Source organism: Janthinobacterium lyxosi (genome assembly GCF_051380665.1).
GTDB lineage: Bacteria > Pseudomonadota > Gammaproteobacteria > Burkholderiales > Burkholderiaceae_D > Janthinobacterium.
On the sequence record NZ_JBNYXM010000013.1, the window covers coordinates 57672 to 114144 of the forward strand.

At 65.2% G+C, this 56473-nt stretch carries 50 protein-coding genes and 2 pseudogenes (2 of these 52 only partly in view); 34 read left to right on the forward strand and 18 right to left on the reverse strand.

Features of this window, described 5'->3' with window-relative positions:
• The 3 genes in view from ACQ4WP_RS15760 to zigA are tightly spaced (at most 19 nt apart) and all read right to left on the reverse strand, a layout consistent with a single transcriptional unit that may run on beyond the window.
• Positions 1–740 carry the 5' portion of a HoxN/HupN/NixA family nickel/cobalt transporter gene (locus tag ACQ4WP_RS15760; RefSeq protein WP_436522178.1) on the reverse strand. The gene continues 49 nt to the left of window position 1, outside the view, so 740 of the gene's 789 nt are visible here — the first part of the coding sequence; it begins with the start codon at positions 738–740; its stop codon lies beyond the left edge, outside the window.
• On the reverse strand, positions 737–1741 hold the full coding sequence (locus ACQ4WP_RS15765; protein ID WP_436522180.1) for a CobW family GTP-binding protein: 1005 nt from the start codon (positions 1739–1741) through the stop codon (positions 737–739). Before ACQ4WP_RS15765 ends, ACQ4WP_RS15760 begins: the two co-directional genes overlap by 4 nt.
• A 19-nt stretch (positions 1742–1760) precedes the next feature.
• Positions 1761–2987 carry a zinc metallochaperone GTPase ZigA gene (gene zigA / locus ACQ4WP_RS15770; RefSeq protein WP_436522182.1) on the reverse strand — a complete coding sequence of 409 codons (1227 nt, stop codon included), beginning with the start codon at positions 2985–2987 and terminating at the stop codon, positions 1761–1763.
• 140 nt (positions 2988–3127) lie between these two features.
• Between zigA and ACQ4WP_RS15775 the strand changes: the two genes are divergently transcribed.
• The 7 genes from ACQ4WP_RS15775 to ACQ4WP_RS15805 all read left to right on the forward strand — a co-directional run bounded on the left by ACQ4WP_RS15775 (position 3128) and on the right by ACQ4WP_RS15805 (position 10562).
• Positions 3128–3784 (forward strand): ABC transporter ATP-binding protein, encoded by a 657-nt coding sequence (locus ACQ4WP_RS15775; RefSeq protein WP_436522184.1) that lies wholly within the window; start codon positions 3128–3130, stop codon positions 3782–3784.
• The gene (locus ACQ4WP_RS15780) at positions 3781–4983 is read left to right on the forward strand and encodes an FtsX-like permease family protein (protein WP_436522186.1); all 1203 of its coding nucleotides are present in this window, start codon (positions 3781–3783) and stop codon (positions 4981–4983) included. Before ACQ4WP_RS15775 ends, ACQ4WP_RS15780 begins: the two co-directional genes overlap by 4 nt.
• Positions 4984–4994: 11 nt before the next feature.
• Positions 4995–5462, forward strand: coding sequence for a DUF3299 domain-containing protein (locus ACQ4WP_RS15785; protein WP_436522188.1), 468 nt, complete (start codon positions 4995–4997; stop codon positions 5460–5462).
• Positions 5459–5914, forward strand: coding sequence for a TlpA family protein disulfide reductase (locus ACQ4WP_RS15790; RefSeq protein ID WP_436522189.1), 456 nt, complete (start codon positions 5459–5461; stop codon positions 5912–5914). Before ACQ4WP_RS15785 ends, ACQ4WP_RS15790 begins: the two co-directional genes overlap by 4 nt.
• 83 nt (positions 5915–5997) lie before the next feature.
• Entirely contained in the window at positions 5998–8094 is a 2097-nt protein-coding gene (locus ACQ4WP_RS15795) for a bifunctional 2',3'-cyclic-nucleotide 2'-phosphodiesterase/3'-nucleotidase (protein ID WP_436522191.1), read from the forward strand.
• 56 nt (positions 8095–8150) lie between these two features.
• Positions 8151–8843 (forward strand): tetratricopeptide repeat protein, encoded by a 693-nt coding sequence (locus ACQ4WP_RS15800; protein ID WP_436522193.1) that lies wholly within the window; start codon positions 8151–8153, stop codon positions 8841–8843.
• 282 nt (positions 8844–9125) lie between these two features.
• Positions 9126–10562: a catalase gene (locus ACQ4WP_RS15805; RefSeq protein WP_436522195.1), complete on the forward strand. Its 1437-nt coding sequence runs from the start codon at positions 9126–9128 to the stop codon at positions 10560–10562.
• A gap of 139 nt (positions 10563–10701) precedes the next feature.
• Here the strand turns inward: ACQ4WP_RS15805 and ACQ4WP_RS15810 are convergent, their stop codons facing one another.
• Both ACQ4WP_RS15810 and ACQ4WP_RS15815 read right to left on the reverse strand, forming a co-directional pair.
• Positions 10702–11022 carry a hypothetical protein gene (locus ACQ4WP_RS15810; RefSeq protein ID WP_436522197.1) on the reverse strand — a complete coding sequence of 107 codons (321 nt, stop codon included), beginning with the start codon at positions 11020–11022 and terminating at the stop codon, positions 10702–10704.
• 170 nt (positions 11023–11192) lie between these two features.
• A complete protein-coding gene (locus ACQ4WP_RS15815) occupies positions 11193–12374 on the reverse strand; it encodes a chymotrypsin family serine protease (RefSeq protein WP_436522199.1) in 1182 nt (393 codons plus the stop codon).
• A gap of 274 nt (positions 12375–12648) precedes the next feature.
• Between ACQ4WP_RS15815 and ACQ4WP_RS15820 the strand changes: the two genes are divergently transcribed.
• From ACQ4WP_RS15820 to ACQ4WP_RS15830, 3 genes are read left to right on the forward strand one after another with little or no spacing between them, the layout of a single operon-like run.
• Complete coding sequence (locus tag ACQ4WP_RS15820; RefSeq protein ID WP_436522201.1) at positions 12649–14649, forward strand: serine protein kinase; 2001 nt, start codon at positions 12649–12651, stop codon at positions 14647–14649.
• 2 nt (positions 14650–14651) lie between these two features.
• Positions 14652–15836 carry a DUF444 family protein gene (locus ACQ4WP_RS15825; protein ID WP_436522203.1) on the forward strand — a complete coding sequence of 395 codons (1185 nt, stop codon included), beginning with the start codon at positions 14652–14654 and terminating at the stop codon, positions 15834–15836.
• The gene (locus ACQ4WP_RS15830) at positions 15833–17299 is read left to right on the forward strand and encodes a SpoVR family protein (protein WP_436522204.1); all 1467 of its coding nucleotides are present in this window, start codon (positions 15833–15835) and stop codon (positions 17297–17299) included. The genes ACQ4WP_RS15825 and ACQ4WP_RS15830 overlap by 4 nt, the downstream gene beginning before the upstream one ends.
• 159 nt (positions 17300–17458) lie before the next feature.
• On the opposite strand, the gene ACQ4WP_RS15835 is transcribed toward ACQ4WP_RS15830, so the two are convergent.
• Positions 17459–18643: an SDR family oxidoreductase gene (locus ACQ4WP_RS15835; protein WP_436522206.1), complete on the reverse strand. Its 1185-nt coding sequence runs from the start codon at positions 18641–18643 to the stop codon at positions 17459–17461.
• Positions 18643–19947: a nucleotide sugar dehydrogenase gene (locus ACQ4WP_RS15840; RefSeq protein WP_436522208.1), complete on the reverse strand. Its 1305-nt coding sequence runs from the start codon at positions 19945–19947 to the stop codon at positions 18643–18645. The genes ACQ4WP_RS15835 and ACQ4WP_RS15840 overlap by 1 nt, the downstream gene beginning before the upstream one ends.
• 218 nt (positions 19948–20165) lie before the next feature.
• On the opposite strand from ACQ4WP_RS15840, the gene prsT reads away from it, so the two are divergent.
• Genes prsT through ACQ4WP_RS15855 form a run of 3 tightly spaced genes read left to right on the forward strand, consistent with a single transcriptional unit; the run spans position 20166 to position 26242 of the window.
• On the forward strand, positions 20166–22949 hold the full coding sequence (prsT, locus tag ACQ4WP_RS15845; RefSeq protein WP_436522210.1) for an XrtA/PEP-CTERM system TPR-repeat protein PrsT: 2784 nt from the start codon (positions 20166–20168) through the stop codon (positions 22947–22949).
• Between the two features lie 3 nt (positions 22950–22952).
• The gene (locus ACQ4WP_RS15850; RefSeq protein WP_436522212.1) at positions 22953–25457 is read left to right on the forward strand and encodes a hypothetical protein; all 2505 of its coding nucleotides are present in this window, start codon (positions 22953–22955) and stop codon (positions 25455–25457) included.
• A complete protein-coding gene (locus ACQ4WP_RS15855) occupies positions 25454–26242 on the forward strand; it encodes a S1 family peptidase (protein ID WP_436522214.1) in 789 nt (262 codons plus the stop codon). The genes ACQ4WP_RS15850 and ACQ4WP_RS15855 overlap by 4 nt, the downstream gene beginning before the upstream one ends.
• 3 nt (positions 26243–26245) lie before the next feature.
• Here the strand turns inward: ACQ4WP_RS15855 and ACQ4WP_RS15860 are convergent, their stop codons facing one another.
• Positions 26246–26992 carry an N-acyl amino acid synthase FeeM domain-containing protein gene (locus ACQ4WP_RS15860; protein ID WP_436522216.1) on the reverse strand — a complete coding sequence of 249 codons (747 nt, stop codon included), beginning with the start codon at positions 26990–26992 and terminating at the stop codon, positions 26246–26248.
• A gap of 200 nt (positions 26993–27192) precedes the next feature.
• The gene (locus ACQ4WP_RS15865; RefSeq protein WP_436522218.1) at positions 27193–27816 is read right to left on the reverse strand and encodes an XrtA/PEP-CTERM system exopolysaccharide export protein; all 624 of its coding nucleotides are present in this window, start codon (positions 27814–27816) and stop codon (positions 27193–27195) included.
• A gap of 252 nt (positions 27817–28068) precedes the next feature.
• Here ACQ4WP_RS15865 and ACQ4WP_RS15870 point away from each other — a divergent pair, with 252 nt between their 5' ends.
• The 12 genes from ACQ4WP_RS15870 to ACQ4WP_RS15925 are packed head-to-tail and all read left to right on the forward strand — an operon-like array spanning position 28069 to position 44773.
• Positions 28069–29598 carry an XrtA system polysaccharide chain length determinant gene (locus ACQ4WP_RS15870; RefSeq protein ID WP_436522220.1) on the forward strand — a complete coding sequence of 510 codons (1530 nt, stop codon included), beginning with the start codon at positions 28069–28071 and terminating at the stop codon, positions 29596–29598.
• 20 nt (positions 29599–29618) lie between these two features.
• Complete coding sequence (locus tag ACQ4WP_RS15875; RefSeq protein WP_436522222.1) at positions 29619–30485, forward strand: XrtA-associated tyrosine autokinase; 867 nt, start codon at positions 29619–29621, stop codon at positions 30483–30485.
• The gene (locus ACQ4WP_RS15880; RefSeq protein WP_436522223.1) at positions 30469–31980 is read left to right on the forward strand and encodes a TIGR03016 family PEP-CTERM system-associated outer membrane protein; all 1512 of its coding nucleotides are present in this window, start codon (positions 30469–30471) and stop codon (positions 31978–31980) included. Before ACQ4WP_RS15875 ends, ACQ4WP_RS15880 begins: the two co-directional genes overlap by 17 nt.
• 12 nt (positions 31981–31992) lie before the next feature.
• Positions 31993–33153: a non-hydrolyzing UDP-N-acetylglucosamine 2-epimerase gene (gene wecB, locus ACQ4WP_RS15885; RefSeq protein WP_436522225.1), complete on the forward strand. Its 1161-nt coding sequence runs from the start codon at positions 31993–31995 to the stop codon at positions 33151–33153.
• A complete protein-coding gene (locus ACQ4WP_RS15890; RefSeq protein ID WP_436522227.1) occupies positions 33150–34010 on the forward strand; it encodes an XrtA system polysaccharide deacetylase in 861 nt (286 codons plus the stop codon). Before wecB ends, ACQ4WP_RS15890 begins: the two co-directional genes overlap by 4 nt.
• Positions 34010–35113: a FemAB family XrtA/PEP-CTERM system-associated protein gene (locus tag ACQ4WP_RS15895; protein WP_436522398.1), complete on the forward strand. Its 1104-nt coding sequence runs from the start codon at positions 34010–34012 to the stop codon at positions 35111–35113. The genes ACQ4WP_RS15890 and ACQ4WP_RS15895 overlap by 1 nt, the downstream gene beginning before the upstream one ends.
• Positions 35114–35115: 2 nt before the next feature.
• Complete coding sequence (locus ACQ4WP_RS15900) at positions 35116–36405, forward strand: TIGR03087 family PEP-CTERM/XrtA system glycosyltransferase (protein WP_436522229.1); 1290 nt, start codon at positions 35116–35118, stop codon at positions 36403–36405.
• A complete protein-coding gene (gene xrtA / locus ACQ4WP_RS15905) occupies positions 36402–37976 on the forward strand; it encodes an exosortase A (protein ID WP_436522231.1) in 1575 nt (524 codons plus the stop codon). The genes ACQ4WP_RS15900 and xrtA overlap by 4 nt, the downstream gene beginning before the upstream one ends.
• A complete protein-coding gene (locus tag ACQ4WP_RS15910) occupies positions 37966–39168 on the forward strand; it encodes a TIGR03088 family PEP-CTERM/XrtA system glycosyltransferase (protein ID WP_436522233.1) in 1203 nt (400 codons plus the stop codon). Before xrtA ends, ACQ4WP_RS15910 begins: the two co-directional genes overlap by 11 nt.
• A 10-nt stretch (positions 39169–39178) precedes the next feature.
• Positions 39179–41131 (forward strand): XrtA/PEP-CTERM system amidotransferase, encoded by a 1953-nt coding sequence (locus ACQ4WP_RS15915; protein ID WP_436522235.1) that lies wholly within the window; start codon positions 39179–39181, stop codon positions 41129–41131.
• A 4-nt stretch (positions 41132–41135) separates the two neighbouring features.
• Positions 41136–42344: a TIGR04063 family PEP-CTERM/XrtA system glycosyltransferase gene (locus ACQ4WP_RS15920; protein WP_436522237.1), complete on the forward strand. Its 1209-nt coding sequence runs from the start codon at positions 41136–41138 to the stop codon at positions 42342–42344.
• Complete coding sequence (locus ACQ4WP_RS15925; RefSeq protein WP_436522239.1) at positions 42341–44773, forward strand: glycosyltransferase; 2433 nt, start codon at positions 42341–42343, stop codon at positions 44771–44773. Before ACQ4WP_RS15920 ends, ACQ4WP_RS15925 begins: the two co-directional genes overlap by 4 nt.
• Positions 44774–44848: 75 nt before the next feature.
• On the opposite strand, the gene ACQ4WP_RS15930 is transcribed toward ACQ4WP_RS15925, so the two are convergent.
• Positions 44849–45238, reverse strand: a complete 390-nt coding sequence (locus ACQ4WP_RS15930) for a hypothetical protein (RefSeq protein WP_436522241.1) — start codon at positions 45236–45238, stop codon at positions 44849–44851.
• A 79-nt stretch (positions 45239–45317) separates the two neighbouring features.
• Positions 45318–45554, reverse strand: a pseudogene (locus tag ACQ4WP_RS15935) (transposase); the annotation flags it as partial.
• Between the two features lie 65 nt (positions 45555–45619).
• Here ACQ4WP_RS15935 and ACQ4WP_RS15940 point away from each other — a divergent pair.
• The 5 genes from ACQ4WP_RS15940 (at position 45620) to ACQ4WP_RS15960 (ending at position 49894) form a co-directional block, all read left to right on the forward strand.
• A complete protein-coding gene (locus tag ACQ4WP_RS15940) occupies positions 45620–45781 on the forward strand; it encodes a hypothetical protein (RefSeq protein WP_436522243.1) in 162 nt (53 codons plus the stop codon).
• Between the two features lie 172 nt (positions 45782–45953).
• The gene (locus tag ACQ4WP_RS15945) at positions 45954–46991 is read left to right on the forward strand and encodes a zinc-dependent alcohol dehydrogenase (protein ID WP_436522245.1); all 1038 of its coding nucleotides are present in this window, start codon (positions 45954–45956) and stop codon (positions 46989–46991) included.
• A gap of 82 nt (positions 46992–47073) precedes the next feature.
• Positions 47074–47367 carry a hypothetical protein gene (locus ACQ4WP_RS15950; protein WP_436522247.1) on the forward strand — a complete coding sequence of 98 codons (294 nt, stop codon included), beginning with the start codon at positions 47074–47076 and terminating at the stop codon, positions 47365–47367.
• 24 nt (positions 47368–47391) lie between these two features.
• Positions 47392–47802, forward strand: coding sequence for a hypothetical protein (locus ACQ4WP_RS15955; protein WP_436522249.1), 411 nt, complete (start codon positions 47392–47394; stop codon positions 47800–47802).
• A gap of 148 nt (positions 47803–47950) precedes the next feature.
• The gene (locus tag ACQ4WP_RS15960; RefSeq protein ID WP_436522251.1) at positions 47951–49894 is read left to right on the forward strand and encodes an FTR1 family protein; all 1944 of its coding nucleotides are present in this window, start codon (positions 47951–47953) and stop codon (positions 49892–49894) included.
• An 83-nt stretch (positions 49895–49977) separates the two neighbouring features.
• On the opposite strand, the gene ACQ4WP_RS15965 is transcribed toward ACQ4WP_RS15960, so the two are convergent.
• The 4 genes and pseudogenes from ACQ4WP_RS15965 to ACQ4WP_RS15980 all read right to left on the reverse strand — a co-directional run bounded on the left by ACQ4WP_RS15965 (position 49978) and on the right by ACQ4WP_RS15980 (position 51470).
• Positions 49978–50415, reverse strand: coding sequence for an amidohydrolase family protein (locus ACQ4WP_RS15965; protein ID WP_436522253.1), 438 nt, complete (start codon positions 50413–50415; stop codon positions 49978–49980).
• Positions 50416–50455: 40 nt separating this feature from the next.
• Positions 50456–50953, reverse strand: a pseudogene (locus ACQ4WP_RS15970) (amidohydrolase); the annotation flags it as partial.
• Positions 50926–51285 carry a hypothetical protein gene (locus ACQ4WP_RS15975; RefSeq protein ID WP_436522255.1) on the reverse strand — a complete coding sequence of 120 codons (360 nt, stop codon included), beginning with the start codon at positions 51283–51285 and terminating at the stop codon, positions 50926–50928. The gene ACQ4WP_RS15975 and the pseudogene ACQ4WP_RS15970, both read right to left, overlap by 28 nt.
• A gap of 41 nt (positions 51286–51326) precedes the next feature.
• On the reverse strand, positions 51327–51470 hold the full coding sequence (locus ACQ4WP_RS15980; RefSeq protein ID WP_436522257.1) for a hypothetical protein: 144 nt from the start codon (positions 51468–51470) through the stop codon (positions 51327–51329).
• 446 nt (positions 51471–51916) lie between these two features.
• Between ACQ4WP_RS15980 and ACQ4WP_RS15985 the strand changes: the two genes are divergently transcribed.
• On the forward strand, positions 51917–52321 hold the full coding sequence (locus tag ACQ4WP_RS15985; protein WP_436522259.1) for a ribonuclease domain-containing protein: 405 nt from the start codon (positions 51917–51919) through the stop codon (positions 52319–52321).
• A gap of 39 nt (positions 52322–52360) precedes the next feature.
• Here ACQ4WP_RS15985 and ACQ4WP_RS15990 read toward each other — a convergent pair whose 3' ends face one another.
• On the reverse strand, positions 52361–52732 hold the full coding sequence (locus tag ACQ4WP_RS15990) for a gamma-glutamylcyclotransferase family protein (protein ID WP_436522261.1): 372 nt from the start codon (positions 52730–52732) through the stop codon (positions 52361–52363).
• A gap of 165 nt (positions 52733–52897) precedes the next feature.
• Between ACQ4WP_RS15990 and ACQ4WP_RS15995 the strand changes: the two genes are divergently transcribed.
• The 3 genes from ACQ4WP_RS15995 (at position 52898) to ACQ4WP_RS16005 (ending at position 55019) form a co-directional block, all read left to right on the forward strand.
• A complete protein-coding gene (locus ACQ4WP_RS15995; RefSeq protein WP_436522263.1) occupies positions 52898–53503 on the forward strand; it encodes a TetR/AcrR family transcriptional regulator in 606 nt (201 codons plus the stop codon).
• Positions 53504–53624: 121 nt separating this feature from the next.
• Complete coding sequence (locus ACQ4WP_RS16000) at positions 53625–53936, forward strand: Rossmann-fold NAD(P)-binding domain-containing protein (RefSeq protein ID WP_436522265.1); 312 nt, start codon at positions 53625–53627, stop codon at positions 53934–53936.
• A 36-nt stretch (positions 53937–53972) separates the two neighbouring features.
• Complete coding sequence (locus ACQ4WP_RS16005; protein WP_436522267.1) at positions 53973–55019, forward strand: NADP-dependent oxidoreductase; 1047 nt, start codon at positions 53973–53975, stop codon at positions 55017–55019.
• On the opposite strand, the gene ACQ4WP_RS16010 is transcribed toward ACQ4WP_RS16005, so the two are convergent.
• Together ACQ4WP_RS16010 and ACQ4WP_RS16015 are read right to left on the reverse strand one after the other, a co-directional pair.
• Positions 54982–55746 carry a LytR/AlgR family response regulator transcription factor gene (locus ACQ4WP_RS16010; RefSeq protein WP_436522269.1) on the reverse strand — a complete coding sequence of 255 codons (765 nt, stop codon included), beginning with the start codon at positions 55744–55746 and terminating at the stop codon, positions 54982–54984. The two genes, ACQ4WP_RS16005 and ACQ4WP_RS16010, sit on opposite strands and share 38 nt — an antisense overlap.
• 2 nt (positions 55747–55748) lie before the next feature.
• Positions 55749–56473, reverse strand: the 3' portion of a protein-coding gene (locus ACQ4WP_RS16015) for a sensor histidine kinase (protein ID WP_436522271.1). It continues 349 nt past the right edge of the window; only the last 725 of its 1074 coding nucleotides appear in the window; its start codon lies off the right edge, out of view; the stop codon is at positions 55749–55751.

The following is a 56473-nucleotide window of genomic DNA, read 5'->3' on the forward strand; positions in this document are numbered from 1 at the left end:
GCCATCAGCAGCACCATGGCCGCGCCCAGTGCCGCCATCCAGCTTTCCGGCAGCGACCAGGCGGGGTCCAGCTTGCCGGCGGCCATGTAGCCGGCCATGACCACGCAGATGGCGACGATGGGCCAGCCCAGGCGGCGCCGGAAGGCGCGCACGATGTCCACCTGGCCGGAGCGCATGACCTTTGCCGTGACCCAGCCATCGAAGGTATCCGTCACGCCCATGCCCAAAGCAAACACCAGGCCTGTGAGCAAGGCCGGCTGCATGCCGCCCAGCGCCACGGCTGCATAGCCCCAGGCAGCCGCCTGCAGGGCCGTGTCGAAGACCAGCGCGAACAACATGCCGACGAGGATGGCGGCAATAGGCCCGGAAGCGCCCCGCAGCCAGGCTGGCAGCAGCCGGCCGCGCACTTCGGCCAGTTGCGCGCCGGCCAGCAAGCTGCGCGCATTCATGCCGGCGATGAGCAGCAGCAAGGCGATGGGCAGCCACTCCAACCAGCCGAACAGGGTTGGCGATGGCGTAAATTGCCGCGATGCCAGCGCCGCCACGGCCACGATGGCCAGCACGGTGATGCCATGTCCCAGTGCAAACAACGCGCCCATCCACGGCGCCCAGCGCGGCGATGCGGCCTGGCTGCGCAGGGTCAGGCCATCGACGGCGGCCAGGTGGTCCGGCTCCAGGCCATGCCGCATGCCGAGCAGGAAAATCAGCGCCAGGGCGGGCAAGCCCGCTCCCACGCTCATGCGGCCACCTCGGCCAGACTGTCTACCTTGGCCACGCAGCGGTCCAGGCCCCGCGTCAGCATCTCTTGTGGCAAGTCGCGGCCGATAAAAATGATCTTGCTGGCGCGCGTCTCGCCGTCGCGCCACGGCGCGCCCAGTTCCGAGCCCATCAGCATGTGCACGCCCTGAAAGACGGCGCGGCATGGCAAGTCGGCAACGTACAAAATACCCTTGTAGCGCATCAGCTGGGCGCCGAACAGCTGCACCACGGCATCGAGAAAGTTTTCCACCTGCAGCAAATCGAGGGGCTGGGACTGGTGGTACACGAACGATTGCACGCCGTCACCATGGCGGTGGCCCAGCTCTCCCAGGAAATCGGGCTCCAGCTCGACGATGGCGTTCAAATTGAAACCGCGGATGTTCAGGATATCGCGCAGCGGCACGTTGCCAAAGCGTACTTTCTGTATGCTGGCGCGGCCATTGATGGCGATCAGCCGCTGGCGCAGCGCGGCCAGCTCGTCCTTGCTGACCAGGTCCGTCTTCGACAGCAGGATGCGGTCGGCAAAGCCCACCTGCTCCTGCGCTTCCTGGTGCTGCGTCAGTTGCTGCTGCGCATGGCGCGCATCGACCACCGTCAAAATGGCGTCGAGCAGGTAAAACTCGCTGATTGACGGCTCCGCAAAGAAGGTTTGCGCCACGGGGCCCGGCGCGGCCAGGCCCGTCGTTTCGATGATCACGTGGTCGAAGGCGATGGTTCCCGCTGCGCGTTTGGCCTGCAGCTCACCGAGGATGCGGATCAAGTCGCCGCGCACGCTGCAGCAGATGCAGCCATTGTTCATTTCCACGATCTGCTCGTCGCTGTCCTGCACCAGCAAGCCATGGTCGATGCTTTCGGCGGCGAATTCGTTTTCGATCACGGCGATGCGCACGCCGTGGTCGCCCTGCAATATGCGCTTGAGCAAGGTGGTTTTCCCGCTGCCGAGAAAACCTGTGATGATGGTGACGGGGATCAGTTCTGTCATAGTGTGTTCCTGTTCAAGGTTAGTCTTCCAGTTCTTCCATGCGCTGCCATTGGGGAAACGGGTCGGGCAGCTGGCGCCAGGCGGTCATGCCCTGGCGCGTTTCCGTATAGTTCAATTGACATTTTTTCAAGTCCGCCTCGATGGCGGCCTGGTCCATGTCCTGGCCGATGAAGACGAGCTCCTGGTAGCGGTCGCCATACGTTTCGCTCCAGCCCGCTTTCATTTCCGCCAGCGAAGCCGCATCCGTGGGCCAGCGCTCCTTCGGCACGGACGCCCACCACAGGCCCACGGGCTCGATATTCATCAGCTTGCCCGCGCCGGACAGGCTGGCCACCCACTCGGGGCGGCTGGCCAGCCAGAAATAGCCCTTGCTGCGCACCACGCCCGGTATCGGCTGGGAAATATAGTCATGCAGGCGCTGCGCGTGGAATGGTTCCTTGGCCCGGTAGACGAAGCTGGCGATGCCATACGCTTCCGTTTCCGGCGTGTGGATGCCGGCCAGCTCTTGCGCCCAGCCCGGCATGGTGGCCGCCTGCTCCAGGTCGAACAAGTTCGTGCCCAGGATGGCGTCGAGCGGCACGATGGACTGGTTGGTTTCGATGACCCTGGCGCCGGGATTCAGGGCCTTGATGACGGCCAGCACGCGCTGGCGTTCGTCGGCCTCCACCATGTCGACCTTGTTGAGGACGATGACATTGGCAAATTCGATCTGTTCCGTCAGCAAGTTGGCCAGTTGGCGATCATCGCCCTCGCCCGCGATTTCGCCGCGCTGCTCCAGGCTGTCCTCGCTATGAAAATCCGCCAACAAGTTGGCGCAGTCGACGACGGTGACCATGCAGTCGATGCGCGCCACGTCGTTCAGGCTGTCACCGTGCTCGTCTTCGAAGTCGAAGGTGGCGGCCACGGGCATCGGCTCGCCCACGCCCGTCGATTCGATCAGCAGGTAGTCGAAGCGGTCTTCGGCGGCCAGGCGCCGCACTTCCAGCAGCAAATCGTCGCGCAGGGTGCAGCAGATGCAGCCGTTGGACATTTCCACCAATTTTTCTTCCGTGCGCGACAGGGCCGCGCCAGCTGCCTCGGCGCTGTCCTTGACCAGCGAGGCGTCGATATTGACTTCGCTCATGTCGTTGACGATGACGGCCACGCGCTTGCCTTCGCGGTTGCGCAGTATGTGGTTGAGCAAGGTGGTCTTGCCGGCGCCGAGAAAACCGGACAGGACGGTGACGGGGAGTTTGCGCTGGGTCATGAGTATCTTTCGAATGGGGGGCGATGAAGGGGGCAACGGACGCTGGTTTTTTAAATGCAAGTCTATTGCGTTTGAATTATAATGCAGCTCAGTTGCATTTGTGCGGCAATCTTTGCCAGCAGGCCTCCCGAAAGAATTTCATGCTCCACCTCGCCTCTTTGACCTACGGCTATGACCCAGCCAGCCCCGTGCTGGATATCGACGCCTTTCACTTGCCCGCCGGGTGCCACGCCCTGTTGCTGGGACCGTCCGGTTCGGGCAAATCGACCTTGCTGCATTTACTGGCCGGCATCCTGACACCCCAGGCGGGCCGCCTCGAAGTGGCGGGCACGTCCTTGCCCGACCTCACGCCAAGACAGCGCGACAGCTGGCGCGGTCGCACCGTCGGTTTGCTGCCCCAGCAACTGGCGCTGGTGCCCAGCTTGAACGTGCTCGATAATGTCTTGCTACCTGCCTACGCCAGCGGCCAGCGGCCCGATCCGGCCCGTGCAGCCAGCCTGCTGGGCCAGTTGGGCCTGGCAGGCAAGCTCGATGCCTACCCGCATGTCTTGAGCGGTGGCCAGCGGCAACGGGCCGCCATTGCGCGCGCCGTCTTCATGCGCCCGCAACTGATCCTGGCCGACGAGCCGACGGACCACCTCGACGACGACTCCTGCGCCACCGTCGTGCACCTGCTGGCCAGGCAGGCCGAGCAGACAGGCGCCTCGCTGGTGATTGCCAGCCACGACGCAAGAATGCTTGCCGCCTTGCCCGACGCTGCCGTGCTGCGCCTGCCGCGCGCCAGGGATGCGGCATGAACGCGGCCACCCTGGCCTGGCGCGCCCTGCGCCACAAGCCGCTGGCTTCCAGCCTGAACCTGCTGCTGGTCGCCATCGGCATCGGCATGATGACGTTCATTCTCGGCGTCTCGACCCAGCTGGAAGAGCACGCCGAACGCGATGCGCAAGGCATCGACCTGGTGGTGGGGGCGAAAGGCTCGCCCTTGCAGCTGATCCTGTCGTGCGTGTATCACGCCGATATTCCGACCGGCAACATTCCCGGCAGCGCGCTGGCGGCGCTGGCCGCGCAGCCGCTGGTGAAATCCGCGATCCCGCTCGCGCTGGGCGACAATTTCCACGGTTTCCGCATCGTCGGCAGCACCACGGCGCTGCTCGACCATTACGGCGCGCAGCTGGCGCAAGGAAAACTGTTCATGCAGCCCATGCAAGCCGTGTTCGGCGCCCGCGCCGCCCGCGAAACGGGCGCCACTCTCGGTGCCAGCTTCGCCGGCTCGCACGGACTGGCGGCGGGCGGCGAACTGCACCAGCATGCGCCCTACACGGTGACGGGCATCCTGGCGCCCACGGGCACGGTGCTGGACCGCCTGATCCTCACGCCCGTCGCCTCCGTGTGGCAAGTGCATGAAACGGACCCCGATGAACAGGCGGCTGAGTCCTCCAAACTTCCTGCGCCCGAGCGCGAACTGACGGCCGTGCTGGTGCAATACGCCTCGCCGCTGGCCGCCATCCGCCTGCCGCGCTGGGTGAATGGCCAGCCGCGCTTGCAGGCGGCGCAGCCCGCTTTCGAGGCGGCACGCCTGTTCAATCTGCTGGGCGTGGGCATCGCCGTGCTGCGGGCGATTGCCGCCGGCGTGCTGCTGGTGGCGGCCCTGTCGCTGTTCGTGGCCCTGTATGGCGCGCTGGAAGAACGCAAGATGGACCTGGCCATCCTGCGCACCCTGGGCGCCTCGCCCGCCAAACTGCTGCGTTTGCTGCTGGCGCAAGGCTTGCTGCTGTCACTGGCGGGCGCGGCGCTGGGCTGGCTGCTGGGCCATGCGGCGATCGGCTTTTTGGGCTTGCTGGAATCGATGCAGGACCTGAACCTGCAAGCCTGGCGCATCGCGCCCGATGAAGCGTGGCTGCCCGTGATTGCCGTGGCTGTGGGCTTGCTGGCCGCGGCCATTCCCGCCGCGCGCGCCTACCGCACCGATATCGCCGCCACCCTGGCGCGTTCCTGAAAGGAGAAGAGATGTTGAAAATCATGCTATTGAGCGCCTGCCTGCTGCCAGCTGGCATCGCTGCAGCGGCGCCAGCCGACGAACCGCCCTCGTTCTTCGCCCCCTTGACGGATTTGCCCGGCGTCGTCTCGTGGAAACTGTTGGGCCAGGCCACCACGGTCAAGGCGAAAAAGGGTCGCATGGTGCCGAAATACACGCCGGAAATCAGCGCCCTCGACAATACGGACGTGAAAGTGCAAGGCTTCATGATGCCGCTGGAACCGGGGCAAAAGCAAAAACATTTCCTGCTGACCGTCACCTCGGCCAGCTGTCCCTTTTGCCTGCCGGCCGGTCCGGAAGGCGTGGTGGAGATCAAGAGCAGGACACCCGTGAAATTCAGCTATGCCCCGTTCATCGTGCAAGGCAAGCTGAAAGTGCTGGCCAGCGACCCCATGGGCCTGTATTACCGCATGACGGACGCGGCCGTGGTGGCGCAATGACACGCTGGCCGGCGTTGCTGCTGGTGTTCGCCTGCCATGCGAACGCCGCGCCGCTGGCCTTCGACTTGCCCCGCCTCGATGGGGGAAGCCAGCTTAGACTAAACCAGTTCCACGGCCAGGCCGTGGTGCTGAACTTCTGGGCCAGCAACTGCCTGCCCTGCATCCAGGAGTTGCCGATCTTCAATGCCCACGCCGCCCGCCAGCCCGGCTTACCCCTCATCGGCATCGCCATCGATACGCGGGCGGCCGCGCAAGCGTTCCTGCGCCGGCACCCGGCCAGCTATCCCCAAACGGTCGCATCACCCGCCATGTTGTCCACCTTTGGCAATAAAATCAAGGGCTTACCGTACACAGTGATTCTAAACTCTCAACATGAGGTCTGCACGCGGCGCCTGGGGCCCATCGATGCGGCCTGGCTCGGCAAGGCCGTGGCTGCCTGCGCGCGCCCCTGAATCCATGTGCCTTGCACGGCTGTCATCGCTGCGTCATATGGCGGCGTTACAGTCGCGTCCTTTGAATCTTTCCGAGGACGGTAATGAAAACAAACTGGGTCATGCTGGCGGCGCTGGCAAGTGCAGGTTTAACTGGCTGCAACGGCGGCTCGACGACGGCGCAGGTCATTCCAGAAGGCACGACGGTCAGCGTGGCCTTGCTGGAAACCACCGATATCCATTCGAACGTCCTGAGTTACAACTATTACGCGCTGGCCGAAGACACGAGTCTGGGCCTGGAGCGCACCTCCACACTGATCCAGGCGGCGCGCGCGGAAAATCCGAACAACGTACTGCTCGACGATGGCGACGTCATCCAGGGCACCCTGCTGGCCGATTTGCAAGCCGTGGCCGCGCCCGTGCCCTGCTCCGGCACACTGGCCGTGCACAAGGCCATGAACGCACTGAAATACGATGCGGGCGGCATGGGCAACCACGAATTCAACTATGGCTTGCCCTACCTGAGCCAGATCACCAACACGGATTTCGGCATTCCAGGCGTGGCCAAGCCGACGGGCACGTGCGGCGCGCCCGCCTTCCCTTCCGTGCTGAGCAATGTCGTCGGCGTGTCCAGCGGCAAGCCCATCTTCCAGCCCTACACCCTGTTGCCCCGCGATTTCGCCGCCACGGCGCCCGATGGCAGAAAGCTGAGCGTGAAGATCAATGTGGGCGTGCTCAGCTTTGTGCCGCCGCAAATCCTCGAATGGGACCAGAAAGTGCTCGCCGGCAAAGTCAGCGTGACGGGCGTGCAGGAAACAGCGAAACAGTACGTGCCGGAATTGCGCAACAAGGGCGCCGACCTCGTCGTGGCCCTGTCGCATGGCGGCCTGGACACCAGCGCCTATAGCCCGAAGATGGAAAACGGCAGCTATCATTTGACCAGCACGGGCATCGACGCCCTGATGATAGGCCATTCGCATTTGATCTTCCCGAAAGGCAAGGAAGAAGGCGCGGCCGCGCTGGACGCTTCGTTTGCCGCCTTCCCCGCCAGCGCCAAGATCGACGCCGTCAACGGCTTTGTGAACGGCGTGCCGACCGTCATGGCGCAAAGCTGGGGCCGCCGTCTGGGCATCATCAAGCTGACGATGGTGTATCAGGGAGGGCGATGGGTAGTGCAGCCCGCCAAGACGACGGTGGAATCGCGTGGCTTCAAGTACACGGATGGCAAGACCCTCGTGAAAGCCGACCCGGCCATCGCGCCGCTGGTGGCCACCGAGCACGCGGCCACCATCGCCTACGCCAAGCAGCCGCTGGGCATCAGCACGGATTTCGAGATGTCCGCCTATTTTGCGCTGGTGGGCGATGTGAGCGCCATCCAGCTGGTGAACCAGGCGCAGCTGGACTACGTGAAGAATTTCATCGCCACCAGCACGGATGCGGCCTTGTCCAGCTACAAGAATATCCCCGTGATTTCGTGCAGCGCACCGTTCAAGGCGGGCCGCAACGGGCCATCGGACTTCACGGACGTGGCCGCAGGCGCAACGCCGGCCGCGCCAATCGGCTTGCAGGTACGCAATCCGGGCGACCTGTATTTGTATAGCAATAACAACCTGCAAGCCGTGAAGATCAAGGGATCGGACTTGAAGGCCTGGCTGGAAACGTCGGCCAAGCAATTTGGCCAGATCGACCCGGCCAGTACTGCCGAGCAAGACCTGGTGCCGTCGTATGGCACGATTTATAACTACGACGTGTTCTATGCGGAAAACAATGCGCTGACGTACCAGATCGATGTGACGAAAAAGCCGGGCAGCCGCATCGTCAACCTCACGTACAAGGGCGCACCCGTCGCCGATGGTGATGATTTCATCGTTGCCACCAACGACTACCGTGCCGGTGGCGGCGGCGCCGTGCCTGGCATCGATGGCAGCAAGACCATCATCAAGTCGCCCGATGCGAACCAGGCCGTGGTCAGCAATTACCTGGCGTCGCTCAGCACCAAGGGCGGCAAGGTGACCCTGGCGGCGAATGGCAGCGCGCGCAGCTGGAGCTTCGTCAAGACAGCCACGGCCGGCCCCGTGATCCTGCGCTCGGCGCCGGGCCATCTGGCGCTGGCGCAAGGCAGTGGCATCGCCAATGTGGCGGCCGAAGGCGGGCTCGACGCCAGCGGTTTCGCCAAGTACCGCATCGACCTGAGCAAATAAGGTCCATGGGCCGGGACTGCGGTGGTTCCGGCCTGTTTTGATGAAAGGTGATCCAGATGAAACACGCACTCTCCCTCCCCGCCGTCGTGCTGGCCGCCGTCCTGGCCGCCTGCCAGGCGTCGCCGCCACCCACGCCGGCGGAAATCGAAGCCGTCGCCATGCAGGCGCGCCAGGCGGGCGACCACCAGGCCGAGCGCCGTGTACGCAGCTGGGCCAGCAAGGACATGCCCGTCGCCGAGCGCGAACTGGCGCTGATTTACCAGGCCCGGCCCGAACGCCGCGCCGATGCGCTGGCTCTGTTCGAACAGGCGGCCCGCGCCGGCGACACGGAAGCGGCATTCGAACTGGGGCAAATGCTGCGCGCGGCCACGCCCAGGCCAGCCTGGCTGTGGTACCGGCAGGCGGCGCAGCAAGGCCATGCGAAGGCGGCCCTGATGCTGGGCTTGCTGGCGGCCAACGGCGAAGGCGTGCCGAAAGACCAGAGTGAAGCGGCGCGCTGGCTGGAAAAATCGAGCGAGCTGGGCAATCCACACGCCATGTTCCTGCTGTACAACGCCTACCGCGAAGGCCGCGGCGTGCCGCGCGACCTGGCCAGGGGCCGTGAGCTGCTGGAAGAAGCGGCCCACCACGAATACCCGCCGGCCATCCAGGAACTGGCCATGACGGTGCAGGCCGATGACGCCCTGCGCGCGGGCCACCTGATGAAGGAAGCGACGGAACACCGGCATAATAACTGGAACAAGTTTTAAGGGCTGGACAAAAGGCCAGTGGCGTGATCGGTGCCTGTCTTTATATACTTGCAACTTGCAAGCGTGTGAGGCCGGCAGTGACTCAGCAGTTATGATGCAAGTGCACCGCCTGAGCTTGCGCAGGCGCCGCGACATGCTGTCCTGCAGGAAAAGGTTTACACTGGTTTGCATTTTAGAAATTTTACTCTGGACCAGCCCCGGTGAGTGTTCATTCTACCCAGCCAGTGTTTGAGTAGCGCCGGTGCGTCCATTGCTCTGCCTAGCCATGAAAGAAAGAGTCCAATGAAAAAGCTGACCACCGCCTTTGGCGCGCCTGTTGTCGACAACCAGAACATCCAGACGGCCGGCCCGCGTGGCCCTGCCCTGCTGCAAGATGTGTGGTTCCTGGAAAAGCTGGCCCACTTCGACCGCGAAGTCATCCCCGAGCGCCGCATGCATGCCAAGGGGTCCGGCGCACACGGCACGTTTACCGTCACGCACGACATCACGCGCTACACGCGGGCGAAGATTTTTGGTGCCGTGGGCAAGCAAACGCCCATGTTCGCGCGCTTTTCCACGGTGGCTGGCGAACGGGGCGCGGCGGATGCGGAGCGCGATATCCGCGGCTTTGCCCTGAAGTTCTATTCGGAAGAAGGCAACTGGGACCTGGTCGGCAACAATACGCCCGTCTTCTTCATGCGCGACCCGCTGAAATTTCCCGATTTAAATCACGCCATCAAGCGCGACCCGCGCACGGGCTTGCGCAGCGCCAACAGCAACTGGGATTTCTGGACCTCGCTGCCCGAAGCGCTGCACCAGGTAACGGTGGTGATGAGCGATCGGGGCTTGCCGCGCAGCTTCCGCCACATGCACGGTTTCGGCAGCCATACCTTCAGCTTCCTGAATGCGCAAAACGAGCGTTTCTGGGTCAAGTTCACCTTTAAAACCCAGCAAGGGATTCAAAACCTGACGGATGCCGAAGCCGAGGCGCTGGTCGGCAAGGACCGCGAAAGTTCGCACCGCGACCTGTACGACAGCATCGAAAACAAGGATTTCCCCCGCTGGACCCTGTACGTGCAGATCATGCCGGAAAAAGAGGCAGGCACGTATCACCTCAACCCCTTCGACCTGTCGAAAGTGTGGCCGCACGGCGACTACCCGCTGATCGAGGTGGGCGTGCTGGAACTGAACCGCAATGCGGACAACCACTTCGCGGAAGTGGAGCAAGCGGCCTTCAATCCGGCCAATGTGGTGCCCGGCATCAGCTTTTCACCGGACAAGATGCTGCAAGGCCGCTTGTTTTCGTATGGCGACGCGCAGCGCTACCGCCTCGGTGTCAACCACAGCCATATCCCCGTCAACGCGCCGAAATGCCCGTTCCACAGCTACCACCGCGACGGCCAGATGCGCGTCGACGGCAACCAGGGGGGGACTTTGGGCTATGAACCGAACAGCGAGCAGGAATGGGCCGAGCAGCCCGATTTCCGCGAACCGCCATTGAGCCTCGAAGGCGCGGCCGACCACTGGAACCACCGCGTCGACGAGGATTACTATTCGCAGCCGCGCGCCCTGTTCCGCCTGATGACGCCGGCACAGCAGCTAGCCTTGTTCGACAACACGGCGCGCGCCATCTCGGGCGCCTCGGAGCAAGTCAAGCAACGCCACATCGGCAACTGCACCCTGTGCGACCCCGCCTATGGCGCGGGCGTGGCCGAAGCGATCGGACGGCTGAGCAAGTAATGCCGGAAGTGAGGCCGAAAGTAAGGCCGAAAGTAAGGCCGGCTGAAAAAGCTGGCTGAAAGACGGCCGGGAAGGCCTGGCAGCAGGCCTTCCGCCGCAGCACTCTGCGGCAGGCGGACTGGCCGCCAGGCACGCTTGCCTACCAGTGCTGGATATCGATCTTGCCCGTGATGCTCGTTTCCACCGGATAGCCGTCGACCTGCGACGGCACGCGCCGTTTGACGGACGCATCGCGCAGATACACGACGAGGGTTTCACCGCCGATGGCGGTCTGCCCCAGGCTGACGCCTTCGACCCCATCGATCGCCATCAGAGCCCGCTCGTTGCGCCGCTTTGCCGCTTCCAGCCGGCCGGGCGGCGGTGCAGCATGAGCGAGGCCACTGGCCCCGTCCGGCACATACGGCATGGCCGCATCCTCGAAGACGGCGTATGGCGCCGGTACGAATTTACTGTTTGACATGACACATCCTCCTGATGCTGCCCATGGCACGCGTGGGCCAAGGAGGCGCGGCAGCGCCTCTTGCCCGCCAAGCCATGCATGGCAGCCACACCTGACCCTATCATCATCGTGCAAAAGGCGGCGCAGTGCAAGGAAGCATCACGCCGCCGCGCCGTTTTCTGTGACAATGCTCAGGTGTACAAATTGATGTCGAGCGCCACCACCACGCGCCGCATCTGGTTGGCAAAGGTGATGTTGTTACCGCCGGCAAACAGCAGGCCGACGGGATTGCGCTGCTGGTTCCAGGTCCAGATGGAGGAGCCGGAATCGCCGCCCGCGCTGAATGGCCCGCTGACGCCCGTAATGGCGATCTGGTCCTGGAACAGCGCGATCCTGCCGCCGCCATAATTGACGTTGATGGTGGCGCCCAGCCCCGTGATGCGGCCCTGCGTCAATTGCGTCGTGCGTCCGGATTTGCCGACCATCATGCCCAGCGCGGGTGCTACCAGCGCGTTGCTGATGCGGAAATACGCCGGTACGCCGCCGCTCAGGTAGACGAGTTCGGGACGCACGCGGTCTGGCCAGGCCCAGCCTGTGGCGCAATCGACAAAATTGACGCCGCCGCTGAAATTGATAGGCACGAAGCGCTCAAGCACGGCCACCTGGTCTTGCGGGCAGCGGCCACCGTCGATGGGGCCCGGCTGCACGATGCAATCGTTGAACACGCCGCCGTTGGAATTGGCCAGCACGTGATTATTGCTCAGTATCATCAAGCGGCTGTTGCGCGGTGCACTGCGTCCCACGGCCAGGCAGCCGATGGTGCCGGCCGTGATGCGGAAATGTCCGACCGAGACGCCGCCTGGCGCCGGACGCAGGCGGAAACGGTGCGGTTGCGCATCGATCACGCCCGTGACGACGATGTTGACAGGCACCCTGTCGCTGGCCACGGCGCGCACGCCCATGGCAGCCACGATGGCGGCCTTGGCGCGGTCGACGGAAGTGGGTTCGGCCACGTACAGGGTCAGGGCTGGCAAGCCCGGCTCGCCGGACGAGCTGTCGCTGGCGCCCTCGCCCAGGCCGATGGACACGCCCTGGATATTGCCGCCATCGCTGAAGGCATCGGCGGCGCGCACGCCGCCCGCCTGGGAAATGGACTGGCGCATGCCGTCTTCGATGCTGCGCTTGATTTCCAGCAATTCCATGCTGACGCCGCTCAAGGCATCGGGCACGTCCGAGACGGATGCGCTCTCGATCGTATTGTCGTCTTCGCCGGGGACGGAAAATTGGCCGACGGCCTCTTCATCATCCGCGCTTTGTCCCCTGCCGCTGCTGCCCGGTGGGGCGCTGAAACCGTTCTCGTTGCCTATCATCATGTTCTCCTCGTGGGTCGCTGAAATCACCAGTGTGGACGGGCCGCGCCGGTCGGCATTGATCTGGATTGAACTGCGCAGGCGCATGGCCGCCCTGCGCCCACGGGGCCAAGGGGGGGCAAAAATAGTTCCATTCTCAAGGTTGAGCGAGATCAGGCGTGCGGGCAGAGGTGCCGCCGTATACTGGGCCAACAGGCTGGAACTGGGCCTGTTCCACGGCAGCAACGCTAGCAACGCCAGCAACGGTATGGATGGGGAAACAATGACGAGCCCTGGTATGACACGCCACGACGACGCGCCTGCGGCAGCGGCGTCAGCGGGCGACAGCACGAGAGACGCCGATAGCGCCGCGGGCCAACATGCCGGTTTTATGCACGGCATGGCGGCATGGGCGGAAAATCACCGCGTCAGCCCCTGGCGCGGCAGTTTTGCCGACTTCATCGAACAAATCCTGCCCGGCCGCGCGGCCCTGCTGACGCGCAGCGCGCACCAGTACCTGTGGGACATGATGCGCGGGAACGGCCAGACCGATGACAGCGGGCGCTTTCGCTGCCGCCTGTTCGACGACGAACTGTTCGGCATCGACGAGGCGATCGACCGGGTGGCCGCCTACTTCAAGGCGGCAGCCGCCGGCTCCGAGGTGGGCCGGCGCATGTTGCTGTTGCTGGGCCCGCCATCGGGCGGCAAGTCGACCCTGGTGATCCTGCTCAAGCGGGGGCTAGAAGAATACAGCCACAGCAGCGAAGGCGCGCTGTACGGCATCGCCGGCTGCCCCGTGCACGAATCGCCGCTGCATCTGGTGCCGCACAGCATGCGCGCCGACTTTCGCGCCAGCTATGATGCCGAGCTGCATGGCGAACTGTGCCCTCATTGCCGCGCTCGCCTGGAAGAACAGTATGGGGGCGACTTCCTGCGCATGCCCGTCGAGCGCATCCACCTGTCCGAGGCGGGCCGCTGCGGCATCGGCACATATGCGCCGCACGACCCCACCACGGCCGACCTGGCCGACCTGGTGGGTTCCGTCGACCTGTCGAAGGTGGTGCAGTACGGCGACGAAGGCGATCCGCGCGCCTGGTCGTGGTCCGGCGCCGTGTATGCGGCCAGCCGCGGCATGCTGGAAATGATCGAGATCCTCAAGGTCAAGCGTGAATTCCTCTACCTGCTGCTGACTTTAACGCAGGAAAAAAATGTCAAGGTGTCACGTTTTCCCTTGATTTACCTCGATGAAACCATCCTGGCGCACACGAATCTGGCCGAATTTCGAAAATTCCTGCAAGAAAGCGAAAACGAGGCGCTGCTCGACCGCATGGTCATCGTGCAAGTGCCGTATACGCTCAATTACCGCGAAGAAGCGCGTATCTACCGCAAGCTGATCCTGGCGGCAGCGCCTGCCTTTCGCGACGTGCACCTCGATCCGCACGTGCTGCATGCGGCGGCCGTGTTCGCCATCCTCAGCCGCTTGCCCGAGGGCGAGGACAAGGAAGCCGAGCTGGTCAAGAAACTGCGCGTGTATGCAGACGAAGACGTCGGCGACTTGCAGCATGCCGACATCCGCCGCCTGCGCGAGCGCGACAAGTCGCCCGACGAGGGCTTGTCGGGCGTGTCGCCCCGCTTCGTCATCAATGCCCTGTCGCACGCCATCATTTCCGCCCAGCGCAACAGCCTCTCCACCATGGACGTGCTGCTGGCCCTGAAGGATGGCATCGAAAACGATGCGCGCATCGAACCGCGGCGCAAGCGTCAGTGGGTCGATTACCTGGTGCTCACGCGCAAGGATTTCTATAACCGCTGGGTCAAAGCCGACGTGCACAAGGCCCTGTTCGTGTCGTTTGAGCAAGAAGCACAGGACTTGCTGAGCAAATATCTCGATGAAGTCGAAGCCATGCTCGACAACCGCCAGATCCGCGATCCCATCACCAGCGAAGAACGCCGTCCCGACGAGCGCTTCCTGCGCGCCGTGGAAGAAAAAATCCATATCAGCGACTCGGGCAAGCAGTCTTTCCGGCAAGAAGTGGTGCGCAAGGCCATGAGCGCCTTCAAGCGGGGCGAAGCCTTTGGCCTGGGTAGCCATGCGCAATTGCACGATGCCATCCAGCAATATCTGTTCGAGCAGCGGCGCGACGTGCTGCGCCTGGTCGGCTCGGCCAAGCGCCCCGATGACGACGTGCGGGCCAGGATCTCCGCCGTCGAGCAGCGCCTGGTCGACGAATATGGCTATGACGCCCATAGCGCGCGCGAAGCGCTCAACTACGTCACCACCTTGCTGGCGCAGGAATAGCCATGTCCGTCACGACCTCGCCAGCTTCCACCGCGCCAGCCCTGGCCCAGCCGTGGTACGCGCTGTTCTCGCGCGGCGCGCGCGACTGGCTGCGCCACAACCAGAAAGTGTGCGAAGCCGTGCAGGCGCACTTGCCCGAGCTGATCGCCACGCCTGACCTGATCGGCGGCCCCCAGCAGCGCACGGTGCAAGTGCCCATGCGCCTGCTCGAACATGCGCATTTTCGCCTGGCGCCCGCGCGCAACAGCGTGGGTGCAGGCCAGGGTGAAGGCCAGCCCGGCGATCTCCTGCGCGCGGCGCGCCCCACCGCCACGGGCGAGGCTGGCGCGCCAGGCGGCGATGGCGAGGGGGCGGTGCGCCTGCTGCTGGAGTTTCCCATCGACGACATACTCGACTGGCTATGGGACGCCTTCGAGTTGCCGCACCTGAAGCCGCGTCACCTGGGCGCGATCGACGATGTGCAGCTGGTACGCAGCGGCCTGGACCGGCATGGCGCCCGTTCGCGCCTGGACCGGCGCCGCACCGTCAAGGAAGCGATCAAGCGGCGCGCGGTGCAAGCGCAGCCCGTACCCTTCACCAATGATGACTTGCGTTACCGCCAGGTGCTGCCACAGCCCCGGCCCAGCACGAATGCCGTCGTGTTTTTCGTGCTGGACGTGTCGGCCAGCATGGCGCAAGCCGAGCGCAAGTTGGCCAAGTCCTTCTTTTTCTTTGCCTTGCAGGGCTTGCGGTGCAGGTATGCGCGCGTGGAAACGCGCTTCATCGCCCATACGACGCGGGCCTGGGAGTTTTCCGAAGCCGAATTCTTCCAGGTCAATGGCATGGGCGGCACCATGGCGTCCAGCGCCTTTCGCCTGAGCCGCGATCTGCTGCAAGAGCACTATGCGCCGGGGCGCTATAACGCTTACCTGTTCTATGCCTCCGATGGCGAAAATTTCAGCGAAGACCGGGGGGCGGCCAGCCTGGCCCTGGGCGACCTGGCCGCCGTGCTCAGCTATATGGGCTATGTGGAAACCTTGCCCGGCGTGCCGCGCAGCCTGGAAACGGAAATGCACAGCCTGTGCGCCGAGCACGAACGGCGCGGCTTGCCCTTGCACAGCAGCATCCTCAGCAGGACCGACGATGTGTGGGCGGCCATCCGTACCTTTTTCCAGCACGAGGCGGGCGACACGCAGGAAACGCCATGACGCAGCCTGATGCACAGTTGCACGGCGACGCGACAGACAAGGCAGACACAATGGGCCTGGACGGCTACGCGGCGCGCATCGAAACGCTGGCGCGGGAACTGGGCCTGGCATTTTCCCCTGTCGAGTTCGAACTGGTGCCGGACAGTTTCATGGCCGAGATCGCCATCTATGGCTTGCCCGTGCGCATGCGCCACTGGTCGTTCGGCGTGCGCTACATCCATCAGCTTGTGCATCAAAAGATGGGCAATTCGCACATTTTCGAAGTCATGTTTCCCGGCGACCCTTGCCATGCCTACATGGCAGAACACAATTCCGTAGCCGAAAACACGCTCGTCACGGCGCATGTGCTGGGCCACGCCGACTTTGCCAGCCGCAATGCCCTGTTCCAGCGTTTCGGCGCCATGGCGGGCCAGCACATCCTGGAACAAAGCGCGGCGCGGGCGCGGCGTCTCGATACGGCACTGCAACAGCACGGGCATGAGCAGGTGGAAGCCGTGCTCGATGCCGCACTGGCGCTGGAACAGCATGTGGACGTCCACGCCGAGCTGCACCGCCCACCCTATGCCGCAGCATCGGGGCCAGCCGGTGTGGCGGGCAAGCAAGCCGCCGCAGACGATCCCTTTACACAACGCTACCGGCGCTTGCCCGGTGAAGCGGCCACGCTGGCGGCGCGCGAGGCGGCCAGGGCGCGCCTGGCGCAGCGCCCGCTCATGCCGCCGCAAGCCGAGTACGACTTGCTATGGTTCATCGCCCACCATGGGCCGGAGCTGGCCGACTGGGAACGCGACATTTTTTTGGCCGTGCGCGAAGAGTCGTTTTACTTCTATCCCGTGTACGCCTGCCAGATCATGAATGAAGGCTGGGCCTCGTACTGGCATGCGCGGCTGCTGCGCGAAGCCGACTTCCTGCCCCCGGCACTGTATCTGTCCGCCATCAAGTCGCATTCGGACGTGGTGCGCCCTTACGCGGGCGAGCACCAGCAGGCCCTGGCCGTCAATCCCTATCACCTGGGCTTTTGCATGTGGGAGCACATCATCGAGCGCGAAGGACTGGCGCGGGCGCGCCAGATTTGCCGCGACGACGACGATTGCAGTTTCATTCGCAACTATCTGGACGGGGAACTGGCTGACCGCCTGGGCCTGTTCGTGCATGAAAGCCGCCGCGACGGCGAGACGCGGCTGGCCAGCCGCGACTTGCGGGCCATCCGCGAAGCCATCCTGGCGCCCAAATACAATTATGGCGCGCCGTGCATCGCCGTCACCCTGCTCAACGACGACGGCAGCCTGGTGCTGCACCACGATCATCAGCGCGATGGTCGCGGCCTCGACCTGGAGCGCGCGGAACAGGTGCTGGCGTATATCGCCCGCGTCTGGCGCCGCCCCGTCACCCTGCACACGGCCGATTTCCGTGGCACACCCCGTGTTCTCCACAGCAGTACCGACGGCGTGCCCGAACCGCCCTAGCCGGCAGCACCGGCAGCTACGCCCGTGCAGCGCTAGGCGGCAGGCAATCGCGCGGGTGTGGCATTGTATTGGACATTATGCGGGCTATATTATGCGGGCCGCCTGCGCGCACACGTCAGGTGCAGCCAGTTCGTACCGGATGCGCGGCCAGCTCGTACCTCATGCCTGGTCAGCCTGCGCCACATACCAGGCGATGGTCTGACGCAATCCTTGCGCCAGATCGTGCGTGGGTACGTAACCCAGCAAGCGGGCCGCCTTGCCGATGTCCGCTTGTGAATGGCGCACGTCGCCGGCGCGAAACTCGCCATAGTGCGGCGCCAACGGCAGGTGCCGCGGGCGGGCGGCCAGCAACATCTGCTGCATGGTGGCGTGCAGCTGCGTCAGGCTGGTGCGGGCGTTGACAGCCACGTTGTAGACCTGGTTGACGGCTGCCGGGTCGGTGCCGGTGGCGGCCAGGAGATTGGCTTGCACGGCATTGTGCACAAAGCAGAAGTCGCGGCTGGTGGCGCCGTCGCCATGGATGTACACGGCCTGGTCGTCCAGCATGGCGGCAATCCAGCGGGGAATGACGGCGGCGTAGGCACCCAGCGGATCTTGCCGCGGACCGAAGACATTGAAGTAGCGCAGCCCCACCGTTTGCATGGCGTAGCAGCGCGCGTACACCTGCGCATACAGTTCATTGACATATTTACTCAAGGCATACGGCGACAGGGGCGCGCCGATGTGCTGTTCCACTTTCGGCAAGGCCGGGTGGTCGCCATAGGTGGCGCTGGACGCGGCATACACGAAACGCTGCACGCCCGCATCGCGCGCGGCGGCCAGCATGTTCAGGAAACCGCTGACATTGACGGCATGGCACAGCAGCGGGTCTTCCAGCGAACGCGAGACGGAACCGAGCGCCGCCTGGTGCAGCACATAGTCGACAGGGTCGCCAGTCCCGGCACGCTCGCTCCCGGCCAGACTGCCGCTACCGCCACCGGCAGCATCTGCATCACCGCCGTCAGCGCTGGCGGCCTGCGCCGGCGCGCCACACGCGCGCGCGCACGCCTGCGGGTCGCGGATATCGCCTTCGATGAAGGTGAAGCGCCGCCACGCCTGCTCGCCCACGCTGGCGCGCACCTGTTCCAGGTTATCCCGGTGGCCCGTCAGAAAATTGTCCAGGCCGCGCACTTCCTGCCCCAGCTGCAGCAAGGTTTCCAGCAGGTGCGAGCCGATGAAGCCAGCCACGCCCGTCACCAGCCAGCGTCGCGGTTCCCTGGCCAGCTGCGCGCAGGCCAGCGCATACGCGCCGGCAGCCGTGCCATGCGCCGTGTCTGCTGCCGAATCGACAGCGTCGGCCGCCATCACAGCCGCCACACTTGCAGGCCGCCATCTTGCAGCGGGCGGGGGTCGAAATGCGACTTGATGTCGATGAAGCAGCCGTTCTCCAGCACCTTGGCCTGGAAATCGGCCAGCGGGCGGGCCAGCAGGGCCTGGTGCGAAACGGCGCTGATGATGGCCTCGGCCCGCGGCAGCTGTTCCCAGCTTTCCAGCGCCAAGCCGTATTCTTCCAGCGCTTCGCGGCCATCGGCGACAGGATCGTGTACGTGCACCTGCACGCCGTACGATTGCAGTTCGTGGATCATGTCGACCACTTTCGAGTTGCGCAAGTCCGGGCAATTTTCCTTGAAGGTCAGGCCCAGCACATTCACGTGCGCGCCCTTCAGTTTAAACCCGGCGCGCACCATTTCCTTGATGGTTTTTTCCGCCACGAACTTGGCCATGCCGTCATTGATGCGGCGCCCGGCCAGGATCACATGCGGATGGTAGCCCAGCATTTCCGCCTTGTGCGTCAAATAGTAGGGGTCGACGCCGATGCAATGGCCGCCCACCAGCCCTGGACGGAATGGCAGAAAATTCCATTTCGTGCCCGCCGCCTGCAGCACTTCCAGGGTGTCGATGCCGATGCGGTCAAAGATAATGGCCAGCTCGTTCATCAGCGCGATGTTCAGGTCGCGCTGCGTGTTTTCGATCACCTTGGCCGCTTCGGCCACCTTGATGCTCGATGCGCGGTGCACGCCCGCCTCGACCACGCCTTCATACAGGGCTGCCACCTTGTCCAGGGTGGCGGCGTCGTCACCCGAGACCACCTTGCGGATGCTGTGCAGGGTGTGCGCCTTGTCGCCGGGGTTGATGCGTTCCGGCGAAAAGCCCACATGAAAGTCTTCCTTCCAGCGCAGGCCCGAATGCTGCTCCAGGATGGGAATGCAGATTTCTTCGGTGGCGCCCGGATACACGGTCGACTCGTAGATGACGATGGCGCCGCGCCGCATGTGGCGTCCGACGGCCGCGCTGGCGCCAGCCAGGGCGGAGAAATCGGGATTATGCGCGCTGTCGACGGGCGTGGGCACGGCCACGACGATGAAATCGGCCAGTTGCAGCTCGGCCGGATCGCAGCCCACGCTCAGCCACTGCGCTGCGCGCAGCTGCTCTGTACTCACTTCGCCGGTGGGGTCGACATGGTTGCGGTAACTTTCTACCTTGCGGGCCGACAAGTCAAAGCCGATGGTGCGCTGGCGCATGCCAAACGCGACGGCCAGCTGCAAGCCGACATAACCGAGCCCCACCACCGCCACCACGTCCGCCTTGCTATCCACGCTGCTATCCATGTGCATCGCTCCAAATGGTTGCGGCCTGAGCATCGCCGTCCGGGAAATTCTACGGTCGCCGGCGCGGCCATTCTTGAGATGGAACAAGGAACCAGGAGCAGCGGCAAGTCCGCACGCGGACAATCGGCGGCTTGTTGAGCACAATCAAGGAGAGCGGCGGCCATCTTTTTAAGCTAGGCCATGCCCATCGTTCATGCACGCCGCTACCGGAGACTTCCATGGCCCGTTCCCTGCCCCGCCCCTTCCCTGGCCTGCCGGCCGCCGCGCTGTGCTGCACCCTGCTGCTGCCCTTGCTGACGGGGTGCCACGGCACGCAGAGCAGCGAATCCCTGTTGGCCGACGCGCAGCAGTACCGCCAGAAGGGCGAGGCGCGCGCCGCCATCATCCAGTTGAAGAACCTGCTGCAAAAGGAGCCGGATAACGGGGCGGCACGCTTGCTGCTGGGCAGCATCTATATCGACACGGGCGAGGCCCTGTCTGCCGAGAAAGAATTGCGCAAGGCAAAATCGCTGGGGCTGGCGTCGCAGCAAGTGATGCCATTGCTGGGCAAGTCCTGGCTGATGCTGGGCCAGTTCGACAAGGTACTGGCCGAGATCGCCGACGATGCGGCGCAGCCGCCAGCCGTGCTGGCCCTGCGCGGCGATGCCCTGCTGGCGCTGGGCCGCCAGGACGAAGCGCGCGCCGTGTTTGCGCGCCTGCTCGAAGTCCATCCGGGCCAGGTCGAGGCTTTGCTGGGCCTGGCGCGTCTGGCGGCACTGGAGCAGCAGGTGACGGCGGCCGAGCTGCTGCTGGCGCAAGCCTTGAAAAGCGCGCCTGCCAACCTCGACGCCTTGCGCCTGCAGGGCGACCTGCTGCGCCTGCAAGGCAAGAACGACGCGGCGCGGCGCGCCTACGTGCAGATCCTCAAAATAAAACCGGACAATACCCAGGCGCATATCGACCTGGCCAACCTCGATATCCTGGAAAACCGCTACGCGGAAGCGGCGGCCCAGCTGGCCACGGCGCGCAAGACGGCGCCCAACAGCCTGGGCCTGCTGCAGACCCAGGCGCTGCTCGATTTCCGCCAGGGCAAGAACAAGGCGGCCCTGCAATCGTTGCAACTGGTGCTCAAGGTGGCGCCCGAGCACATGCCGTCCATCCTGCTGGCCGGCGCCGTGCAGCTGAAGCTGGGCTCGCCGCAACTGGCGGAAAGCTATCTGCAGCGCTTCCTGGCCGTCTATCCCAAACATCTGTACGCGCTCAAGATGATGGCGTCGATCGAACTGATGCGCGGCAAGACGGACGCCGCCCTCGACCTGCTGCTGCCCGTGCTGGCCACCTTTCCCGAGGACGTGGAACTGCTGTCGCTGGCCGGCGAGGCGCATTTGCGCGCGCGCCGCTACGACAAGGCAGCGGCGTATTTCGAAAAGGCCAATACGCTGGCACCGGACACGGCCAGGCTGCATGCGGCGCTGGGTATCAGCCGCCTGGGCATGGGCGAGAACAGCCGTGCCATCGACGAACTGGAACGCGCCAGCATGCTCGACAAGAGCACGCCGCAGGTGGGCACCATGCTGGTGATGACCTTGCTGCGCAACAAACAGAACGACAAGGCCCTGACCACCGTCAAGATGCTGGAACAACAGCAGAAAGGCACGAATCCCCTGCTGCTGAACCTGAAAGGCGGCGTCTACATGGCCTTGCGCGACGTGCCCGCCGCGCGCGCCAGTTTCGAGCAGGCCCTGGGGATGGACCCTGTCTATTTACCCGCCTTGAACAATCTGGCGCAGATCGACCTGGCCGAGAAAAAGCCGGAACAAGCGAAACAGCGCTTCGAGCGGGCGCTGGAAAAAACGCCGAAAAATGCCGACCTGTGCGCGGCGCTGGCCAAGCTGGCCGCCTCGCAAGGCAAGACGGACGAGGCGCGGCGCTGGCTGGAGCGGGCCCACCGCGACAATCCCGACGCCGTCGCACCGGCCCTGCTGCTGAGTAACTTTTACCTGCAGACGGGCGCGCCCGACAAGGCGCTGGAACTGGCGCGCACCCTGCAGTCGGGCCACCCGGACGACGCCGACGCGCTGGCCATGCGCGCGCAGGTCGAATACGGCGCCGGCCAGACGCAGGCGGCGCTCGACAGCTACAGCAAGCTGGCCAGCCTGCAGACGACGTCGGCGCCGCTGCAGATGCGCATCGCCAGCCTGCACCTGGCACTGGGTGACGGCCACAATGCGCTGCAAGCCGTCAAGCGGGCGCAGGCGCTCGATCCCACCCTGCTCGAAGCGCGCGTGGTCGAAGTAAGCCTGCTGCTGTCGCTGAACCGCCAGCGCGACGCGCTGGCCGTGGCGCGCCAGGTACAGCAGCAGCAGCCGAAGCTGGCGGCCGGCTACAAGCTCGAAGGCGACGTGCTGATGGCGCAGAAACTGCCGCAGGAAGCCGTCAAGCTGTACGAACACGCCCTCCAGATCAGCAAGATCGGCCCCATGCAGGTGCAGCTGTACCGCGCCTTGCTGGCCTCGGGCCAGGTGCGCGAGGCGGATGCGCGCATGGCGACCTGGCTGAAGGACAAGCCCGATGACTTGGGCGTGCGCACCTACCTGGCCGGCGCCAAGCTGGAGGCAAAGCAATATCGCGCGGCCATCGAACAGCTCCAGTACATCGTTGCCAAGGACACGGCCAATCTGGCGGCGCTGAACGACCTGGCGTGGGCGTATCAGCAGGAAAAAGATCCGCGCGCGCAGGCGACGGCCGAGCAGGCGCTCAAGCTGGTGCCGGACAATCCCATCGTGCTCGACACCCTGGGCTGGATCGTGCTGGAACAGGGCGACGTCAAGCGCGCGACCACCCTGCTGCGCAAGGCAGCCGGCCTGGCGCCGAAGTCGCCCGACATCCAGTACCACCTGGGCGCGGCGCTGGCGAAATCGGGCGACAAGCCGGGGGCGCGCAAGCAACTGGAACAGCTGCTGGCCGCCAACAAGGATTTCCCGCAGCGGGCCGAGGCGCAGGCCTTGCTGACCCAGCTCTAGGCCATGGTGGCACACGCGGCCCTGCCCGGCCTGGCGCTGCGGCTGCTGGCCTTGCTGGCGGGCGCCGGCTGCATGCTGGCCTTGCGCCATTATCCGCTGGGCCACAGCTGGCCCGGCCTGCTGTTTGCCGCCCTGCTGCCCGCCTACTTCCTGCTGCTGTGCTGGCGTCCCGCCTGCTGGCTGTTCTGCCTGCCCGCCTTGCTGCCGGCGCTGGACCTGGCGCCGTGGACGGGTTGGTTCTTCCTCGAAGAAATCGACGTGCTGCTGTTGCTGACGGTGGCTTGCGGCTATTGGCGCCTGGGCGGGCCCGCCAAGCCTGCAGCGGCGCGGCTCTCGCCCGCCGCCCGCGCCTGCCTGCTGCTGTGCAGCCTGGCCTGGCTGGCGGCGCTGCTGCGCGGCGTCCTGCCGCTGCCGCCCCTCGACGTGTATGCCTGGGATAATTACCTGAGCCCTTACAACAGCTTGCGTCTGGGCAAGGCCTGGGCCTGGAGCATGCTGCTGCTGCCGCTGCTGCTGCGCGACGGCGACGCGTCCGCCCTGCGCCGCTACGCGCTGCCGGGCATGCTGGCCGGGCTGGCCATGGTGTCCCTGTTCGCGCTGTGGGAGCGGGCCGTGTTTCCCGGTTTGATGAACCTGTCCAGCGACTACCGCATCACGGCGCCGTTTTCCGCCATGCACACGGGAGGCGCCGCGCTGGACGGCTATCTGGCCCTGAGCCTGCCATTTGCGGGACTGTGGCTGGCGCGCGCACACAGCCGCTGGCAGGCGGCGCTGGCCTTGCTGCTGCTGGCACTGGCCCTGCACGCGGCATGCACCACTTTTTCACGTGGGCTGTACGCGGCGCTGGCAGCGGCCATGCTGCTGGCTTTTTGGCAGATACTGCGCACAGGCCACGGCGCGGCGCGGCGCCCGACGGGGCGGCGACCAATGGGGAAACTTTTGCTGAGCCTGCTGCTGGCCGTGCTGGGCACCGTCCTGCTCGTGTACATGTTCAGCCTGGCCGGCTACCGGGGCTTGCTCGCCGCCGTGGTCTTGCTCGCGGCCAGCTTCGTGCTGGCGGCGCGGCCCTTGCCGTGGCGCCTGGCGCCGGCCAGCCTGCTGTGCGCGCTGTGCCTGCAGGGGCTGCTGGCCAGTTGGTGGCCGGAAGGAGCCGGCCAGCAGGCTGCCGGCTGGCTGAAAGGCCCGTATTTCCTGTTCTTGCTGGCGGCCGCGCTGCTGGCGGCCGTGCTGCTGCCCGGCCCCCTCTGGCCGGGCAGCGCTGCCGGCAAAGGCCCAGCCAGGCTGAGCCTGGCGATGATGGCGTGGACCATGCTGGCGTGCAATCTCGTCTGGATAGGCTGGCACTGGGCGGGAGCACCGGCCCTGGCGCCTGCCTGCCTGGTCGTGCTGCTGGCCATGCTGATGCTGTGCAATGGACGCTTGCGCCCACCGCTGTGGCGGCTGGACCGCGCCAGCCTGAGCATGGCGGGCGCGGCCGGCATCCTGTTGCTGCTGGCCATACCCGTCTCGGCCAGCTATTACGCCACCGAACGTTTCGCCACCACCGCCTTCGACATGCAAGGCCGTTTGCGCCATTGGCGGCAAGTGCTGGCCATGCAGCCATCCGACTGGGGCGATCAGCTGTTCGGCATGGGCATGGGCAGCTTTCCCGCCACGTATTACTGGCACAATCCCGGGCGCGAGGTGCCAGCCAGCATCGCGTATGCGGAGGAAGGCGGCGAGCCTGGTAACTCCGGCAACACTTTTGTCCGCCTGGCAAGTCCCGGCTACAGCGCCGGCTACGGCGAACTGCTGCGACTGCTGCAACGCCTGGCGGTGCAGCCGGCCACGCGCTACACGCTGGGGCTCGACGCGCGTAGAAACGGCCCAATGCCCGTGCTGCTGGTGCGCCTGTGCCAGAGACAATTGCTGTATGCACAAAATTGCGTGAATATCCCCCTGCGCCTGCGTCTACCGCAGCCAGGCGCGCCGGCCAGCGCGTGGCTGCACTATGAAGTGCCGTTCGACAGCAAATGGCTGGGCACGGGTGCCTGGCTGCTGCGCCCGCCCGTGCAGCTGGAACTGGCGGCCAGCGGTACGGCCACCTCATCCGTGATCGAGGTCGACAATCTGAGCCTGCGCGCGCCCGGCGGCGAGGAATTGATACTCAACGGACGCTTTACGCAGGCAAACAATTACTGGTTTTTCAGCAGCGACCACCATCACTTGCCGTGGCATATCAAGAGCCTGGCGCTGCAGCTGCTGGTGGAAACGGGCTGGTGCGGCGCACTGTCCATGCTGGGACTGCTGGCCCTGGCCGGCCTGCGCCTGCTGCGCCAGACCATGGCAGGCGACCAGGGCGCGCTGGCCTGCGCCGCCGCCCTGCTGGGTTTTCTCGTCGTCGGCCTGTTCGACAGCCTGCTCGACGTGCCGCGCATTGCCCTGCTGTGCTACCTGATGCTGCTGTGCGCGCTGCTGCAGCCCCCGCCACCCCCGCCACCTCGTCCTGCTGAAAGTGCGCCGCCATGAAAGCCCTGTCGCATACCTTCTCCTCCGTCCTGATGTCTTGCCTTGCCTTGGCCCTGGCCCTGACCAGCGCACCCAGCCGTGCCGACGAAGCCCTGGCGCAAGTCATTGCGCGCGTGAAACCGTCCATCGTCGGCGTGGGCAGCCTGCAAAAGACGCGCACGCCGCCCATGAATTTCATCGGCACGGGTTTCGTGGCGGGCGACGGCTTGAGCGTGCTGACTTGCGCCCATGTGATCCAGAAACTGCTCGACGCCAATCCGGACGAAGTCATCGGCATTCTCACGGGTCAGGGCGAGGCGGCGCAATTTCGCCACGCCAAAGTGCAGGTGCTGGACACGGAACACGACCTGGCCCTGCTGCGCCTGACGGGCGCGCCGCTGCCTGCCCTGGCGCTGGGCGACGCGGCCACGGTGCGCGAAGGCCAGGCCATGGCCTTTACGGGATTTCCTCTGGGTACCTTGCTGGGCTTGCATCACGTCACGCACCGCGCCACCGTGTCGTCGCTGACGCCGGTAGTCACGCCCAGCGACAATGCACAGCGCCTCGACCCACGGCGCCTGGCGCAACTGAAAAAAACACCGTACATCGTGTTCCAGCTGGACGCGACGGCATATCCGGGCAGCAGCGGCAGCCCCCTGTTCGACCCCGAGACCGGTCTCGTCTACGGCATCGTCAACATGGTGTATGTCAAAGGCCTGAAAGAGGCCGCCATCAGCGCCCCCAGCGGCATCACATATGCGATTCCGGGCAGCCATATGCAGGCGATCATGCTGAAAAATAAATGAGTTTCAGTTGCGCCCCTGCCGCAGCCGGTCGGTGATGCCAGGTTCATCCCATGTCGGGAAAAAAAAGGGGTAAAACGATCGTTCCCCCCCATGCTGTTCCATCATGCCGCCGTACTTGCGGATCTGGGTCCCCATGTAGTCGAGGTCCAGACGCAGCAGCACGGCCGGCGCCCCCACGCGCGTGCACTCTCGCTCGCCGCCAAAATCCTTGAAACCGAGCATGCGCTTGTAAAACACCACATGCCTTGGATTGACTTCAATCACGTAATCCGTAAAGCCGTGAATATTATGGGCATAGATATAAGAAATATGAATCAGCGCCGCAAACACGCGCTTGCTGACGCCCTTGTCGATGGCCAGGCGCGACGGTTCGCACAGGCGCCGGCCCTGCTCGCGCAGCACGTCGAGCTTGTCGCGGAAGTTTTCATCGGCCGGCAAGCCCGTCTCGGCATTATCCAGGCACAAGGTCATGGTACCGACGGTGGAGCCTGCCGTTTCTGCAAACAGGGTGATTTTATTCAGCGCATGCGCGATGCCGGGATCGACGGCATAGCCGCGCCAGCCGTACATCTTGCGGATCAGCAAACTGGCCGCTTCGCGCCGGCCACGCGAATTGGCCATGCGGATATGAAAGCGCTGCAGGTCGAGCTCGTGCTCCATGGCCGGATCGATCTGCCCCTCGCCCACCACCAGGTCACTGAAAGTACCGGGCGTGTCGAAAGAAATAATAGGTTCATCTTCAAAGCTCATCTTGTCCTCACGTTCATCGGCAGCCGTCGAGACGGACTGAAGCCAATGCCTTGTGACAAGAAAAAAGCGAAAAAAGTTCCCACCATCAGCCCAAAAAAACAGAAGATAGTGCCTTTGGATGGCAAAATTACACGCTGAAATTTTCCGAAAAGTACAAAAAGACAAATATAACTGCTGTTTTAACATTGCTGAGATCGCTACTAAAAGAAACTCTCCGGTATCAACAGCACGTCGCCCGGCCGCATCATGACGTTGGCGGAAATATCGCCATGCTTGAGCAGGTCGTCCAGGCGCACGCCCAGCTGCTGCTGGCTGCCTTCGCGCATGCGGATGATGCTGGCCTTATTGCCGGCGGCAAAGTCAGTGATGCCGCCGACGGCGATGAGCACGTCCATCAGCGACATGCCCAGCCGGTACGGCAGCGCCTGCGGCTTGGCCGCCTCGCCGATGACCCGGATCTGCTCGCCGTACGGGCCCGAGAAATTGGTGACGATGACCGTCACCACCGGTTGCTGGATGAACTTGCCCAAGGCTTGCTCGATGTCGCGCGCCAGCTGGGTCGAGGTCTTGCCGCTGGCGGCCAGATCCTCCACCAGCGGCGTGGTGATCTTGCCGTCCGGCCGCACGGCCACCGTCAGCGACACTTCCGGATTGCGCCAGACGATGATGTTGACGGAGTCGCCCGGGCCGATCAGGTAGTCGTGCATGGGCGCGCTGTCGTCGGCAGGCGCCAGCGGATAGCGTGTGCGGCAGCCCCCCAGCAAGCTGGCGCTACCCGCCAGTACCAGTGTATGGCATAGAAATGCACGGCGAAACGGATTCATGCGGGGCCTCTTCGAGTCAATGGCGCGTCCATGGCCGGCCCCGCAGAACCAGCCTGGGCCGCCAACTTCCTATGATTATTAAAACCCGGCAAGTGAACCTTGAGGCGTATCAAGAAGCAATCATCTTGGGAAATCTTGCTCGATAGTGGCCCTATACTTTGCTTACTCAACAGGCAAGCATTTCTTGCAAGATGCCGTTGTCCGCGCCGCCCAGCCATCGACCGTGCAGCACCGTCACCAGAAGGAAGCGACATGGAGGAATTGATACAGCAACTGCTTTCCAGCCTGAAAGGCATCTGGAAGTACCGCTGGCATGCGGTGCTGGTGGCGTGGCTGGTGGCGATCGGCGGCTTCATCAAGGTGATCACCCTGCCCGACGACTTCCAGACGTCGGCGCGCGTGTTTGTCGATACGCAAACCATCCTCAAGCCGCTGTTGGCCGGCATGACCAGCGTGCCGAACACGGAACAGCAGGTGGCCATCATGAGCCGCACCCTGCTCAGCCGCCCGAACGTGGAGCGCGTCATGCGCATGGTCGACCTCGACCTGGACACGAAGACCGTGCGCGAACACGAGGCCCGGCTCGATGAACTGATGAGCCGCATCAAGATCACCGGCACCAACGCCTACGACATCTACACCATCAGCTATAGCGGGCGCGACCCGAAGCTGGTGCGCGACGTGGTGCAAAGCCTGCTGACCATCTTTGTCGAAGGCAGTTTCCAGGGCAAAAAAGGCGATTCGCAGAAAGCCGTGCAATTCATCGACGAGCAGATCAAAAATTACGAGGACAAGCTGAGCGCGGCGGAAAACCTGGTGAAGGAATTCAAGATCCGCAACAACCTGCTGCTGCCGCGCCAGGGCATCGACTATGGCAGCCAGCTGCTGATGTCGTCCGATAGCCTGAACAATGCCAAGCTGGAACTGGTCGAGGCGGAACAGTCGCGCAAGGCCATCCTGAGCCAGATCGAGGGCGACGAGCCAGTGCTCGACCTGGAGCCGAACGCGTCGGCCATCACGAATCCGGAACTCGACGAGCGCATCGCCTCACTCAACAAGAACCTCGACAGCCTGCGCATGCAATTTACGGAGTTGCATCCCGACATCATCGCCTCGAAGCGCCTGATTGCCCAACTGGAAGAGCGCAAGATCGAGGAAAGCAAGCTGAAAACGGCGTCCGGCGACCCGGGCAAGAACTACAGCCCCATGCTGCAGCAACTGAAGGTGGCGCTGACGGACGCGGACGCCAAGGTGGCTGCCATCCGCGCCCGCGTGCAGGAATACAACGCGCGCAATGAGCGCCTGCTGGCGCAAAGCAACGCCGTGCCCGAGGTGGAATCGCAGCTGGCGCAACTGAACCGCGACTACATCATCAACAAGGAAAACTATGAAAAGCTGATCGGCCGGCGCGAAGCGGCCAAGCTGTCCGGCGAACTCAGTTCCACCACCGAGATGATGGCCTTCAAGATTATCGACCCGCCCACGGTGCAATATGCGCCCGTCGGCCCGAACCGTCCGCTGCTGTTCAGCGCGGCGCTGGGCGCGGCCCTGGTGGCCGGCATCGCCACGGCCCTGCTGATCAGCCAGGTGCGCCCCACCTTCCTCAGCCCCGCCGAACTGCGCGATGCCACAGGCTTGAACGTGCTGGGCACGGTATCGATGAACTGGACGCCGCTGCAGCAGGTGCGCCGCCGCCGCGCCCGCTATGGCTTTGCCGGCTGCCTGGGCAGCCTGTTCGTGCTGTACGGCGGGGTCATGACGGCCGCGCTGCTCAAATTCTAGACCATGCCACGGGAGCGACGATGACCAGCAAGGAGCGCAGCAGCAAGGACAGCGGCAGGCAGGAAGCCATCATCCTGGGCGTCGCCGAAGCCCCCATGCCGTACGCAGCGGACAGCGCCAATGGCGCAGACGGCGCGGACACCCTGGCGGCGGCCAGCAACCCCCAGTACCGCCCCCTGAACCTGGCCCGGCTGGCGGAGCAAGGCATGCTCACGCAGGAAGGCGGGCGCAGTTCGGTGGCCGAAGATTTCCGCATCATCAAGCGCCCGCTGCTGCGCCAGGCGCGCGCCAGCGGCGCCGAGGCCATCCGCCATGGCAACCTGATCGTCGTCACCAGCGCCATGCCCGGCGAAGGCAAGACGTACTGCGCCGTCAACCTGGCCATGAGCATCGCCATGGAAATGGACATCACGGTGCTGCTGGTCGATGCCGACGTGGCGCGTCCGTCCGTGCTGAAAGTGCTGGGCCTGTCGCCCGAGCCGGGGCTGATGGACGTGCTGCTCGACCCGCAGCTGGCCATGGCGGACGTGATCCTGAAAACCAACGTGGCCAACCTGCGCATCCTGCCCGCCGGGCGCAGCAACAAGCATGCGACGGAATTGCTGGCCAGCCGGGCCATGAGCCGGCTGCTGGCCGAGATCGCCAACCGCTACGCCGACCGCGTCGTCGTCTTCGACTCGCCGCCCCTCTTGATCACCAGCGAAGCGCACGCGCTGGTGGGACAGATGGGCCAAGTGGTGATGGTGGTCGAGGCGGAAACGACGACCCAGCACGCCGTCAAGGAAGCGCTGCGCCAGATCGACTCGTGCGAACACATACATTTGATCTACAACAAGACCAAATCGTTCCCCGGCAACGATTACTACGGCTATGGCTATTACGACTAGCCGCCTGCTACCGTTGCTGTCCCTGCTGCTGCCCATGCCGGCCTTGGCTGTCGACTGGTTGGTGAAACCCTCGCTGCGCCAGCGTGTAAGCTATACGGACAATGCGCTGCGCGCGCCGCCCGGCAAGGCGCAATCGGACTTCATCACGGAAATCGCGCCCGCCATCGCCCTCATCGGCACGGGCCCGCGCCTGCGCGTGCACCTCGATTACAGCTGGCACAAATTCCTCTCGGGGCAGCGCGGCAATAGCGATAACCACGACTTGCGCGCCGCGGCCGACGCCGAGCTGGTGCAGGACTGGTTCTTCATCGATGCGGACGCCAGCGTGAGCCGACGCAACATCTCGCCGTTCGGCCCGCAACTGGTAGCCGAGCTGCCCGACACGGACAATGCCAGCACGGTGCGCACCACCGGCATCAGCCCCTACCTGCGCCACCGCTTTCACGGCCTGGCCTCGGCCGAGCTGCGCTACACGCGCAATACGGTCGACAGCGGCGAATTGCTGTCCGTACACAGCGATGAAATGGAATTGCTGCTCAGCGGCGAGCCGCGCGGCAAGGGCTGGACCTGGAACGCCAGTCACGACGTGCGCCGCACGCAGGACAGCAAGCTGGCGCCCGTGCGCATGCAGCGCAGCAGCGTGGGCCTGCGCTATCCGTTCGGCAGAAAATGGGCGGCCACGGCCAGCGGCGGCATGGAAAAGGAAGGCTATATTTCGAGCACCGGCAAGGCCCCGGAAGGCCGCTTCTGGTCGCTGGGCGGTGTGTGGACGCCGTCGCCGCGCACCAGCGTGGCCTTCAGCACGGGCAAGCGCTTTTTTGGCAATACCTACAGCCTGGATGCCAATTTCCTGCAGCGCCATACCAACTGGCAACTGAGCTACAGCGAAAACATCACCACCCTGCCCACGCAGTTTTTGCGCCTGGGCGACCGCGACGCGGGCCAGCTGCTCGATCAATTATGGCGCGGCATCTTTCCCAATGCGCGCGACAGGCGCTTGCGCATCAATGCCTTCCTGCGCTACGCCAACAGCCTGGGGCCGGAACGGGGCGCCATCAATTATTTCAGCCACCGCTATTTCCTGCAAAAACAGCTGCAACTGACGATGGCGCGCGCCACGGCGAAAAGCACGATGGTCGTCGGCGTCACGGCCGTCGACCGGACGGCGCAAACGGCCAGCGGCATCGAGAGCGCCTTGTTGCCCGGCATGGAGTTCGGCAGCGAAGACCGCACGCGCCAGATCGGCAGCAACCTGGGCTGGAGCTGGCAAGCCAGTTCGCGCACCAGCATGCATGTCAATGCCGGCTACGCCAGCGTGCGCTCGCTGAGCGTGCCGCGACGCGACAACAACATCACCGTGACGGCGGGCTACACGCGCATCCTGCAGCCGAACATGACGGCCAGCATCGACGTGCGGCACATGCGGCATACCAGCAACCGGGGCGGCGATTACCGCGAAAACGGCGTCAGCGCCACGCTCACCATGCAATTCTAAGGAGGCTGCAGCATGTCCGACCCTTCTCTTCCGTCCGGCGCGCCCGCGCACCTGCTGTGCGTGGTAGCCGCGCGCCCCAACCTCATGAAAATGGCACCCATCCTGGCCGCCCTGGCCCGCCAGGCGAGCGCGGTGCGCGTAACATTATTGCATACTGGGCAACATTACGACACGGCCATGAACGACCAGCTGTTTGCCGACCTGGACCTGCGCGCGCCTGACATTGCCCTCGACGTCGGCTCCGGCAATCACGCGCAGCAGACGGCCGAAATCATGCGCCGCTTCGATGCCGTGCTCGACGCCCATCCGCCGCTGGCGCCCGACGCCGTGCTGGTGGTGGGCGACGTCAATTCCACCCTGGCCTGCGCGCTGGTGGCGGCCAAGCGCGGCACGCCCGTGATCCATGTCGAGGCGGGCTTGCGCAGCGGTGACCGGCGCATGCCCGAGGAAATCAACCGCGTGCTGACGGATCAATTGTCCAGCCTGCTACTGACCAGCGAGGAAGGCGCGCGCGCCAACCTGCTGCGCGAAGGCATCGCCGCCGAGCGCATCCACTTCACAGGCAACGTCATGATCGACAGCCTGCGGCAGCAGTTGCCGCGCGCCGTGCCGCCCGCCGCCACCCTGCGCGCCCTCGGCCACGCCTGCCCGCCTGCTTACGGCCTTTTGACCTTGCACCGGCCGTCGAACGTGGATGACGCGCTGCAGCTGGAAGCGCTGCTGCGGGCGCTGGGGCAATTATCATGCCAGCTGCCGCTGCTGTTTCCCATCCACCCGCGTACCTTGGCCGGCCTGCGCCTGGCGGGCCTGGAAGCATTGCTGGCGCGGCAGGCCATCGTCTGCCTGCCGCCGCTGGGCTACCTGGAAATGCTGGGCCTGATGCAGGGCGCGCGTCTGGTGCTGACCGATTCGGGCGGCATCCAGGAAGAAAGCACGGCCCTGGGCGTGCCCTGTCTGACCCTGCGCGACACTACGGAGCGGCCCGTCACCGTCAGCGAGGGCACGAATACCCTGGCCGGCACGGACCCGGCCGCCATCCTGGCGCTGGCGCGCGCCATCCTGGAGACGGGCGGCAAGCGGGGCCGCATTCCGCCCCTGTGGGATGGCCACGCAGCCACGCGCATCGCCGCCGTGATCGCGCCCTGGCTGGCGGCGCGCCGGGGCCCGCAATGACGCCACCGCCTTCATCTTTGATATTGCGCAATGCCCTGACCATCGACGTGGAAGACTATTTCCAGGTGTCCGCCTTCGCGCCGCACATCGCGCGCGCCGACTGGCCCCGCCTGGAATGCCGCATCGAGGCGAACATCGAGCGCATCCTGCTGCTGCTGGAAGAGCGCCGCATCCACGCCACCTTTTTTACATTAGGCTGGATCGCCGAGCGCTATCCGGCCATGCTGCGCCGCGTGGCCGGCGCCGGGCATGAAGTGGCCAGCCACGGCTATGCGCACCTGCGCGCCTGCGACCAGTCGGCCGCGCAGTTCGCCGACGATGTGCGCCACAGCAAGACCATCCTGGAGCAATTGACGGGGCTGGCCGTGCACGGCTACCGGGCGCCCAGCTTTTCCATCGGCGCGGCCAATCTGTGGGCCTTCGACGTGCTGCAGGAAGCGGGCTACCGCTACAGTTCCAGCATCTACCCGATCCGCCACGACCACTACGGCATGCCCGATTCTCCCCGCTTCGCCTGGCGTCCACGCGGGCCGCATGGCGTGCTGGAACTGCCCGTCAGCACCGTGCGCCTGCGCGGACGCAACTTGCCGGCCGGCGGCGGCGGCTATTTCCGCTTGATGCCGTATGGACTGTCGCGCTGGTTTTTGCGACGCATCAATTCGCGCGACGGGCAAGCTGGCATATTCTATTTTCACCCCTGGGAACTCGATCCCGGCCAGCCGCGCCCGCCCGGCCTGAGCGCGAAGACGCGCTTTCGCCACTACCTGAACCTGGGGCGCATGGAAGCGCGACTGGCGCGCCTGACGCGCGACTTCACCTGGGACCGCATGGACCGTATTTTTCTGGAAAGCACATGATGCACGAGGCCAGCCTTCCTACCGACCCGACGCCGTCCAGTGCCGCCATTGCCGTGCGCTCGCTGCAGGCGCGCGAGCATGCGCGCTGGGATGCCTTTGTCGAGGCCTGTCCCGAGGCCACCTTCTTTCACCGCGCCGGCTGGCAAACCATCCTGGAACAAGGTTTCCGCCACGACAGCCATTTCCTGTACGCGGAACAGGACGGGCGCATCACCGGCGTGCTGCCGCTGGCACATGTGCGCAGCCGTTTGTTCGGCTCGTCCCTCGTCTCGCTGCCGTTTTGCGTGTACGGCGGCATCGCCGGCGGCAGCGCGGCCGTCCGACTGGCTCTCGATGGCGCCGCGCAGGCGCTGGCGCGGCGCCTCGGCGTGGGACACCTGGAATACCGCTGGCGCGAGGTGGCGGAAAATGCGTCGGAAAATACGCCGAAAAACGCGGATGCGTGCTGGCTGCAGAAATCCCTGTACGCGACCTTCCGCCGCCCATTGCTCCCCGATGCCGAACAGAATCTGCTGGCAATTCCCCGCAAGCAGCGCGCCGTCGTGCGCAAGGCCATGGCGGGCGGCCTGCACAGCGCCATCGAGCATGACCTCAAGCATTTCTACCCGATCTACGCGGCCAGCGTGCACCGGCTGGGCACGCCCGTCTTCGCGCGCCGCCATTTTGCCCTGCTGCGCACGGTCTTCGGCACCGATTGCGAGATCCTCACCGTGTATCACGGCCAGCAGGCGCAGGCCAGCGTGCTGCTATTCTATTTCCGCGATGAAGTGCTGCCGTATTACGGCGGCGGCACGCCGCTGGCGCGCAGCACCGGCGCCAACGACTTCATGTACTGGGAAGCGATGCGCCGCGCCTGCGCGCGCGGCTACCGCCTGTTCGATTTCGGCCGCAGCAAGCTGGGCACGGGCGCCTTCGACTTCAAGAAAAACTGGGGGTTTACGCCACAGCCGCTGCCGTATGCCTACCAATTGGTGCGCGCCACGGCCTTGCCGGAAGTCAATCCCCTGAATCCGAAATACGCGCTGTTCATCCGCGCCTGGCGCCGCCTGCCGCTGCCGCTGGCCAACCTGCTGGGGCCGCATATCGTGCGGCAGCTGGGCTAACCATGCGTGAACTTTTATTCCTCGCCCACCGACTGCCGTATCCGCCCAACAAGGGCGACAAGATACGCTCGTGGCACATGCTGCAGTACCTGAGCCGGCATTTCCGCGTGCACCTCGGTTGCTTCATCGACGATGACGACGACTGGCGACATGCGAAAACCGTGGCCGCCCTGTGCGCCAGCACGCGCTTCATCGACTTGCGGCGCGGCTCGGCCCGCTGGCGCGCCATGCAGGCGCTGCTGTCGCGGCAAGCCATGAGCGTGCATTACTACCGCGATGCGCGCCTGCTGCAATGGGTCGATGGCCTGCTATCGGGCGGCAAGGTGCGCCACGCGCTGGCCTTTTCCGGGCCCATGGCGCAATACATCGACGGCAGCGCAGGCCGCGCCCTGCATCGCGTGATCGATTTCGTCGATGTCGATTCCGACAAATGGCGCCAGTACGGCGACAGCAAGCCCTGGCCCATGTCGCTGCTGTACCGGCGCGAAGCGCAGCTGCTGCTGCAGTACGAGCGCCATATCGCCCAGCAGTTCACGGCCACCAGCTTCGTCTCGCCGGCCGAAGCGGCCCTGTTCCGCCAGTATGCGCCGATGGCGCGGCGCAAGACGGGCCATGTCAACAATGGCGTCGACACGGCGTACTTCAGGCCCATGCCGGTCCAGCCTGGCGTGTATCCACCCGGCGTGCAGGCGCTGGTGTTTACGGGCGCCATGGATTACTGGCCGAACATCGACGCCGTGCAATGGTTTGTGCGCCACGTCTGGCCCGCGCTGCGGCGCCAGTTTCCCCAGTTGCAGTTTTATATCGTCGGCAGCGCACCCGTGCCCGCCGTGAGGGCGCTGGCAAGACTGGCCGGCGTGGTGGTGACGGGCAAGGTGCCCGACATCCGGCCCTACCTGGCCGGCGCGGCGCTGGCCGTGGCGCCCCTGCGCATCGCCCGCGGCGTGCAAAACAAGGTGCTCGAAGCGATGGCGATGGGCAAGATCGTGCTGGCCACGCCGCAGGCACTGGAAGGCATCGCCGCCCAGCCGGGCCTGGAACTGCTGCTGGCGCGCGACGACGCCGAATTCATCCACCATGCCGCGCGCGTGCTGCGCAACGCCCAGGGCGGCGCGGCCGAAGGGAGCGGCGCGGCCATCGGCGCGGCGGCGCGCCAGCTGGTCTTGCAGGATTACGACTGGGAACGCAATCTGCGCAGCCTGGGCACCATGCTGGGTCTGCCTGCCGAGGCGGATGCGGCCGGCAGCGGCGTTGCCGCGTCGACACAGACCGTGGGGGAGATATCCACATGAGCCTGTTGCTCGACCAGGCGCTACGCTTACCGGACGCAGCCGTCCTGCCGCATGGCGAACACCGGCGCCAGGCCGCCCTGGCGGCCCTGCTGCTGGCCCTGGCCGCCATCATGCTGCTGTACCACGCCACTTTCTGGTCGATGGTGGAATTGTGGGCGCGCTCGCAGACGTTCGCGCACGGTTTCTTGATCGTTCCCATCAGTTGCTGGCTGGCCTGGCGCCAGCGCGCCCGCCTGGCCGCGCTGGCGCCGCAGCCGTCGCGGCCAGGCTTGCTGCTGCTGGGGGCGCTGGGCCTGGCCTGGCTGCTGGCCGACGCCGCCAACGTGCCCGTGGTGGAACAATATGCAGCCACGGCCATGCTGCCCGCCTGCGTGCTGGCCATCCTCGGCTGGCCGGCCGTGCGCCTGCTGGCCTTTCCACTGGCGTATCTGTTTCTCGCCGTGCCGTTTGGCGAAGTCTTCCTGGAACCCCTGATCGACTTCACGGCCGCCTTCACGGTGACCGCGCTGCAATGGACGGGCGTGCCCGTGTTTCGCGATGGCAGCAATTTCTCCCTGCCTACCGGTAACTGGTCGGTGGTGGAAGCGTGCAGCGGCTTGCGCTACCTGATTGCCGCGCTGGCCCTGGGCGCCCTGTACGCCCATGTGCACTTCCACAGCATGGGGCGACGCCTGGCCGTCATGCTCGCCGCCCTGCTGGTGCCCATCCTGGCCAATGGCGTGCGCGCCTACCTGATCGTGATGTTGGGTCATCTGAGCAATATGCGCCTGGCCGTGGGCGTCGACCACCTGATCTATGGCTGGCTGTTCTTCGGCGTGGTGGTGCTGCTGCTGTTCTGGCTGGCCGCGCGCTGGCGCGAATTGCCGCTGGCGCGCGCCGCCTTACCGCCCGTGTCCCCTGGCGCCAGCGTGGCCGGCATGCGCGCCGCCATCCGCGCCAGCGTGGCCTGCCTGCTGCTGGCATCGCTGTGGCCGGCGCTGGCGCTGGCCAGCCACCGCCACGCCGGCGCCGCGATGCCAGCGACCGTGCTGGTCTTGCCCGATCCGCCCGCCTGGCAGCGCCTGCACGATGCTGCACCAGCCTGGCAGGCGCCATATGCGGGCGCGCCCGCGCGGTTTGCCGCCACGTATGCGCGCCAGGGTGGCGACGGCGTGCCCGTGGGCTTGCAGCTGCACTGGTATGCGCGCCAGGCGCGCGATGCCGAACTGCTGACGCACCAGGCCTTGCCGTATGGCGCGCGCTGGATGCCGCTGGCGCAGCGCGTGCAGCATGTCAGCCTGGCCAGCGGCGCCCTGGACGTGCGCGAAAGCGTGCTGGGACACGGCGGCGAACGCCTGCTGGTGTGGCGCGTCTACCGCCAGGGCGGCATCGTCACGGCCCGGCCCGTGCTGGTGAAACTGCTGCTGGCGCAAGCCAAGCTGCTGGGCACGCGCCAGGATGGCGCCGACATCATCGTCTTTGCCGCCTATGACGAGCTGGCGTCGCCACCGCGCGCGCGCCTGCAAACGTTCCTGCAGGCGGCGCTGCCCGTCATCGAACGACGCTTGCAGGAGTTGCCGCATGGCCCTTGACACCGATGCTGGCCGCACGCCGGCGGCCAATGCCGCCCCCCTGATCGTGCACGTGATCCACCAGCTCGACGTGGGCGGGCTGGAAAACGGCCTGGTGAACCTGATCAACCATTTGCCGCCGGAACGCTACCGGCACGCCATCGTCTGCCTGAAGAACGCCACCGCGTTTCGCCAGCGCCTGACCACGCCGGGTGTCGATGTCATCAGCCTGGACAAGCGCGAAGGCAAGGACTGGCGCCACTATCTGCGCCTGTACCGCGTACTGAAACAGCTGCGCCCGGCACTCGTGCATACGCGCAACCTGGGCTGCCTCGAAGCGCAACTGCTGGCCTGCCTGGCCGGCGTGCGCCTGCGCGTGCATGGCGAACACGGGCGCGACATGAGCGACTTGCACGGCACACGCCGCAAATACCGGCTGCTGCGCAAATGCATGCTGCCCTTGGTGCAGCACTTCATCGCCGTCAGCGCCGACCTGGGAGAATGGCTGGTGAACGCCATCGGCGCGGCGCCCGCGCAGGTGTCGCACATCGGTAATGGCGTCGACAGCGTGCAATTCCATCCACGCCTGGGGCCGCCAGCCGCCGTGGGGCCGCCCGGCTTCCTGTGCAACGGCACCTTCGTCATCGGCAGCGTGGGCCGCATGGCGGCCGTCAAGGACCATGCCTCGCTGGTACAAGCGTTCTTGCTGCTGCTGGCGCAGCCAGGCGCCCGCGCGCGCCTGCGCCTGATCATCGTGGGCGACGGACCGTGCCGCCAGACATGCCTGACCCTGCTGCTGCAGGCCGGCGTGGCCCATCTTGCCTGGCTGCCCGGCGCGCGCGACGACGTGGCGCAGCTGCTGCGCGCCATGGACCTGTTCGTGCTGCCCTCGCTGGCCGAAGGCAGCTCGAACACCATCCTCGAAGCGATGGCGACGGGGCTGCCCATCGTCGCCACGCAGGTGGGCGGCAACGCGGAACTGGTGCAGTCGGGCTGGAGCGGCACCCTGGTGCCGTCCGGTTCGCCCGAGATGCTGGCCGACGCCATGCTCGACTACTACAGCATGCCCGAACTGGGCCCCCGCCACGGCGCGCGCGGGCGACGCCAGGTGCTGGCCGAGCACAGCCTGCCCGCCATGGCCGGCGCCTACCTGGCCGTGTACGACCGGCTGACGGGTGCGCGCCAGCCTCCTCCCCTGTCCACCACTCCCTGAAAGGCCTTCCATGTGCGGCATCAGCGGCATCTTTGATTTGCAGGGCCAGCGCGACATCGACGTGCTGCTGCTGGCGCGCATGAACCACAGCCTGCGCCACCGGGGGCCGGACGAAGGGGGATTGCACCACGAACCGGGACTGGGCCTGGCGCACCGGCGCCTGTCCGTCATCGACCTGGCCAGCGGCCAGCAGCCGCTGTTCAACGCCGACCGCAGCATCGCCATCGTCTTCAATGGCGAAATCTACAATTTCCGCAGCCTGATGGCCGAACTGCGCCAGTTCGGCCACCAGTTCCGCACCAGCAGCGACACGGAAGTCATCGTCCATGCCTGGGAACAATGGGGAGAACACTGCGTGCAGCACCTGCGCGGCATGTTCGCCTTCGCCCTGTGGGACCGGCGGCGCCACCTGCTGTTCCTGGCGCGCGACCGCCTCGGCGTGAAACCCCTGTATTACGGCGCGGCGGACGATGGCACCCTGCTGTTCGGCTCCGAACTCAAAGCCCTGCTCGCGCATCCGGCCATACCGCGCGTGCTCGACCCGCTGGCCGTGGAAGAGTACTTCGCCTACGGCTACGTGCCCGAGCCGCGCAGCATCTTCCAGCACGTGCGCAAGCTGCCGCCCGGGCATACCCTCTCCATCCGCGCCGGCCAGCCGCTGCCCGCGCCGCAATCGTACTGGGACATTCCATTCACGCCGAATCCGCCCGCCAGCGAGGCGCAGGCGGCCGACGAACTGCTGGCGCGCCTGCGCGAAGCGGTGCGCATCCGCATGGTGGCCGAAGTGCCGCTGGGCGCCTTCTTGTCGGGCGGCGTCGATTCCAGCGCCGTCGTGGCGCTGATGGCCGGGGCGAGCGCCACGCCCGTCAACACCTGCTCCATCTCGTTCGGCGACCCGGCGTACAACGAAGCGCGCTACGCCGACCTGGTGGCGCGCCGCTACGCCACGGCGCACCACGCGCGCCAGGTGGAGCAGGACGACTTCGAGCTGATCGACCTGCTGGCCAATCTGTACGACGAACCGTTCGCCGACAGTTCCGCCATGCCCACCTGGCGCGTCTGCCAGCTGGCGCGCCAGCGCGTCACGGTGGCCCTGTCGGGCGACGGCGGCGATGAAAGCCTGGCCGGCTACCGGCGCTACCGCCTGCACACGCGCGAAGAAAAAGTGCGCAAGGCGATGGACCCGTTGCTGCCGGCCGGCCTGCGCCAGTCGCTGTTCGGCACCCTGGGGCGGCTGTACCCGAAGGCCGACTGGGCGCCCCGCTTCCTGCGCGCCAAGACCACCTTCGAGGGCCTGGCGCGCGACACGACGGACGCGTATTTTCACGGCGTCAGCCTGCTGGGCGACGCCATGCGCGCGCGTTTGTTCAGCCCCGAGCTGCGGCGCAGCCTGCACGGCTACCGCGCCGTGGAAGTGCTGCGCCGGCACGCACTGGCCAGTCCCGCGCAAGACCCCCTGTCGCAGGTGCAGTACCTCGACTTGAAAACCTACCTGCCCGGCGACATTCTGACCAAGGTGGACCGGGCCAGCATGGCGCATGCGCTGGAAGTGCGCTCGCCCCTGCTCGACCATGAACTGGTGGCGTGGATGTCCGGCCTGCCGCCGCAATTCAAGCTGCGGCGCGGTGTAGGCAAGTACCTGCTGAAAAAAGCCCTGCGCCCGCTGCTGCCGGACACGCTGCTGTACCGCCAGAAGATGGGCTTTTCGGTCCCGCTGGCCGACTGGCTGCGCGGCCCGCTGCGCCAGCGCCTGCAACAGCGTCTGCTGGGTCCCACCCTGGCGCAGTGCGGCCTGTTCGACATGGACTATGTGCGCCTGCTGCTCGATCAACATGCGAGCGGACGGCGCGACTACAGCGCGCCCCTGTGGTCGCTGCTGATGTTCGAGGCGTTCTTGCGCCAGGTGCTGCCCGTCGATGGCCGCAAGGCGCCGGCGCAAGTGCCGGCCATGGCAGTGGAGTAAGGCCATGCGCATCCTGCACATCCTCGACCATTCGCTGCCGCTGCACAGCGGCTACACCTTTCGCACCCTGGCCATCCTGCGGCAGCAGCGCGCGCTGGGCTGGCACACCATGCAGCTCACCAGTGCCAAGCAGGGGCCGGTCGATGGCGGCCAGCAACTGGTCGACGGCTGGCATTTCTACCGCACGGCGCCAGATGAGCGCTGGTGGGCGTGCCTGCCCGTGCTGCGGCAAGTGGCCGTCATCATCGGCCTGGCCGTGCGCCTGCGCCGGCTGGCGCAACGGCTCAAGCCGGACATCCTGCATGCGCATTCGCCCGCCCTGAACGCCATCGCCGCCCTCAACGCAGGGCGCGCGCTGGGCATCCCCGTCGTGTATGAGGTGCGCGCCTTCTGGGAAGATGCGGCCGCCGACCATGGCAGCAGCCGGCCCGGCGGCTTGCGCTACCGGCTCACGCGCGCGCTGGAAAACTATGCGCTGCACCGCGCCGACGCCGTCACCACCATCTGCGACGGCTTGCGGCGCGAGCTGTGCGCGCGTGGCGTGCCCGCGCATAAAATCACGGTGATCCCGAACGCCGTCGACACCGGAGCCTTCGATGCTGATCCCGATCCCGCGCTGGTGCACAGCCTGGGTCTGGATGGCTGTCCTGTCATCGGCTTCATCGGCTCCTTCTATGCCTATGAGGGACTGGCCCTGCTGCTATGCGCCATGCCGCGCCTGCTGGCGGCGCAGCCGGCGCTGCGGCTGCTGCTGGCCGGCGGCGGCCCGCAGGAAACAGCGCTGCGCGCGCTGGCAGCGCAATTGGGTGTCCAAAGCGCCGTGGTCTTCGCGGGGCGCGTGCCACATGCCCAGGTGGCCGCCTATTATCAGCTGGTCGACATCTGCGTGTATCCGCGCCTGCCCATGCGCCTGACGGAACTGGTGACGCCCTTGAAACCGCTCGAAGCGATGGCGCAGGGCCGCCTCGTGGTGGCGTCCGACGTGGGCGGCCACCGCGAACTGGTCGAACATGGCAAGACGGGCATGCTGTTTCGCGCCGGTGACGCCGAGGCGCTGGCGCAAACGATACTGGCCCTGCTGCTGGCGCCGGCCAGCTGGCCGGCGCTGCGACGCCAGGCGCGCGCGTTTGTCGAGACGGAGCGCAGTTGGAGTGCCAGCGTGGGCCGCTACGCGCCCGTGTATGCGCGCGTGGCAGCGGGAGCGGCGCCATGATCTTCACGGGCCTGCGCATCGCGCTGGTCGGCCCGCTGCCGCCGCCGGCCGGCGGCATGGCCAATCAAACGCAGCAGCTGGCGCGGCTGCTGCGCGACGATGGCGCGCAAGTGCAGCTGCTGGCCGTCAACGGCCCCGTGCCGCCGCCCTGGCTGGCGCGCATCCGCTACCTGCGCGCGGCGCTGCGCCTGCCCGTGTACCTGTGGCGCCTGTGGCGCACGGCCAATACGGTCGACCTGTTCCACATCATGGCCAATTCCGGCTGGTCCTGGCATCTGCACGCGGCACCGGCATTGTGGATCGCCAGCCTGAAAGGCAAGCCGGCCCTGCTCAATTACCGGGGTGGCGAAGCGGCCGCCTTTTTCGCCCGTTCGCCGCGCCTGGTGGCATTCAGCCTGCGCCGCGCCAGCGCCATCGTCGTGCCTTCGGCCTACCTGGCCGGCATCTTCGAGCAATATGGCCATACGGCCCACATCGTGCCGAACGTGGTGGACTTGCAGCGCTTTACGCCGGCGGCGCCGCGTGCGCCCGCCGATGGTCCGTGCATCCTCGTGGCGCGCCACCTGGAAAGCCTGTACGACAACGCCAGCGCCGTGCGCGCCTTTGCCCTCGTGCGACAGGCCTTTCCCACGGCGCGCCTGGTGCTGGCCGGCGGCGGACCGCAGCGCGCGGCGCTGGCGCGCCTGGCCAGGTCGCTCGGCGTTCTGGACTCCGTGCGCTTCGCCGGCCCTGTCGACAACGCCGCCATGCCGGCGCTGTACCAGGCCAGCGACATCGTCCTCAATCCCAGCCTGGCCGACAACATGCCCATTTCCGTGCTCGAAGCGCTGGCCTGCGGCGTGCCCGTCGTCAGCACCAACGTGGGTGGCATCCCCACCCTGCTGCAAGACGGCGTGACGGCGCTGCTGGTGCCGCCCGGCGAGCCGGCCGCCATGGCGCAGGCCATCCTGGCGCTGCTGCGCGACCCGCCGCGCGCGCACACGCTGGTAGTCGCGGGCCTGGCGCACGCCGCTACTTTCGGCTGGCCCGGCATCGCGCCAAGCCTGTCCGCGCATTACCGCCGCATCCGCGCCGCGCCGCGCCCCGGCGCCTACACGCGCTGTGTGGCCCGCTGGCTGTTTCCCCTGCACGAATGGCTCAAGGGCCACCATAGCGCGCGCCTGCTGCGCCGGCTGGAACGCTCGCAATGGTGGAGCGCGCAGCAGTTGCAGGAGTGGCAGCTGGCGCGCCTGCGTGCGCTGCTGCGCCACGCGGGCGAGCACGTGCCGCATTACCGCGCGCTGTTCCAACGTAGCGGCTTCGACCCGGGACAGGTGCGGCAACTGGCCGATTTGGCCCGCCTGCCGCTGCTGCGCAAGCGCGATATTGCGAGTGCGCGCGACAGCTTCAAGTCCGCCCGCGCCGTGGGTTTGCGTCCGTTCGCCACGGGCGGCTCCAGCGGCGAGCCGCTGCAGTTTTTCCTTGGCCGGCGCCGCGTCAGCCACGACATCGCCGCCAAGTGGCGCGCCACGCGCTGGTGGGGCGTCGACATCGGCGACCGCGAAGCCGTGCTATGGGGTTCTCCCATCGAGCTGCATGCGCAAGACCGCGTGCGCCGCCTGCGCGATGCGCTGCTGCGCAGCACCCTGCTGCCCGCCTTCGCCATGTCGCCCGCGCGCCTCGATGGCTACGTCCAGCAGTTGCGCCGCTGGCGTCCGCGCATGCTGTTCGGCTACCCGTCCGCCCTGTGCCGCATCGCCAGCCACGCCAGCGCGCGCGACTTGCCGCTCGACGGCCTGGGCGTAAAAGTGGCGTTCGTCACGGCCGAACGCCTGTACGACGAGCAGCGCGCGCAGATCACCGCCGCCTTCGGCTGCCCCGTGGCCAACGGCTACGGCGGGCGCGACGCGGGCTTCATCGCCCACGAATGCCCGGACGGCGGCATGCACATCACGGCCGAAGACATCATCGTCGAAATCCTTGATGGCAATGGCCAGCCGCTGCCGCCAGGGGCCACGGGCGAGATCGTCGTCACCCACCTGGCCACGCGGGACTATCCGTTCATCCGCTACGCCACGGGCGACGTGGGCGCGCTGGGCACGCAAGCGTGCGCCTGCGGACGCGGTTTGCCCCTGCTGCAAAAGATCGAAGGCCGCAGCACGGATTTCCTCACGGCGGTCGATGGCACCGTCATGCACGGCCTGGCGCTCGTCTACATCGTGCGCGAACTGCCGCAGGTGCGCAGTTTCAAGATCATCCAGGAAAGCCTGCTGCGCACCCGCGTGCTGCTGGTCTGCCTGCCGCGCCTGGATGACGCCACCCGCAGCGCCATCGTGACCGGCTTTCAGGCCAGGCTGGGCGCGCAGGTCGACATCGTCATCGAGGAAGTCGACGAGATTGCGGCGGAGGCGTCGGGCAAATATCGTTATGTGGTGAGTGCGGTGGCGTAGGCGGGCAGCCTGCAGTACCGTACAGCCGGCGCAAACGCCTGCAGCACGCTGAATAAAATCCGCCCGACCGGCGGCTTAGCTGCCCATGTCCCAGACGGAGGGTATATGCCAAAATGGCATGTACTCGTGCCAGCCTGCGAAGAATGAGAAGACAGCATGGATTGCCGGCGATGAGGCAAAGGCTAACAACACATACCAGGCGAACTCACTGCCTTGCATGCGCAACGCCAGCGGAGGAAGCGCAAGGGTCACGACTGCCGGGACGCCATAGTAGAGCGGCCATGGAAGGCCGGCGGTCGCAGCGAATTTGGCAAAGCACATGCCGCCAACGACGATGACGAAAGCAATGCCGCCAGTGAGGCTGGCTGCCGGCATCACCGGCCTGGCGCGTAAAGTCCAGCGCAGGATGCCGATGAGTACGAGCAATGAGGCTGCAATAAAGACGACAAAACGTATCGGTGGCACGTTGATTCCTTCAGTATGGTTTTCGGGAATGTCAGGTTTTTTGTGTGTCCGAAGTCATTTAGCTAATTTCAATGCCGCGTCACAGGTGCGCCGTGAAGCGCTCGGCGAACAAAATGCCGAATTGATTTTTTGCTGCACGCCAAGTGATGGCTGGCATTTTCCAATTTTTCGCGATGTTGCGCAAGGCTAACCAGATCAGCTTTGTTGCCGCTTCGTCGTTGGGCAAGTGGCCGCGATTCTTGATGACCTTGCGCACCTGCATGTTCAGGCTTTCGATAGCGTTGGTCGTGTACATGACCCGGCGCACTTCCATCGGAGTATAGTGAGTAAGTTACTTAAATAACAACCCGCCAATACCCACGGGAAGTGAGCAATTGTGACGTGCGCTATCTTCTTGTTACTGTTTGCTCAGGCGACAATCTTGATCGCACGCAGATCACGGATGCCATCGGATATCAGACAAAAGGCCAGCTGATGCAGCAGCGTGCATCATGGAAGGGAATGGTGGCACTGAAGTTCGGCGATATAGCTAAAGTGCGTTAATACATTGATGTAGATCAATCAATTTTCGAATCGCAGGCAGCAGAATGTCGTCATTCGCAAGTCTCAGTTGACCAGACTATGGCACAGCGCCTGGCTGGCGCATGCCTTGCCCTCAGCCCAGCGCCCGCGTCGGCGCCCTGCACTACGCATGACCCACTTCATAAGGAATGACATGACACCCACTACAATGAAAGCCGCAGTTGTCGAGCAACTGGGGCAGCCCCTGGTGCTGCGCGAGGTTCCCGTGCCAGTTCCCGGCCCTGGCCAGATCCTGGTCAAGACGGAGGCTTGCGGCGTATGTCACACTGACTTGCATGCGGCGCGCGGTGACTGGCCCGTCAAGCCGTCGCCGCCGTTCATTCCCGGCCACGAGGGTATCGGACTGGTGGTGGCCATGGGCACGGGCGTGACCGAGGTGCAGCTGGGCGACAGGGTCGGCGTGCCCTGGCTCTACTCGGCTTGCGGCCATTGCGAACATTGCCTGGCAGCCTGGGAAACCGTGTGCGCCGAGGCGCAGTTCGGCGGCTACACCAAGAATGGCGGTTTCGCCGAATACATCCTGGCCGACCCGCGCTACGTCGCGCATATTCCGGCCGGGCTGTCCGCCGTGCAGGCGGCGCCCATCATCTGCGCCGGCGTGACCAGTTACAAGGGCATCAAGGAAACCGGGGCGCGGCCGGGCCAGTGGCTGGCCGTCTCCGGCATCGGCGGACTGGGCCACCTGGCCGTCGAATATGCGCTGGCCATGGGCTTGCGCGTGGCGGCCGTCGACATCGATGAAGGAAAGCTGGAACACGCACGCGCCCTGGGTGCCGAAGTGACCATCAATGCCCGCCAGGGCGATCCCGTTGCGGCCTTGCGCGAAGCGACCGGTGGCGGTGCGCACGGCGTGCTGATCACGGCGCCGTCGATCGATGCCTTCCAGCAAGGCGTGGCGATGACGCGCAAGCGCGGCACCTGCGTGCTGGTGGGCTTGCCGCCGGGCGACTTCCCGACGCCACTGTTCGACGTCGTCGCCAATTGCGTGACGATACGCGGCTCTTTTGTGGGCACGCGCCAGGACATGGCCGAGGCGCTTGCCTTTGCCGCCAATGGCAAGGTCAAGGCCGGCGTGGAATTGCAGCCGCTGTCGGCCATCAATGACATCTTCAGCCGCCTGGAGCAAGGCAAGGTTGCCTCGCGCGTCGTGCTCGATTTCAGCAGTAACTGATCAGTACTCAGGCCAGGCGGTGTATCTGTGCGACGGCAAGCAATTGCCGTTGCTATGATGGCATATCATAAAGGACACAGCGATGAAAACCTCCCGCTTTTCCTCCCGTTTACTCTCCCTCTCTTGCCTGCTGGCCTGCGCCGCCCTCGCCTGGCCGCTTGCTGCCAGCGCGGCCGACCAGTCCGCGCCTTCCCTGCCCGGACACTATTACCTGCAAGGCGTCATGGAAACGGGCTCCGAACTGCTGCTGAAAAAGGACGGCACCTTCGAATGGATGCTCAGTTACGGCAATACCGACGAGCAAGCCAGCGGCGCATGGAGTGTTGCCGGGGACACGCTGACCCTGGTGGAGGGCAACGGCAGCAAGCAGCCGTAATTTCGCATGTTCGAGGAAGCGGAAATGCGCATCCAGAAAGCTGCCGAAGCGGGCCTGTGGGTAGCCATCGTCGGCTTTCCCCGGCTGGGACCGATGGCCGGCGTGGAAGTGAAGTTCGAGGCGCAGAGCGGCAAGACGGCCACGGCCGTCAGCGCGGCGAACGGCGACGCCATCGTCCGCATGCCGGCGTCGGAGCGCTGGGTACGCGACGGCTTGCGCCGCCAGGGCGCGCAGGCCGACTATCAATGGCTGGCCGTGCCGCCTGTGCGCGCGCAGGAACGCATCGCCGCATTCGCCGTCACCGACAGCCAATGGCTGCGGGGTCAGGCGTTCCAGAAGCTGGCCTTGCGTGTCGTCAAGGGCGGCCTGCAAGTGGACGATGCGGACAGCAGCCTGGCCAGGGGCCTGTACGCGAAACCGGCATCGAAGCAGTAGCCGTCCTCCCCCTTCATTCCATTCTCCAGGCACGCTGCCCCGGTCAAGAATATTGGCCAGGGCAACGCTGTTTGCGTCCGTGCGCCGTTGACACCCTGCACCGTCTGTCCTATAGTCGCCGGGTTAACAAGAAATGAGAATGAGAATCATGTTCATTAAAATGAAGAAATGGCTCGTATGCTACCCGCTCGTGGCTGCCAGCCTGTTGCTGGCCGGCGGCGCGCAAGCGCAAGTGGCCGACCAGGGCGCTGGCGCCAAGCAGCTGTGGCAATTGATTGATTACGTTGCCGTCGATTACAGCGGCGCCGTCGAGCACGGCAAGGTCGTCAGCGAGGCGGAATACGCGGAAATGCTCGATTTTACCGACAACGCGACGACGCAGATCGCCGCCCTGCCCGCCCACGCTTCGAAGGCGGCCATCGCCGCCGCCATCGCCGACCTGCGCGCGGCCGTCGTCGCCAAGGCGGACGGCGTGGAAGTCAAGCGCCTGGCGCACCACGCGAACGGCTTGCTGATTGCCGCGTATCCGATTCCCGTGGCGCCCAAAGTATTACCCAAGCTGGCGCGCGGTGCGGCCCTGTATGCGGCCCAGTGCGCTTCTTGCCACGGCGCGGCCGGTGGCGGCGACGGTCCGCTGGCGGCCAGCCTGGAACCGAAACCGATCGCCTTCACGGATGGCGATCGGGCACAGTCGCGCAGCGTGATGGCGCTGTACCAGGTCATCTCGCAAGGCGTGGCCGGCACCTCGATGGCCAGTTTTGGCCAGCTGTCCGAAAACGAACGCTGGGACCTGGCCTTTTTTGTCGGCGGCATGTCGCACGACGCGGCGGCGCGCACGCACGGTGAAAAGCTGTGGCAAGACGATCCGCGCAGTAAAAAACTGTACGCGGACCTGGCTGCCGTGACGACCCTGACGCAGGAAGCGGCGGCAGCCAAGCTGGGCGCGGACGAGGCGCAAGCCTTGACGGCGTACTTGCGCAGCCATCCGGACAAGGCCGAGGCGCACAAGCCGGCGGGCCTGGCCCTGTCGCGTTTGCGCCTGGCGGAAAGCTTGGCCGCCGTGCACGCGGGTGACCGGGCGGGCGCCACGCGCCTGGGCCTGTCGGCCTACCTGGACGGTTTCGAGCCGATCGAGCCGATGGTCGGCGCGCGCAACAAATCGCTGCTGCTGGCCGTGGAAAACGCCATGCTGGCCTACCGTTCCGCCGTTGCCAAGGGCACGGTAGCTGAAGCCGAGGCGGCGGGCGAAAAGCTGCAACAACTGTTTAGCCATGTGGAAGCGGAACTGGGCGACGCCAAGGCCGAGCCGATGACGACCTTTATCGGCGCCCTGACGATCTTGCTGCGCGAAGGCGTGGAAGCGCTGCTGATCGTGATCGGCATCATCGCCTTCCTGCGCAAGGCCAAGCGCAACGATGTGCTGCCCTACGTGCATGCGGGCTGGGCCAGCGCCCTGGTGGCAGGTGGCCTGACTTGGGTGGCGGCAACGTATCTGGTGACCATCAGCGGCGCCAGCCGGGAAGTGAGCGAGGGTCTTGGTTCCGTGTTTGCGGCCCTGGTCCTGCTCAGCGTGGGCTTGTGGATGCACCAGAAGAGCAGCGCCGGACGCTGGCAGGAATACCTGCACGAGAAACTCACGGCGGCGATGAGCCGCCGCTCCGCCTGGGGCCTGTTCGCCCTCGCCTTCATCGCCGTCTACCGCGAAGTCTTTGAAACCGTGCTGTTCTATTCCGCCCTGGCGGCGGACGGCAATGGCGGCGCCCTGCTGGGCGGCTTCCTGGTAGCCATCGTACTGCTGGTGGTGATCGCCTGGGCCTTGCTGCGCACCAGCGCGCGCATGCCGATCGGCAAGTTCTTCTCGCTGACGTCCGCCTTCGTGGCCGTGCTGGCCGTGATATTGATGGGCAAAGGCGTGGCCGCGCTGCAGGAAGCGGGCTGGGTCGGCGTCACCCCCGTCGATTTCATGCGCATCGACCTGCTGGGCATCCTGCCCACGGCGGAAACCCTGCTGGCGCAGGCGGCCATCCTGGCCATCATCGTCGCCGGCTATGGCTGGAACCGCGTTTCCGCAGGCAAGCGCAAGCCGGCCTGAGCTTGAAACGCGCCCATTGAAACGCGCCGGCACGGGCGTCTTCCCCAATGGCCGCAGGCAGCCATTGGGGATGGCGGGTTCAGTTACGCGCTCTTGCTATGTACTCTCACTCCAGCCAGCCAGGTTTCCTCCACCACGATGTCGCGTATCTTGCGCACGGTCTCGTCCAGCGGGTCTTGCGCAAGAATCACCAGGTCGGCCCGCTTGCCGGCTTCAAGCGAGCCGACCAGATGATCGAGGTGGCAGTGCCAGGCGGCATCGAGCGTAACGGCACGCAATGCCGCCATCCGGCTGAGGCGCTCTTCCTGATTCAACACCTCTTTGCCTGACGCACCTTCCATGGTGCGAAATACCGCCTCCTCTTCGCTGAGGCCGCCTGGCTGTGGCGTCAGTACCTGCGCGTAGCTTTCCAGCACATACTCCACCGCCTTGTCGCCATTGGCGTGGACCAGCACTGGCCAGCCGTGTGCCACCGCCTTGTCCAGCATGCGGGTGAAAAGAGGCGGCTCGTAATTGCTCAAGCTGGTAGCCAGTCAGGCCCTGGTTGGAGCCATCCGCGATCAGCTTGATCGCCTTGATGCTGAAACGCTGGTCGCCGTGGCTATCCAGATCCGGCTTGTAGTGCTGCAGCCAGTTGTCCAATGCCTGTTCTTCGGGTTTGGTGAACAGGGCGGCGCCGATACGCACGGGACCGAAGTGGGCCGCCAGTTTGAGCAAACCAATCTCCACCTGTAGCTGCTCGGTGGCCCCCAGACCGGCGTCGAATACGCTGGTAAATCCCATGGCGGAGGCGTTGTCCAGCACCTGCTTCAGGCGCGCGACAAATTCCAGCAGCTTGGGCTGCGGCGCGACCTGCAGCGCCTTGGCGATGTTAATTTCGGTCAGCACACCGGACGGATCCCGGATACCAGCCGCCTTCGGCGCAGCGGTATTGAGATAGGCAAGGTGGCCGGAAGAGTTCATCAGCAGGATAGGCACCGTGCTGCTCAGCGGGTCCAGCTGGCTGGCGGTGATGTCTTCCCAAGGCTGCATCAGCGAGGGATCGACGCCGAAGCCCAGTACCCAAGGATTGCTTTTTTGTCTTTCGGCAACTTCTTCGGCTCTGCCAGCGCGGCAAGAATCAGCTGGCTGATGCTCTGGAAACTATATTCCAGATTCAACTCCTGTTGCCGGGGTGCCGGCTGGAAGGGCGTGAGTGACAGCCAGCTCTTGTACAACGCACTGGGCAGGACGTGCATATGGGCTTCGATGAAGCCAGGCAGCAAGGTGCGGCCGTCCAGCGGCTGGCGCAGTTGCATGGCCTGGCGCACGTTCTGCAGCGTGCCGGTGACAATGATGCTGCCGCCGGCCATGCCCAGTGCCGCCACCTGCTCGCTGCCGTCGGCGGCCATGATATGAATGACACCGTTATGGAAGATGATGGCTTGCGGCGTCAGTTTTCCGGAGTGCGGGAGTATGTCTGCTGGAACGCCGCGTCCAGTTCACCGCTGAGTGCGGTTTCTTTCAACAGGCCGCTTGTCAGTGTAGGCAGGTGAGGCAGGTTGCAGCAGGCGCAACCGAGGTGGTCATGGCTCATGCAGATTCCTATCAGAAGTTAATGATTGACGATGAATACATTCATCATTCAGGGTTTGATACGCTCGACAACAGAATATCGGGAAAGCGATATGCATAAACTGGCTCGCTTGTTTCCAATAACTGATTCATAGCATAACTAATTGCCAATCAAAAAAACCCTAACACTGTCACGTTAATGTGTTTGACTATGTGACTGCCCTGAATGCCTTTTCCTGCATTGATTTTCCGCAGCATTACACCATCCATCTGTTCACCATTTTGTCAGCACCCCTCCTATTTCTCTGAAGAGGACATAAAACTATTTATCGGCAAGTGACAATTGGATAGTTATATTTTCAAAAATTTAACTATATTCAGTATTGCAGAGATTACACCGGTCGCCCGAACACCGGCCGTATCAAAAGAAGCCTATCCATTGAACGCAACACCAACGAAAGCTGATCGATGAAAACTCAACGCGCAACAACATGGTCGCTGGGTCTTATTGTGGCAGGCGCCCTGTTATCTTCCCATGCCTATGCGGCGAAGATCCCTGACTGCGGCAAAAGGGAACCGAGCAAAACCCTGCCTACCCCGCAAAATAGCGAATATGACGCCTACCGCAACGCAAAGACGAGCGCGGTGGCGGGTGGTCCGGGCAATATCGTATTCAATAATAATGAAAAGCGCCTCCCCCCCGCCGGCAAGGACGAGGTTTATTATGAATACTATTTGGGTATCGGCGGCGACGGCGGGGCGGGTTCGCATCGTGCGGTACTGCTTGTACAGACTCCGGCGGGCAAACGCAAGTTGGTGGAACGCTACTATACGCAGGACCACTATACTTCCTTCTGCAGTCTGAAAAACTAGCCGTTCTTTTTCAAATTAAAGCGGCGCCGGAAGCAGTGGTCACGGCGCCGCATTGCGCGCATCCACATACGCCCAGGCCTGCATGCCTGACGCCAGGGTGACGCGCTCGCGCCGGTAGGCGGCCACCTCGTAGCCGTCTGCCTGCCGCAATTCGTCCGCCGAGATGGCCAGCACGGCGCCCGGCACGCAATCCGTCGGCGCGCCGCTGCGCGAGGCGATCGGGTGGTGCGTCTTGCCGCTGGTCGCCACCACCTGCGCATCATCGATGGCCAGCAGCGCCAGGCGGTAGCCGGGCAATTGGTCGGGCCGGCTGTCCAGCAGGCGCCCGAAGGTGGCCAGCTGCACATCGGCCTGCTGTAAGGTGCCGTAGGAAAACAGCTGTTCTGGCGTTTCCGCTGTAAAAGATGTCATTGCCGCTCCTTGTCGTTCCTTATTCCAGCTACCCAGCCAGTCATGAAACCAGACCATGGGTAGCGCGATGCAGCTGAAAATCGGGCCATCACATTATTCACCTGTACTGTGGTGCAGGTCAATCGTGTGCCGAAGCATCGTGTGCACGATGCTGAAAATTACGATATGATGACCGTCATGAAAAATTCATCCAACAAACCCTCGGCCCAAAGCCGCAAGGAAGCCACCCATGAACGCATCGTCGAGGTGGCCACGCGCGCCATCCGCCGCAGCGGTTATGCGGGCACGGGCGTGGCCGACATCATGAAGGAAGCGGGCCTGACGCACGGCGGCTTTTATGCGCACTTCGCTTCGCGCGACGCCCTGCTGGCCGAAGCGGGCGACCGCGCGGGTGCCGAGGCGGTGGCGCTGGCGGCCAGGGTGGCGGCTGCCGCCCCACCCGGCCAGGCGCCGCAGGCCATGATGGCTGCGTATCTGTCGCCCGAACACATTGCCGCCATCGAGGTGGGCTGCCCCGTGTCGGCGCTGGGTTCGGAAATGCCGCGCCAGGCGCCCGAGGTACGGCGCGCCGCCACCATCCACATCAAGGAAATGATCGACCTGTTCGCGCGCCAGTTGCCGAACTGGGGCCAGCCTGAAGCGCACGCACAAGCCATGGCCATGGTGTGCGCCATGATCGGCACCACCATCCTGGCGCGCGCCGTCGACGAACCTGCCCTGTCGGATGCGCTGTGCGCGGCCACCCTGACGCAGTTTCAAGCCGCAAATTAACTGTGCTGCCCGTGGCGTTGGTCCGCTCCGGGCTTTTTTTTTCAACCATAGTATGATGATCGTCATATTTTATCTACCAAGCTGTCAACTACTGCAAGAACTGCCATGAAAAAGCACAAGATTGCCCTGGTCCCCGGCGCCTCGTCCGGCCTGCACGAAAACCACGTTCGAAGCCAATCTGCTGCCACCCGATGCGTCGCTCGCCGCCTACCAGCAGGTGCGCGCGGCCGTCATGCGCCGGCTGCAGGCACTCATGGCCGGCGCCGATGACGCTGGCGTGGTGGCCGGCACCGTCCTGGCGGCGGTACCGGCACGCCAGCCGAAGTTGCGCTACACGGCCGGCCCGCTGGCCGCGCGTTTGCGCTTGATGCGCCGTTTCATGCCCGCCGCGCTGCTGGACGCAGACTTGCGCAGGGGTCTGCGCCTGGCTTGAGTGCCAGCGCCTTTTTCACCGTTCAGCGAGAACATCATGCAAGCATTGCAACTCAAACAATATGGCGGCCTCGATCATGTCGCGTTTGCCGAACTGCCCCGCCCGGCGCCCGGCCCCGGCGAACTGCTGGTGCAGGTGCGCGCCGCGGGACTGAACCCCATCGATTATCTGATCCCGAGGGGCGACTTCAAGCCCATATTGAAACTGCGCCTGCCGGCGACCCTGGGCAGCGACCTGGCCGGCGTCGTCGTGGCCGTGGGCAGCGCCGTCACGCGCTTCAAAGTGGGCGACGCCGTGTATGCGAGTATTTTCGACACGCCATATGGCAGCCTGGCCGAATTTGCCGTCGTGCCCGAGCCTGCGGCCGCCCTCAAGCCCGCCAACCTCGATTTCGTGCAGGCGGCCTCGATTCCCATGGTTGGCCTGACGGCATGGCAAGCCATGCATGAGCGCATGCAGCTCCAGCCGGGACAGAAAGTGTTCATCCCGGCCGGTTCGGGCGGCATCGGCACCTTTGCCATCCAGCTGGCCAGGCACCTGGGCGCCCGCGTCGGCACCACCACCAGCACGGCGAATGTGGAACTGGTGCGCGGCCTGGGCGCCGATGAAGTCATCGACTACAAGAAACAGCCATTCGAGGAGGTGCTGCGCGATTACGACGCCGTGCTGGGCACGCTGCGCGGCGACGGGCTGGAAAAGGCCTTGCGCATCGTCAAGCCTGGCAGCCATGTCGTCTCGCTGATCGGTCCACCGGACGCCGCCTTCGCCCGCGCGCGCGGCATGAACCTGGTGCTGAAGCTGGTGTTTGGTTTGCTCAGCCGCAAGATCATCGGCCTGGCGAAGCGGCGCGGCGCCGATTATGCCTTCCACTTCGTGCGCCCCGACGGCGGCCAGCTGGCGCAGCTTGCCGCCCTGCTGGAAGCGGGAAGCATCCGCCCTGTGATCGACCGGGTATTTCCTTTTCTTGAGGCAAAACAGGCGCTGGCCTACCTGGCGCAGGGCCGCGCGCGCGGCAAGGTGGTGGTGCAGTTGCCCGTCAATGCAATCACATCTGCCGGAAATGGTGCAGATAGCTGCGGCTGACGGGCAAGGTTACGCTGCTGCCCCGCAGCCGCAGCTGCGCCGTTTCATTCACGCCCCGTGTAACGGCACCGACATACGCGAGGTTGACGATGACGGAACGGTGCGTCTGCACGAAGCGGCCCGGGTCCAGCTGTTCGCCCAGCTCCTTGATGCTGGTGCGTATCAGGGCCTCGCCCTCTTCCCATGCCACCAGCGTATATTTCTCTTCGGCACGCAGATAGCGCACTTGCTCGACGGGAATCAGGCGCACGCTGCTGCCGACAGACGCCTTGATCCATTGCAACCAGGCAGGCGGCGCGGCGCGCTGGCTCAGCCTGCTGGCCAGCTGGTCGAGCACGGCGTCCAGCCCGTTGTCGGCCGCCAACGGACTGGCGAGCCGCTCTTGCAATCGCTGCACCGTATCGGCCAGGCGGAGCGGGTCGACGGGTTTCACCAGGTAATCGATGGCGCCCTGCTCGAACGCCTGCAATGCGTACTGATCATACGCGGTGACAAACACCAAGTGCGCGCGGCGGGCCAGCGCGCGCGCCGTGGCGATGCCATCCATGCCCGGCATGCGGATATCGAGAAAGACAATCTCGGGTTGATGCAGCTCAAACAGTTCCACCGCTTCGGCGCCATTGCGCGCATCGTCGATGACGCGCAACTGGGGCCACAAGCTGGCCAGATGGCTGCGCAGGCGCTCGCGCAGCAGCGGTTCGTCGTCGGCGATCAGGGCGGTCGTCATGTTCAATGCGTGTCACCAGGAAGGATGAAATGCAGCTCGGCGCGCACGCCCTGCGGCGCGACGGCATGCAGCTCGAGGCGGGCGCCGGGGCCATACACGGCCAGCAGGCGGCTGCGCACATTGTTCAGGCCAGTGCCCGGCTGCGTCGTCTCCGCCATGCCCACGCCCGTGTCGCTGACCCAGACGCGCACCTTGCCGCTGGCAGGCTCCACTTCCGTGCCCACGTCGATGCGCCCGCCTGCCACGCCGGGATCGATGCCATGGCGTACGGCGTTTTCCACCAGCGTCAGCAGCGCCATCGGCGGAAAGCGCAAGGTGGCCGCCTGCACGCAGCCGACGACGGCAAATTGCAAGCGGTCCGGCATGCGCACCTGCATCAGTTCAAGGTAGGCGCGCACCAGCTGCAGTTCCTGTTCCAGGGTGGCGGCCCTGTCGTTCAATCGCGGCATGGCGGCGCGCAGATAGGCGATCAGCTGGCGCAGCACGGGCCCCGCATGCGGCGAGCCGGTCGCCACCAGCGCTTCGACATTGGCCAGGGTGTTGAACAGGAAATGCGGCTCGATCTGCGCCTGCAGCAGGCGCAGGCGCGCGTCCAGCAATTCGCGCTCCAACGAACTGTTTACCAGCTCGGCCTGCAGGCGGTCGGCCCGTTCGCGCTCGCGCCGTTCGCTGCGCATGGCCAGCAGGGAAAACGATACGCCGAAGACGATGGCCAGGAACACCATCA

Coding starts and splice junctions, on each gene's coding strand:
- ACQ4WP_RS15765 (WP_436522180.1), bottom strand. CDS start 1,741: ATGACAGAACTGATCCCCGTCACCATCATCACAGGTTTTCTCGGCAGC.
- zigA (WP_436522182.1), bottom strand. CDS start 2,987: ATGACCCAGCGCAAACTCCCCGTCACCGTCCTGTCCGGTTTTCTCGGC.
- ACQ4WP_RS15775 (WP_436522184.1), top strand. CDS start 3,128: ATGCTCCACCTCGCCTCTTTGACCTACGGCTATGACCCAGCCAGCCCC.
- ACQ4WP_RS15780 (WP_436522186.1), top strand. CDS start 3,781: ATGAACGCGGCCACCCTGGCCTGGCGCGCCCTGCGCCACAAGCCGCTG.
- ACQ4WP_RS15785 (WP_436522188.1), top strand. CDS start 4,995: ATGTTGAAAATCATGCTATTGAGCGCCTGCCTGCTGCCAGCTGGCATC.
- ACQ4WP_RS15790 (WP_436522189.1), top strand. CDS start 5,459: ATGACACGCTGGCCGGCGTTGCTGCTGGTGTTCGCCTGCCATGCGAAC.
- ACQ4WP_RS15795 (WP_436522191.1), top strand. CDS start 5,998: ATGAAAACAAACTGGGTCATGCTGGCGGCGCTGGCAAGTGCAGGTTTA.
- ACQ4WP_RS15800 (WP_436522193.1), top strand. CDS start 8,151: ATGAAACACGCACTCTCCCTCCCCGCCGTCGTGCTGGCCGCCGTCCTG.
- ACQ4WP_RS15805 (WP_436522195.1), top strand. CDS start 9,126: ATGAAAAAGCTGACCACCGCCTTTGGCGCGCCTGTTGTCGACAACCAG.
- ACQ4WP_RS15810 (WP_436522197.1), bottom strand. CDS start 11,022: ATGTCAAACAGTAAATTCGTACCGGCGCCATACGCCGTCTTCGAGGAT.
- ACQ4WP_RS15815 (WP_436522199.1), bottom strand. CDS start 12,374: ATGATGATAGGCAACGAGAACGGTTTCAGCGCCCCACCGGGCAGCAGC.
- ACQ4WP_RS15820 (WP_436522201.1), top strand. CDS start 12,649: ATGACACGCCACGACGACGCGCCTGCGGCAGCGGCGTCAGCGGGCGAC.
- ACQ4WP_RS15825 (WP_436522203.1), top strand. CDS start 14,652: ATGTCCGTCACGACCTCGCCAGCTTCCACCGCGCCAGCCCTGGCCCAG.
- ACQ4WP_RS15830 (WP_436522204.1), top strand. CDS start 15,833: ATGACGCAGCCTGATGCACAGTTGCACGGCGACGCGACAGACAAGGCA.
- ACQ4WP_RS15835 (WP_436522206.1), bottom strand. CDS start 18,643: ATGGCGGCCGACGCTGTCGATTCGGCAGCAGACACGGCGCATGGCACG.
- ACQ4WP_RS15840 (WP_436522208.1), bottom strand. CDS start 19,947: ATGGATAGCAGCGTGGATAGCAAGGCGGACGTGGTGGCGGTGGTGGGG.
- prsT (WP_436522210.1), top strand. CDS start 20,166: ATGGCCCGTTCCCTGCCCCGCCCCTTCCCTGGCCTGCCGGCCGCCGCG.
- ACQ4WP_RS15850 (WP_436522212.1), top strand. CDS start 22,953: ATGGTGGCACACGCGGCCCTGCCCGGCCTGGCGCTGCGGCTGCTGGCC.
- ACQ4WP_RS15855 (WP_436522214.1), top strand. CDS start 25,454: ATGAAAGCCCTGTCGCATACCTTCTCCTCCGTCCTGATGTCTTGCCTT.
- ACQ4WP_RS15860 (WP_436522216.1), bottom strand. CDS start 26,992: ATGAGCTTTGAAGATGAACCTATTATTTCTTTCGACACGCCCGGTACT.
- ACQ4WP_RS15865 (WP_436522218.1), bottom strand. CDS start 27,816: ATGAATCCGTTTCGCCGTGCATTTCTATGCCATACACTGGTACTGGCG.
- ACQ4WP_RS15870 (WP_436522220.1), top strand. CDS start 28,069: ATGGAGGAATTGATACAGCAACTGCTTTCCAGCCTGAAAGGCATCTGG.
- ACQ4WP_RS15875 (WP_436522222.1), top strand. CDS start 29,619: ATGACCAGCAAGGAGCGCAGCAGCAAGGACAGCGGCAGGCAGGAAGCC.
- ACQ4WP_RS15880 (WP_436522223.1), top strand. CDS start 30,469: ATGGCTATTACGACTAGCCGCCTGCTACCGTTGCTGTCCCTGCTGCTG.
- wecB (WP_436522225.1), top strand. CDS start 31,993: ATGTCCGACCCTTCTCTTCCGTCCGGCGCGCCCGCGCACCTGCTGTGC.
- ACQ4WP_RS15890 (WP_436522227.1), top strand. CDS start 33,150: ATGACGCCACCGCCTTCATCTTTGATATTGCGCAATGCCCTGACCATC.
- ACQ4WP_RS15895 (WP_436522398.1), top strand. CDS start 34,010: ATGCACGAGGCCAGCCTTCCTACCGACCCGACGCCGTCCAGTGCCGCC.
- ACQ4WP_RS15900 (WP_436522229.1), top strand. CDS start 35,116: ATGCGTGAACTTTTATTCCTCGCCCACCGACTGCCGTATCCGCCCAAC.
- xrtA (WP_436522231.1), top strand. CDS start 36,402: ATGAGCCTGTTGCTCGACCAGGCGCTACGCTTACCGGACGCAGCCGTC.
- ACQ4WP_RS15910 (WP_436522233.1), top strand. CDS start 37,966: ATGGCCCTTGACACCGATGCTGGCCGCACGCCGGCGGCCAATGCCGCC.
- ACQ4WP_RS15915 (WP_436522235.1), top strand. CDS start 39,179: ATGTGCGGCATCAGCGGCATCTTTGATTTGCAGGGCCAGCGCGACATC.
- ACQ4WP_RS15920 (WP_436522237.1), top strand. CDS start 41,136: ATGCGCATCCTGCACATCCTCGACCATTCGCTGCCGCTGCACAGCGGC.
- ACQ4WP_RS15925 (WP_436522239.1), top strand. CDS start 42,341: ATGATCTTCACGGGCCTGCGCATCGCGCTGGTCGGCCCGCTGCCGCCG.
- ACQ4WP_RS15945 (WP_436522245.1), top strand. CDS start 45,954: ATGACACCCACTACAATGAAAGCCGCAGTTGTCGAGCAACTGGGGCAG.
- ACQ4WP_RS15950 (WP_436522247.1), top strand. CDS start 47,074: ATGAAAACCTCCCGCTTTTCCTCCCGTTTACTCTCCCTCTCTTGCCTG.
- ACQ4WP_RS15955 (WP_436522249.1), top strand. CDS start 47,392: ATGCGCATCCAGAAAGCTGCCGAAGCGGGCCTGTGGGTAGCCATCGTC.
- ACQ4WP_RS15960 (WP_436522251.1), top strand. CDS start 47,951: ATGTTCATTAAAATGAAGAAATGGCTCGTATGCTACCCGCTCGTGGCT.
- ACQ4WP_RS15975 (WP_436522255.1), bottom strand. CDS start 51,285: ATGGCCGCCGACGGCAGCGAGCAGGTGGCGGCACTGGGCATGGCCGGC.
- ACQ4WP_RS15980 (WP_436522257.1), bottom strand. CDS start 51,470: ATGAGCCATGACCACCTCGGTTGCGCCTGCTGCAACCTGCCTCACCTG.
- ACQ4WP_RS15985 (WP_436522259.1), top strand. CDS start 51,917: ATGAAAACTCAACGCGCAACAACATGGTCGCTGGGTCTTATTGTGGCA.
- ACQ4WP_RS15990 (WP_436522261.1), bottom strand. CDS start 52,732: ATGACATCTTTTACAGCGGAAACGCCAGAACAGCTGTTTTCCTACGGC.
- ACQ4WP_RS15995 (WP_436522263.1), top strand. CDS start 52,898: ATGATGACCGTCATGAAAAATTCATCCAACAAACCCTCGGCCCAAAGC.
- ACQ4WP_RS16005 (WP_436522267.1), top strand. CDS start 53,973: ATGCAAGCATTGCAACTCAAACAATATGGCGGCCTCGATCATGTCGCG.
- ACQ4WP_RS16010 (WP_436522269.1), bottom strand. CDS start 55,746: ATGACGACCGCCCTGATCGCCGACGACGAACCGCTGCTGCGCGAGCGC.